The sequence below is a fragment of the Bacillus sp. Brlt_9 genome, assembly GCF_051948935.1.
Lineage (GTDB): Bacteria > Bacillota > Bacilli > Bacillales > Bacillaceae_G > Bacillus_A.
In genome coordinates, this window is record NZ_JAYJLO010000013.1 from 1 (window position 1) to 57671 (window position 57671).

At 35.0% G+C, this 57671-nt stretch carries 65 protein-coding genes and 9 pseudogenes; 33 read left to right on the forward strand and 41 right to left on the reverse strand.

All coding sequences use genetic code 11. From position 1 onward, the window contains the following. Positions 1-3: 3 nt before the first annotated feature. A complete protein-coding gene (locus VF726_RS28335; protein WP_440173527.1) occupies positions 4-792 on the reverse strand; it encodes an exosporium leader peptide-containing protein in 789 nt (262 codons plus the stop codon). Positions 793-982: 190 nt separating this feature from the next. Here VF726_RS28335 and VF726_RS28340 point away from each other — a divergent pair, with 190 nt between their 5' ends. The 18 genes and pseudogenes from VF726_RS28340 (at position 983) to VF726_RS28425 (ending at position 13883) form a co-directional block, all read left to right on the forward strand. Beyond that, positions 983-1447: a stress protein gene (locus VF726_RS28340; protein WP_440173528.1), complete on the forward strand. Its 465-nt coding sequence runs from the start codon at positions 983-985 to the stop codon at positions 1445-1447. Positions 1448-1540: 93 nt separating this feature from the next. Next, positions 1541-1819, forward strand: a complete 279-nt coding sequence (locus VF726_RS28345) for a hypothetical protein (RefSeq protein WP_166705076.1) — start codon at positions 1541-1543, stop codon at positions 1817-1819. A 333-nt stretch (positions 1820-2152) separates the two neighbouring features. Then, positions 2153-2620 (forward strand): hypothetical protein, encoded by a 468-nt coding sequence (locus VF726_RS28350; protein WP_440173627.1) that lies wholly within the window; start codon positions 2153-2155, stop codon positions 2618-2620. A 296-nt stretch (positions 2621-2916) separates the two neighbouring features. Continuing rightward, positions 2917-3258, forward strand: a pseudogene (locus tag VF726_RS28355) (hypothetical protein); the annotation flags it as partial. 39 nt (positions 3259-3297) lie between these two features. Beyond that, complete coding sequence (locus tag VF726_RS28360) at positions 3298-3447, forward strand: XkdX family protein (RefSeq protein ID WP_440173629.1); 150 nt, start codon at positions 3298-3300, stop codon at positions 3445-3447. Between the two features lie 35 nt (positions 3448-3482). Further along, positions 3483-3683, forward strand: a complete 201-nt coding sequence (locus VF726_RS28365; protein WP_327812185.1) for a hemolysin XhlA family protein — start codon at positions 3483-3485, stop codon at positions 3681-3683. A gap of 1 nt (position 3684) precedes the next feature. Further along, positions 3685-3894: a hypothetical protein gene (locus VF726_RS28370; RefSeq protein ID WP_440173529.1), complete on the forward strand. Its 210-nt coding sequence runs from the start codon at positions 3685-3687 to the stop codon at positions 3892-3894. Between the two features lie 250 nt (positions 3895-4144). Next, positions 4145-6301, forward strand: coding sequence for a glycoside hydrolase domain-containing protein (locus VF726_RS28375; protein ID WP_440173530.1), 2157 nt, complete (start codon positions 4145-4147; stop codon positions 6299-6301). A gap of 96 nt (positions 6302-6397) precedes the next feature. Continuing rightward, positions 6398-6949, forward strand: a complete 552-nt coding sequence (locus VF726_RS28380) for a hypothetical protein (protein WP_440173532.1) — start codon at positions 6398-6400, stop codon at positions 6947-6949. A gap of 209 nt (positions 6950-7158) precedes the next feature. Then, positions 7159-7491 carry a hypothetical protein gene (locus VF726_RS28385; protein ID WP_327812181.1) on the forward strand — a complete coding sequence of 111 codons (333 nt, stop codon included), beginning with the start codon at positions 7159-7161 and terminating at the stop codon, positions 7489-7491. 260 nt (positions 7492-7751) lie between these two features. Next, on the forward strand, positions 7752-8360 hold the full coding sequence (locus VF726_RS28390) for a sigma-70 family RNA polymerase sigma factor (protein ID WP_440173533.1): 609 nt from the start codon (positions 7752-7754) through the stop codon (positions 8358-8360). Next, complete coding sequence (locus VF726_RS28395) at positions 8353-8565, forward strand: hypothetical protein (RefSeq protein WP_327812179.1); 213 nt, start codon at positions 8353-8355, stop codon at positions 8563-8565. The genes VF726_RS28390 and VF726_RS28395 overlap by 8 nt, the downstream gene beginning before the upstream one ends. A gap of 341 nt (positions 8566-8906) precedes the next feature. Further along, on the forward strand, positions 8907-9920 hold the full coding sequence (locus VF726_RS28400) for a hypothetical protein (protein ID WP_440173534.1): 1014 nt from the start codon (positions 8907-8909) through the stop codon (positions 9918-9920). Between the two features lie 483 nt (positions 9921-10403). Then, a complete protein-coding gene (locus VF726_RS28405) occupies positions 10404-11129 on the forward strand; it encodes a hypothetical protein (protein WP_440173536.1) in 726 nt (241 codons plus the stop codon). 63 nt (positions 11130-11192) lie between these two features. Further along, a complete protein-coding gene (locus VF726_RS28410; RefSeq protein ID WP_440173537.1) occupies positions 11193-11894 on the forward strand; it encodes a hypothetical protein in 702 nt (233 codons plus the stop codon). 141 nt (positions 11895-12035) lie between these two features. Beyond that, complete coding sequence (locus VF726_RS28415; RefSeq protein WP_098060311.1) at positions 12036-12653, forward strand: hypothetical protein; 618 nt, start codon at positions 12036-12038, stop codon at positions 12651-12653. Between the two features lie 18 nt (positions 12654-12671). After that, positions 12672-13121, forward strand: a complete 450-nt coding sequence (locus tag VF726_RS28420; RefSeq protein WP_078419513.1) for a hypothetical protein — start codon at positions 12672-12674, stop codon at positions 13119-13121. 138 nt (positions 13122-13259) lie between these two features. Next, positions 13260-13883, forward strand: a complete 624-nt coding sequence (locus tag VF726_RS28425; protein ID WP_440173538.1) for a hypothetical protein — start codon at positions 13260-13262, stop codon at positions 13881-13883. Between the two features lie 194 nt (positions 13884-14077). Here VF726_RS28425 and VF726_RS28430 read toward each other — a convergent pair whose 3' ends face one another. The 3 genes from VF726_RS28430 to VF726_RS28440 form a co-directional block, all read right to left on the reverse strand. Then, entirely contained in the window at positions 14078-14608 is a 531-nt protein-coding gene (locus VF726_RS28430; RefSeq protein WP_440173539.1) for a hypothetical protein, read from the reverse strand. 534 nt (positions 14609-15142) lie between these two features. Beyond that, positions 15143-15538 carry a hypothetical protein gene (locus tag VF726_RS28435; RefSeq protein ID WP_440173540.1) on the reverse strand — a complete coding sequence of 132 codons (396 nt, stop codon included), beginning with the start codon at positions 15536-15538 and terminating at the stop codon, positions 15143-15145. A gap of 511 nt (positions 15539-16049) precedes the next feature. After that, positions 16050-16331, reverse strand: a complete 282-nt coding sequence (locus VF726_RS28440; RefSeq protein WP_098561323.1) for an LCI fold-containing protein — start codon at positions 16329-16331, stop codon at positions 16050-16052. Between the two features lie 402 nt (positions 16332-16733). Between VF726_RS28440 and VF726_RS28445 the strand changes: the two genes are divergently transcribed. Further along, positions 16734-16844 (forward strand): YjcZ family sporulation protein, encoded by a 111-nt coding sequence (locus VF726_RS28445; RefSeq protein ID WP_440173541.1) that lies wholly within the window; start codon positions 16734-16736, stop codon positions 16842-16844. Between the two features lie 203 nt (positions 16845-17047). Here VF726_RS28445 and VF726_RS28450 read toward each other — a convergent pair whose 3' ends face one another. Further along, positions 17048-17212 (reverse strand): hypothetical protein, encoded by a 165-nt coding sequence (locus tag VF726_RS28450; protein WP_242265632.1) that lies wholly within the window; start codon positions 17210-17212, stop codon positions 17048-17050. A gap of 321 nt (positions 17213-17533) precedes the next feature. Between VF726_RS28450 and VF726_RS28455 the strand changes: the two genes are divergently transcribed. Then, positions 17534-17812: a hypothetical protein gene (locus VF726_RS28455; RefSeq protein WP_440173542.1), complete on the forward strand. Its 279-nt coding sequence runs from the start codon at positions 17534-17536 to the stop codon at positions 17810-17812. A 289-nt stretch (positions 17813-18101) separates the two neighbouring features. Here VF726_RS28455 and VF726_RS28460 read toward each other — a convergent pair whose 3' ends face one another. Further along, the gene (locus tag VF726_RS28460; RefSeq protein WP_000523412.1) at positions 18102-18662 is read right to left on the reverse strand and encodes a hypothetical protein; all 561 of its coding nucleotides are present in this window, start codon (positions 18660-18662) and stop codon (positions 18102-18104) included. 1944 nt (positions 18663-20606) lie between these two features. Between VF726_RS28460 and VF726_RS28465 the strand changes: the two genes are divergently transcribed. From VF726_RS28465 to VF726_RS28480, 4 genes and pseudogenes are all read left to right on the forward strand, one after another. After that, on the forward strand, positions 20607-21428 hold the full coding sequence (locus tag VF726_RS28465; protein WP_440173544.1) for a ParA family protein: 822 nt from the start codon (positions 20607-20609) through the stop codon (positions 21426-21428). Between the two features lies 1 nt (position 21429). Continuing rightward, positions 21430-21804 carry a hypothetical protein gene (locus VF726_RS28470; protein WP_440173545.1) on the forward strand — a complete coding sequence of 125 codons (375 nt, stop codon included), beginning with the start codon at positions 21430-21432 and terminating at the stop codon, positions 21802-21804. Between the two features lie 198 nt (positions 21805-22002). Further along, positions 22003-22353, forward strand: coding sequence for a hypothetical protein (locus tag VF726_RS28475; protein ID WP_440173546.1), 351 nt, complete (start codon positions 22003-22005; stop codon positions 22351-22353). 520 nt (positions 22354-22873) lie between these two features. After that, positions 22874-23329, forward strand: a pseudogene (locus tag VF726_RS28480) (GNAT family N-acetyltransferase). A 160-nt stretch (positions 23330-23489) separates the two neighbouring features. Here the strand turns inward: VF726_RS28480 and VF726_RS28485 are convergent. The 3 genes from VF726_RS28485 to VF726_RS28495 all read right to left on the reverse strand — a co-directional run bounded on the left by VF726_RS28485 (position 23490) and on the right by VF726_RS28495 (position 25126). Then, on the reverse strand, positions 23490-23672 hold the full coding sequence (locus tag VF726_RS28485) for a hypothetical protein (RefSeq protein WP_440173547.1): 183 nt from the start codon (positions 23670-23672) through the stop codon (positions 23490-23492). 196 nt (positions 23673-23868) lie between these two features. Continuing rightward, positions 23869-24459, reverse strand: coding sequence for a DUF3967 domain-containing protein (locus VF726_RS28490; protein WP_440173549.1), 591 nt, complete (start codon positions 24457-24459; stop codon positions 23869-23871). A 70-nt stretch (positions 24460-24529) separates the two neighbouring features. Continuing rightward, positions 24530-25126, reverse strand: coding sequence for a hypothetical protein (locus VF726_RS28495; protein WP_440173551.1), 597 nt, complete (start codon positions 25124-25126; stop codon positions 24530-24532). 388 nt (positions 25127-25514) lie between these two features. On the opposite strand from VF726_RS28495, the pseudogene VF726_RS28500 reads away from it, so the two are divergent. Further along, positions 25515-25666, forward strand: a pseudogene (locus VF726_RS28500) (DNA repair protein); the annotation flags it as partial. Positions 25667-25876: 210 nt separating this feature from the next. Here VF726_RS28500 and VF726_RS28505 read toward each other — a convergent pair. Beyond that, on the reverse strand, positions 25877-26152 hold the full coding sequence (locus tag VF726_RS28505) for a DUF3986 family protein (protein ID WP_440173552.1): 276 nt from the start codon (positions 26150-26152) through the stop codon (positions 25877-25879). 10 nt (positions 26153-26162) lie between these two features. After that, positions 26163-26747, reverse strand: a complete 585-nt coding sequence (locus VF726_RS28510) for a hypothetical protein (RefSeq protein WP_440173553.1) — start codon at positions 26745-26747, stop codon at positions 26163-26165. Between the two features lie 456 nt (positions 26748-27203). Here VF726_RS28510 and VF726_RS28515 point away from each other — a divergent pair. The 4 genes and pseudogenes from VF726_RS28515 to VF726_RS28530 form a co-directional block, all read left to right on the forward strand. Further along, a pseudogene (locus VF726_RS28515) lies at positions 27204-27809 on the forward strand (S-layer homology domain-containing protein); the annotation flags it as partial. A gap of 215 nt (positions 27810-28024) precedes the next feature. Beyond that, the gene (locus VF726_RS28520; RefSeq protein WP_440173555.1) at positions 28025-29050 is read left to right on the forward strand and encodes a WXG100 family type VII secretion target; all 1026 of its coding nucleotides are present in this window, start codon (positions 28025-28027) and stop codon (positions 29048-29050) included. Between the two features lie 13 nt (positions 29051-29063). Further along, a complete protein-coding gene (locus VF726_RS28525) occupies positions 29064-29477 on the forward strand; it encodes a hypothetical protein (RefSeq protein ID WP_440173556.1) in 414 nt (137 codons plus the stop codon). 627 nt (positions 29478-30104) lie between these two features. Next, the gene (locus VF726_RS28530; RefSeq protein ID WP_440173558.1) at positions 30105-30362 is read left to right on the forward strand and encodes a hypothetical protein; all 258 of its coding nucleotides are present in this window, start codon (positions 30105-30107) and stop codon (positions 30360-30362) included. Positions 30363-30468: 106 nt separating this feature from the next. Here the strand turns inward: VF726_RS28530 and VF726_RS28535 are convergent, their stop codons facing one another. The 26 genes and pseudogenes from VF726_RS28535 to terS all read right to left on the reverse strand — a co-directional run bounded on the left by VF726_RS28535 (position 30469) and on the right by terS (position 52161). Beyond that, the gene (locus tag VF726_RS28535) at positions 30469-31230 is read right to left on the reverse strand and encodes an N-acetylmuramoyl-L-alanine amidase C-terminal domain-containing protein (RefSeq protein ID WP_440173559.1); all 762 of its coding nucleotides are present in this window, start codon (positions 31228-31230) and stop codon (positions 30469-30471) included. Then, positions 31230-31655, reverse strand: coding sequence for a phage holin family protein (locus VF726_RS28540; protein WP_000373906.1), 426 nt, complete (start codon positions 31653-31655; stop codon positions 31230-31232). Before VF726_RS28540 ends, VF726_RS28535 begins: the two co-directional genes overlap by 1 nt. Before the next feature lie 97 nt (positions 31656-31752). Beyond that, on the reverse strand, positions 31753-32424 hold the full coding sequence (locus VF726_RS28545; protein WP_440173561.1) for a hypothetical protein: 672 nt from the start codon (positions 32422-32424) through the stop codon (positions 31753-31755). 14 nt (positions 32425-32438) lie between these two features. Continuing rightward, positions 32439-33230, reverse strand: a complete 792-nt coding sequence (locus VF726_RS28550) for a pyocin knob domain-containing protein (protein WP_440173636.1) — start codon at positions 33228-33230, stop codon at positions 32439-32441. Next, positions 33157-34281 (reverse strand): BppU family phage baseplate upper protein, encoded by a 1125-nt coding sequence (locus VF726_RS28555; protein WP_440173562.1) that lies wholly within the window; start codon positions 34279-34281, stop codon positions 33157-33159. Before VF726_RS28555 ends, VF726_RS28550 begins: the two co-directional genes overlap by 74 nt. Before the next feature lie 11 nt (positions 34282-34292). Next, on the reverse strand, positions 34293-36590 hold the full coding sequence (locus VF726_RS28560; RefSeq protein ID WP_440173565.1) for a phage tail protein: 2298 nt from the start codon (positions 36588-36590) through the stop codon (positions 34293-34295). Positions 36591-36601: 11 nt separating this feature from the next. Further along, positions 36602-37483, reverse strand: coding sequence for a phage tail domain-containing protein (locus VF726_RS28565; RefSeq protein WP_440173567.1), 882 nt, complete (start codon positions 37481-37483; stop codon positions 36602-36604). After that, a complete protein-coding gene (locus VF726_RS28570; protein WP_440173570.1) occupies positions 37483-40209 on the reverse strand; it encodes a phage tail protein in 2727 nt (908 codons plus the stop codon). The genes VF726_RS28565 and VF726_RS28570 overlap by 1 nt, the downstream gene beginning before the upstream one ends. A 15-nt stretch (positions 40210-40224) precedes the next feature. After that, positions 40225-40485, reverse strand: a complete 261-nt coding sequence (locus tag VF726_RS28575) for a hypothetical protein (protein ID WP_440173573.1) — start codon at positions 40483-40485, stop codon at positions 40225-40227. A gap of 77 nt (positions 40486-40562) precedes the next feature. Beyond that, on the reverse strand, positions 40563-40979 hold the full coding sequence (locus VF726_RS28580; protein ID WP_430628794.1) for a tail assembly chaperone: 417 nt from the start codon (positions 40977-40979) through the stop codon (positions 40563-40565). Positions 40980-41044: 65 nt separating this feature from the next. Beyond that, on the reverse strand, positions 41045-41509 hold the full coding sequence (locus tag VF726_RS28585) for a phage major tail protein, TP901-1 family (RefSeq protein WP_440173575.1): 465 nt from the start codon (positions 41507-41509) through the stop codon (positions 41045-41047). A 14-nt stretch (positions 41510-41523) separates the two neighbouring features. Continuing rightward, on the reverse strand, positions 41524-41925 hold the full coding sequence (locus VF726_RS28590) for a hypothetical protein (protein WP_098858212.1): 402 nt from the start codon (positions 41923-41925) through the stop codon (positions 41524-41526). 2 nt (positions 41926-41927) lie between these two features. Beyond that, positions 41928-42149: pseudogene (locus VF726_RS28595) on the reverse strand (HK97 gp10 family phage protein); the annotation flags it as partial. A 170-nt stretch (positions 42150-42319) separates the two neighbouring features. After that, positions 42320-43114: a hypothetical protein gene (locus VF726_RS28600; RefSeq protein ID WP_440173577.1), complete on the reverse strand. Its 795-nt coding sequence runs from the start codon at positions 43112-43114 to the stop codon at positions 42320-42322. 109 nt (positions 43115-43223) lie between these two features. Next, positions 43224-43490: pseudogene (locus VF726_RS28605) on the reverse strand (HK97 gp10 family phage protein); the annotation flags it as partial. Beyond that, positions 43475-43855 (reverse strand): DUF3599 family protein, encoded by a 381-nt coding sequence (locus VF726_RS28610; RefSeq protein ID WP_440173580.1) that lies wholly within the window; start codon positions 43853-43855, stop codon positions 43475-43477. The gene VF726_RS28610 and the pseudogene VF726_RS28605, both read right to left, overlap by 16 nt. Then, a complete protein-coding gene (yqbG, locus tag VF726_RS28615) occupies positions 43855-44244 on the reverse strand; it encodes a protein YqbG (RefSeq protein ID WP_440173582.1) in 390 nt (129 codons plus the stop codon). The genes VF726_RS28610 and yqbG overlap by 1 nt, the downstream gene beginning before the upstream one ends. Positions 44245-44249: 5 nt before the next feature. Beyond that, complete coding sequence (locus tag VF726_RS28620) at positions 44250-44417, reverse strand: YqbF domain-containing protein (protein ID WP_080468447.1); 168 nt, start codon at positions 44415-44417, stop codon at positions 44250-44252. 6 nt (positions 44418-44423) lie between these two features. Then, complete coding sequence (locus VF726_RS28625; protein WP_098238664.1) at positions 44424-45353, reverse strand: phage major capsid protein; 930 nt, start codon at positions 45351-45353, stop codon at positions 44424-44426. A gap of 21 nt (positions 45354-45374) precedes the next feature. Next, positions 45375-46592, reverse strand: a complete 1218-nt coding sequence (locus VF726_RS28630; RefSeq protein WP_440173585.1) for an XkdF-like putative serine protease domain-containing protein — start codon at positions 46590-46592, stop codon at positions 45375-45377. A gap of 51 nt (positions 46593-46643) precedes the next feature. Further along, on the reverse strand, positions 46644-47570 hold the full coding sequence (locus VF726_RS28635; RefSeq protein ID WP_440173586.1) for a phage minor head protein: 927 nt from the start codon (positions 47568-47570) through the stop codon (positions 46644-46646). Further along, on the reverse strand, positions 47557-49095 hold the full coding sequence (locus tag VF726_RS28640; protein ID WP_440173588.1) for a phage portal protein: 1539 nt from the start codon (positions 49093-49095) through the stop codon (positions 47557-47559). Before VF726_RS28640 ends, VF726_RS28635 begins: the two co-directional genes overlap by 14 nt. Continuing rightward, a pseudogene (locus tag VF726_RS28645) lies at positions 49095-49997 on the reverse strand (PBSX family phage terminase large subunit); the annotation flags it as partial. The gene VF726_RS28640 and the pseudogene VF726_RS28645, both read right to left, overlap by 1 nt. A 196-nt stretch (positions 49998-50193) precedes the next feature. Further along, the gene (locus VF726_RS28650; protein ID WP_440173589.1) at positions 50194-50841 is read right to left on the reverse strand and encodes a hypothetical protein; all 648 of its coding nucleotides are present in this window, start codon (positions 50839-50841) and stop codon (positions 50194-50196) included. A gap of 128 nt (positions 50842-50969) precedes the next feature. Continuing rightward, positions 50970-51389: pseudogene (locus VF726_RS28655) on the reverse strand (PBSX family phage terminase large subunit); the annotation flags it as partial. Then, a complete protein-coding gene (terS, locus tag VF726_RS28660; RefSeq protein WP_000810412.1) occupies positions 51361-52161 on the reverse strand; it encodes a phage terminase small subunit in 801 nt (266 codons plus the stop codon). The pseudogene VF726_RS28655 and the gene terS, both read right to left, overlap by 29 nt. A gap of 268 nt (positions 52162-52429) precedes the next feature. Between terS and VF726_RS28665 the strand changes: the two genes are divergently transcribed. Then, positions 52430-52627 carry a hypothetical protein gene (locus tag VF726_RS28665; RefSeq protein WP_440173592.1) on the forward strand — a complete coding sequence of 66 codons (198 nt, stop codon included), beginning with the start codon at positions 52430-52432 and terminating at the stop codon, positions 52625-52627. A gap of 18 nt (positions 52628-52645) precedes the next feature. Next, positions 52646-52867 carry a hypothetical protein gene (locus tag VF726_RS28670; protein WP_440173593.1) on the forward strand — a complete coding sequence of 74 codons (222 nt, stop codon included), beginning with the start codon at positions 52646-52648 and terminating at the stop codon, positions 52865-52867. Positions 52868-52928: 61 nt separating this feature from the next. Here VF726_RS28670 and VF726_RS28675 read toward each other — a convergent pair whose 3' ends face one another. After that, positions 52929-53504, reverse strand: a complete 576-nt coding sequence (locus VF726_RS28675) for a recombinase family protein (protein WP_001992085.1) — start codon at positions 53502-53504, stop codon at positions 52929-52931. 475 nt (positions 53505-53979) lie between these two features. Between VF726_RS28675 and VF726_RS28680 the strand changes: the two are divergent. After that, positions 53980-54051, forward strand: a pseudogene (locus tag VF726_RS28680) (DUF3956 family protein); the annotation flags it as partial. A 554-nt stretch (positions 54052-54605) separates the two neighbouring features. On the opposite strand, the gene VF726_RS28685 reads toward VF726_RS28680, so the two are convergent. From VF726_RS28685 to VF726_RS28695, 3 genes are all read right to left on the reverse strand, one after another. After that, a complete protein-coding gene (locus VF726_RS28685; protein WP_000691219.1) occupies positions 54606-54884 on the reverse strand; it encodes a hypothetical protein in 279 nt (92 codons plus the stop codon). 879 nt (positions 54885-55763) lie between these two features. Beyond that, the gene (locus VF726_RS28690) at positions 55764-56135 is read right to left on the reverse strand and encodes an ArpU family phage packaging/lysis transcriptional regulator (RefSeq protein ID WP_440173596.1); all 372 of its coding nucleotides are present in this window, start codon (positions 56133-56135) and stop codon (positions 55764-55766) included. Between the two features lie 136 nt (positions 56136-56271). Further along, positions 56272-56901 carry a Holliday junction resolvase RecU gene (locus VF726_RS28695; RefSeq protein WP_440173599.1) on the reverse strand — a complete coding sequence of 210 codons (630 nt, stop codon included), beginning with the start codon at positions 56899-56901 and terminating at the stop codon, positions 56272-56274. A gap of 101 nt (positions 56902-57002) precedes the next feature. Between VF726_RS28695 and VF726_RS28700 the strand changes: the two genes are divergently transcribed. Beyond that, a complete protein-coding gene (locus VF726_RS28700; protein ID WP_044439641.1) occupies positions 57003-57167 on the forward strand; it encodes a hypothetical protein in 165 nt (54 codons plus the stop codon). Positions 57168-57671 lie beyond the last annotated feature (504 nt).

The following is a 57671-nucleotide window of genomic DNA, read 5'->3' on the forward strand; positions in this document are numbered from 1 at the left end:
ATACTAGTCTGCAATTCTTGTTACCACTAAAGATGAATTCCCATAAGAAGAAATTTCCCCTTGTGCAACATCAATTATAATACTTAATGAATCATTTGCATTTAATCTAATTAATACTGTTTTCCCGATGGTATAGGCATTCAAAACGTTTGCAGGGACATCTGTACTTATAGCTGTCGTACCTTCAATTTCACTTTCTTGAACTGGGGTAATGTCATTAATATATAGCCTGAATTTCAAAACTGTATTAACAGGGGTTAAATCACGATTAAAGACTCTTGCTGTTAAATCCATATTAATTTCATATATTCCACCACTCAACACCTGGATACTATTAGTTAATAAATCAAGATTTGTTCCCAAGGATGGACCAAGATTCTGGAAAATTACTTTTTGGCCCACATTTGCTGTACGAAGTGTATTAGATCTATCATACAACGCTCCATAAGCTATAGTACTTCCCGCTGTGCCAGTAGGTCCTGTGGGGCCTGTGATTCCAATTCCAGTTGGACCTGTGGGGCCAGTACTTCCGATTCCGGTTGGACCTGTTGCTCCCGTTTCTCCCGTTGGACCGGTAATCCCAGTTCCTCCTGTTGGACCTGTGGGGCCAGTAACCCCAATTCCAGTTGGACCTGTTATTCCTGTTGCTCCCGTCGGTCCGGTTACACCTGTATTCCCAGTCGGACCAGTAGGTCCTGTAGGTAAAGTAAACGCTGGAATCGGTGGCAATGTAGGGCCCAACAAATTAGGATTAAATGCTGCACCGCTTAAAAACTCATTTTCATCATTCATGTACACACCTCCTTACAATGCTTGTACTTATCATAATTATTAAATGCTCAATACTAGATAAATGATCTTCACATAAGCGGAATCTCTCTTTTTTTATTTTCATTCGACAAAATATGACAATATAGTTGTAACTGGATTTGTTATGCTTGGTTGAGAAATCTTACAAATTGGATGTACGGAGGAAAGATATATGAAACGCAAATTACTCACAACATTAGCTTGTAGCTCATTGCTTTTTGGAACGGCTGCTTGTAGTTCAAATGATAAAACCACAAACGAATCCAAGCCTAAACAAGAAGCTAAGAAGGCTGAACCAGTTACTACGACATTATTAATAAATGAGTTCAAGAAAGCTGGTATAGAAGCTGAAAACGCTACTGATCTACCACAAAAGGAATTCGGAAACATGCGTAAAGATGGTAAACGAATCCTTACTCCAGCATTAGGTGAGGATAAAGGTGGCCGTGTATTTGAATTTAGTAAGAAAGAAGATTTAGAGAAAGCTAAGAAGTACTATGATGAGCTAGGAAACTCAGCTCCAATGCTCTTTTCACATACATACGCTAAGGGTAATTTCCTTCTACAAATGAATGGTGATATGAAAGATGATGATTTTAATAAATATAAAGAGGTTATGGATAAGGTAGTGAAGTAAACAATGGCACTCAAAAGAGTGCTTTTATTTTACTCTCAGACATAAATAAAATATATTATTTATTAAACGAACAGTTAAAAAGGGGAGAGCGCAATGGGGGTAATGGTAGGGGTATTGTATGGGTTAGTATCTTCAAACTTTTTTTGGGGTTATATTATACCTGCATGTATTGTCTACTGGGGAGTAAATAATAAAGATACAATGTGGGGGAAGGAATCTTACGATAAAGGCATGCGGCAACGCGAGTGGGTGTTTGTAATAATTCCTTATGTAAACTTTTTTGTAAGTATATTCTTTATTGGTCTGTTCGTATTAAAAGGTATTTTTTGGCTACTTGAAGGGTTTTTGGATGATAAAAGAAATCGATTTTAATTAATAGTAAAAAACGGTTTTGATGCTAGTATAAAACCACATGAGGAATAGAATCGTGATAAGAGAAGTACAAACTGTTTCTGAAATTATATACCTTATTTAAAATGGTTCAAGTCAGAGGAAGGCACCTTAGGGTGTCTTTTTTATGGATATTATCGAGGGCTATAGCCCTCTTTTTTTATTTTCGTTCGACATGATACAACAAAATAGTTGTAACTGGATTTGTTATGCTTGGATGAGAAATTATACATTCCCTATAATTGGAGGAAGCGAATTATGCAAAACTCATTTTATACAAAGTGATGGTTTTGGTTTATCATTGCTGTTGTGGTAATTGTTGTGGTTGGAGGAAAAAATAAAAAAGAAGAAGCTACAACAGCTCCCGCCGAACCGAAAAATGAAATAAAACAAGAACAACCCAAACAAGATGTTCAAGTTCAACCAGAAAAGAAGGAACAGCCTAAACAAGATATTCAAGCTCAACCAGAAAAGAAGGAACAACCTAAACAAGATGTTCAACAATCTGCATCGGGATTTACAAATCCTATAAAAAATATCGATAAAACTACTGCTATGAATGCCATCAAAGAAAAAGCAAAAAGAGACTTCCCAGATGATTACATGACACAGAATTTCGTAGCAGATGAACAATCTAAGGCGTTTGATTATTTAAATGGTATTGAACTCAAATCTCAAGAAGAACTAAACGTTATGAAGAAAGTGATCAACGACTTCCCTAACGATTTCATGACCACTAAATATGTGTATGAAGAACAGATAAAAGCTATGAACAAGCAGTAATAAGATACTATGTTGTTCATTTTTTCCGGATCGAAAATATGGATTAATACGGTGAAATATAAATTGGATGGGAGTCCAATACATATTACTAAAATTAAAGTGGTTCAAGTCGGAGTAAGGCACCTTAGGGTGTCTTTTCTTTTGTAATACAAGGCGCATCACTAACACCAACCAAAGTTTACATAAAGTAAGCTTATTATTTTATAAAAAATACGGATTTGATAAACAAATAGATTACGAGAGGAACATTAGTTGTTCCTCTTTTTATTTTAAACAAGAAAAAAGGAGAATAATCAATGACAAACACACCAGAAAACCAAACACAAAATCAAAATCCAGAAGAGAACCAATTACAGAATCAAATTATTTCTCAGGTTATTCCAATGTTAGAGAAACTGATTACTCAGTTAGCGGAGAACCCACCTCAGAATGAAGATAATATGCCAGGTAACGATAATAAGTTTATGGAGATTGATGATATTGTAGACAATCTAGTAAACGCTGGAATTATCACAGCAAGTAATTTTATTGTTAATGTTGAGCTGTTTAAAGGGAGTCCGATTACTGTTGGTATTACAAAACCTGGTGATCCAACAGCAGATGTAACGCAAGAAGTAAATGCAGAAGATCCAGTTAAGCTAGAAGAAGATACAGAAGGTATTAATTATACCAAGTATATTAATCTCCTATTCAAATTAGGAGCATATACCGCAACAGATGTAGCACGTATTGTAGAGCTAGGAAAACTAACTCCAGATCAATATAAAGAAATTACAGGAAAGAATTACGAAGCATCTACAGTAGAACAACTAGAAGGGACGCAATAAGCGTCTCTCTTTTTATATAGAAAGGAGCGATAACAATGAAAGAATGCAGAGAATGTGATTTCGATAAAAAAGACTACGAGGATGTAAAGGTTCGCCTTGCTGTAGTAGAAAGTAAGGTTAAAAAAATTGAGGAAAACATTGAAAAAATCCTGACCAACACAAATTGGCTTGTAAGGACCATTATTGGTGGATTTATTACAGCAATCATAGCGTTTCTAGTAAGAGGAGGTGTGTGATATGAACAAGCAGCATATCAAAAAACGTTTACGAAACTGGAAAGTCTGGATTTCGATTGCATCTTTAGTTGGTTTTCTCCTCACAAGAGCAGGAATTCCCGAGGCTAAGAGTTTTTTAGATGAGCTTATGCCTTATGTATTTACAGTTGGTTTATCTCTAGGTATTTGGACAAGTCATGAAGAAGCAAATAAAGAAGAAGTTGAAAAATAACTTACACATTAGTTACTATTCACAAAAAATAATAGTTTGGAACAAAACAGATAAACACCCGAAACAAGTGCTTATCTGTTTTTATTGCATTACCTTTTAAAAACTTCATTTATCTTTTATTTTTTCTACTCTGCATTCTCTTAATTAAATAGGAGCTTAATTCATTTGGTATAGAACCCCTTTAACTATTGCCTTTCTGAAAATTATCAATGAATTAAGCTTAACTTATTAAATAAAGGAGACATGTACAATGGATCAAATGGTTGCTACAGCACAAGAATGGGTAAATAAAACTTATAAAGATCACCCCCATTATGAGGTAATTGATATCACCGGAAAAACAGGTTGGTCTACAATGTATGCTTTAACAAGAGCGTTACAGATTGAGCTAGGTATTGCGAAACCAGTAGACCATTTTGGTTCAGAGACATTAGCAAAGTTAACAGCATTAGGAAATATTAGTATCAATTCTAATACCAAAGCTAATATTGTAAAAATTATTCAAAGTGCTCTTTATTGTAAAGGCTATAGTGCTGGAGGTATTACTGGAACTTTTGGAACTCGTACAGAAGTAGGTATCAAGAACGTTCAAATGGATATGACTGGGTCAGATTTAGCAAATGGTATTGTAACACCAAAAGTATTTAAAGCACTTTTAACAATGGATGCTTATGTATTAGTTAACAAAGGTAAAGAAGCAATTCGTAATGTTCAACAGTGGTTAAATCGAAAATATATTCATCGAAAAAACTTTTCCTATATGCCATGTGACGGACACTTTTCTAGGGACGTTCAAATAGCATTAATGTATGCAATCCAATATGAAATTGGTATGGATGATGCAACTGCTAACGGAAACTTTGGGGATGGAACTAAGGCTGGTATTAAAGCCAATGAATTATCTATTGGGGATAAAGATACCTCGAAGTCCTTTGTACGACTATTCCAAGCAGCCATGCTTTTTAATCATAACTATGTAGAGTTTGACGGCGTATTCAATACACTTCTAAGTAGTAGAGTAAAAGAATTCCAGGAATTTGCTATGTTACCCAAGACAGGTAAAGGAGATTTCGCAACTTGGTCATCTCTATTAGTTAGTACAGGAGATCCTTCTAGAAAAGGAAAAGCCTCCGATACTATTACTGAAATTACACCCGCACGTGCTGCTACATTACGTAGCAATGGTTATGAAACAGTAGGGCGTTACTTAACAAATGTACCTAATTCAAGGTTAAATAAAAAAATTCAACCTGGCGAATTAAAAAATATTTTCAAGTCAGGGTTAACTGTATTTCCTATTTACCAAACAAATGGGGCTGAATTGTCATACTTTAGTGAAGACAAAGGAAAGTCTGATGCTATCGCAGCAGTAGATGCCGCAATCGCTCATGGATTTACGAAAGGGACAACAATTTATTTTGCAGTTGATTTTGATGCACGAGATCATGAAATTTCGAGCCACATCTTAGATTATTTTAAAGGTATTAGCAGTAAGATGAAATATCTTATGCGCAATTACTATAAAGTCGGCGTATATGGATCACGTAACGTTTGTAGCAGAGTTTCGGAAGCTGGATATGCAGAAACTTGCTTTGTAAGTGGAATGTCTACAAGATTTAGTGGTAATTTAGGATTCCCGTTACCAAAGAACTGGGCATTAGACCAAGTCTCTACGATTACAATTGGAACCGGCGATGGCAAAATCGAGATTGATAACAATATTATGTCAAATAAATATAAAGGTGAAAGCTCCGTAGATTCTGCAGATGCACTTGCTAGAAAGAAACTTATTGAATTAGCTAATAAAATCCCAATCCTTGAACCTCTAACAGTTGCAAATTTAGTACTTGAACATGAATTTCCTATTTTTGATGTAAAAGTTGCACAAGGATCTGTTATTGTAAGTAGTAAAATTAAAAGTACAGAGCCAGGCTCTCAAGTCATTGAGATTAAAAATGGTCAAATTGAAGGCGTGCTACCTGCAGAACTAACAACACTATTAGGTACTTTGTCTATGGAACATCGTCTCAAATTTGAAAATTTAACGCAAGAGCTTGCAGTATCAATCAAAAATGGAAATATAGAAACAAAAACAGCTATTGATGGTGCTAGGATCAATGTATCCCTTATCTTAAACTATCCAAAAATCCCACTTTTTGATGGTGTAGAACAAGATTTATCATTTGAGTTTAAATTATCTTTTATTAATATAAATGATGCTGGTGACATGCTTATCGACTTTGCACAAGCGAAACTTGTACCAGTTGCATTGGTTGGATTAGTACTAGCTGTATTAGCCCTTGCTGCCTTTTCAAGTGCAGCTGCAGTTGCTACAGGAGTAGCAGCACTTTTACTACTGATAGGAAACGCAATTAAAGACGCATTTGGCAATGGTGGTAATGTTTAATTTTTCATAATTAAATGCTATATTAAAAGCACACAAATATTCTTGATTTTAAAAGGATTTGTGTGCTTTTCTAATGAATTTAAGAGGGGGTTAAAAATGCAGATACAGTACCATATTTCCGCACAATCATACGGAACAGAAGTTAATAAAGCTTTAAAAAAGTGGTATTGGTATTTAGGACTATTGGCCCAGTTTTTGTGCATGATTATATGGACAGTGGATTATTTAATTTCTAGAAGTACATATAATTCATCTGAAATAGTATTTATTAACATAATGACCCTTGTACTCGTTATATTTTTTGCGATTATGATTCATTTCATGTTTAATACTTGGCTTCCAAAACTACACAACAAATTTATAGTTAAAAAGAATCAAAGAAACATAGGTAACGTTATACTAGAACTTGATGCAGACTATATACATATAACTTCTGATAAGAACACGTTAACATATAAGAGAAATAAAGTATTAGGAGTAAAGACATTAGATTTAACACATTGTATTATATTTTCCCAAAATATTTATATTGTAATTCCCAAAAACCCTGAACCAAGTGATGTAGATAAGCAGAAGTATGCTGAGGATCTTACTGCTATTATAAAAGAAATAGAGCGCACTTCAAAACGCAATGAAAATTCTAAATAAACTAAAAATATTATATTGAAAAATAAGGCAATCATATCTTTATGTGTGATTGCCTTATTTTTGTCTACAACAATCTTCTAAAAAAAGAAAATACTATTATCTCCTTTTTTACATTTTAGTGGTTCATTCCTCTTTTATTAATTGAGAAGGGCATTATGAGAACTTCTTCAAGAGCTCTTTTTTCAAATAACAATTAGGAGGAATTTATTATGGCTTTAACTTGTTCAAATTTCAATTATTTCAATGGTGCGATTGGTCAAACAGGAGGTTCAATCTGTGTAAATCCTGGCTCTACAAACGTTGCTGCTTCTGTTTATTGGAAAGGCAGTGCTGTTGCTGTGGATTTCCCCTTCACTTTACATTTGCAAAAAGTAAATGCTAATGAAGCATGGGTAACATTTGCTTCAAGAAGTGGTAACGCTAAAGGTGGAGGAACTGCACATGTAAACTTCACAAATATTGGAGCTTATGGTCAAGGTTTACGAGCGCTTCTTGTCGATGGTGCAGGAAAACAAGCTGGTTCACACATTTTCATACGCTAACCGAAAAAATAAAACCTAAATAAGCATCTAAATAAAAAATAGTTTGTTAAATACTTACACAAAAAAGAGGGGAATCATACCAGATGGATGATTCCCCTCTTTTTATATTTAATAGCACCTGAAAAAACAAGAAATATTACCCTAAAAATCCTTTTAATTCTAAGGAAAAAATGAGATAATACAACAATAAAGAACACACGTTCTTATTTTTTGTATATTTTAGTGAGTTATTCCTCTTTTATAATTGAGGAGGGCGTTTTATGAGAAACAATACAGTTGAAGCATATTATAAAAAATACGAAAAAAAATTAAACGAGCCTATTGTTCGTAATTTTTTGAAAGAAAAAGCACATTATAATTTATTTCAATCAGCAATTGAAAGTCCTACCAAAGAAAATATATTTTTGTTAAATCGGACCTTCTCCGAATATTATCGTAAAGTTAAAATCATCAACTATATTAGTACATTAATACATTTCTATTCGATTGATTTCGATAAAAAGATGGCCTTAAATAAAAAACGCAACATCTTAAATTTTGATTCTTCTACAGGAAATCAAGAGAATACTACTGTAAAAATAACTATTGGATCATCTTCTCAAGATGACTCAACTTATATTGACTTTGAAAAAAATATGGATAACTTAAAAGATCATATCAGTGATGAACGATTATACACAGCTTTAAATTACTTGTCTCGCAAGCAACTAAACATATTAAAATTAATCTACCTATACGGTTATTCCAATAAAAAGGTAGCTAAGACACTCAACATATCCGAACAAACTGTATCTTATAACCACAAAAAAGCACTACAGAAATTAAGAGAAACTATGAAGAAAGCTGAAGAGGATAAAGCGAATGAATAATGACTTTTTAAATAGAGTAAATGACCTATGTTACGAAGAAATTATTAACGAATTTTCGCCAAAGATTAAAAAAAGTTTACGAAATACTCCTTTTCAAGAAAGAGCAGATCTAGAACAAGAAATAAAATTAAAAATATACGAGAAGATGGATGTATTAGAAAACATTTCAGCTCCCCATTTTTTTGAATTTGTAGAAGAGTTGTAACCGTATACTTTTTACTTTTAGAAAAGGCTTGTCTGTCGAACAACGAAAAAAGAGCACCAAATGGCACCCTCTTGAAATTCCCATGACATTCTTCTTTTTTCGTCAAGAGTCTTTTATTATTAGTACAAAAATACAGACAGAATAAAAAGAAGTCCCCCGATACTTTGGCCGGTAGAGAGGACAACTTCCAAATGCTAATCAAGCTTCTTGCAAAGCTTATTTCATTGATTTGTTACCATTAGTGTACATTTTTTGAAATAGATATGCAAGAGGCTACATTTCCTATACCTAAAATTAGGAAACTAGCCTGTTTTGTTTTGTCTTCAAAAAGGAGAAAAAGCATGAGTAATGTAATCAAAAGACGTCACACATCCCAATATTCACAGATTCATAATAATCCACTACAAAATGATCTGGAAGATTTGCGTTCACTTGGATTACTTTCTTATTTAATGAGTCTTCCAACAGATTGGATTATTTATAAAACGCAGCTACATAAAAAATTTAGTAGAAAAAATGCTGATGCTGCCTGGAAAGAACTAACTGAAAAAAATTACGCTATTGGGTTTGCAGCATATGTAAATGGAAAAAAACAGCATTTCTATAACGTTTCTGACGTTCCTTTTACCTCCAAAGAGTTTTTTGAATTTGTTCGTGATACAGTTAACGAACTCCGCAAGCAAGGATTCATAGTTAAATCATTATCTTCGATGATGCACGGAAACCTTGTTATTACTGAGGAGATTACTAATGTACTCTCGGTACAACAGTCGAAAAATTCTACGGATCTCTCTAATGTACCGAGAGTACAGTACAATGAGTTCAGTACTAACAGTACATATACAAAAGAAATATTAATAAAAGAAATATTAACAAATGATGATGATATACCGAATGTCCCACCTTCGGACGATAATCTATCATCTATTCAGAATGCAAAAAAAGAAATATATAATCCTAATTTAACTGAAGACGATCTATTTTGTATTTCAGATAATATTCGAAATACATATCAAGGGAAAATTCAAAAGCGCTCATTCGACTCAATTTTGAAAAAATGTATTATTAATTATAAAAAGGGCACAGTTCCTCATTTTGAAAACTATTTAATTACAGCTATCGACAATAAAATTACAGAGTTAGAGAATCGTAGAGAAAGGGAGAAACGGCTGTTTGATTTAACACCAACGATGAAAGGTAAGCAGCAAAAATCTGCTAGAAAAGAATTAATTCCTGATTGGTTGCGTGAACAACAAAGAGGTACTCCAAAAGCGCCCAGTAGCATTACACCCATTTCTTATGAAGAAGAGCGCAAGCGCCTTGAAGAAGTGCTGGGGAAATATAAGAGGACTTAATGGCTTCCCTATTTACCTAAATAACCATTCTTAAAGTTTATCCTTAGATAAAGAGAGAATAAATTGAATTAAGAAGAAGACTTATACAGAAAAAAAGAACTATTACAATCACATATATTTTACTTATTATTAGTTTATTTATTATGGGCGATCCTAATATAGAGCACATATAATTTTCAGAGACGGGTTTAATACGTCCTATGAATATACACATTGGAAAAATGAAATGATCCAAAATCTTGATGACCCAGGAAAATATAACGAATTAAAAATGAAACAACTCAAGAAATATCGACATTAAGCCTGCTACCATACTATTAAATAAGTGACCAATACATATTATTAAAATTAAGATGATTCAAGTCGGAGGAAGGCACCTTAGGGTGTCTTTTTTTATTTTCACCCGACAAAATATGACAATATACAAATAGCTTGTTTGCTACCATGAGGTGAGAAATCTTACATTTTGAAAGGGGAAATAATATGAGCAACACCCGAGAAGAAAAAAGACAAAATGAACGTTCACAAGAAAGATGGTATAAAAAAATTATAGGGTTCCGTTCCAGCACTAAGTGGAAAATGGTTGTTGCATGTTTTATATACCTCACTATTATCGGTGGAATAGCTGGAGCTTTTAAAGATGAGAAAAAAGATTCACAACAGGCAACTGCTGATGTTGAAAACGAACGAAAAGAAGCAATAAAAAAAGCTCAAGATGAGGATAAAGCAAAAGCTGATGAAGAGAAAAAGAAACAAGAAAAAGAAGTTGCTGCACAATCTGTAGAGAAAAAAGAGGAATCACTTGAAGATAAGGTTAAAAAGCTTGCTAGCAACGAATTTGGCAAGGGAAAAGTTGAATCTGTTAAAGTGAATGACAACTTAGGGACTGAAGATCCAAACGATAAAATTGTATTATTAACTGCTGAAGCCAAAGAAAACGTATCAGCAAATTACACTAAAAAAGGCATGTGGATTGCTACAATATCTATATTAAAAGATTTAAAAAATGAAAAAAACATAAGCGAAATTGCTTTCTTTTATACATATCCACTAGTGGACCAATACGGTAACGAGAAAAAGGATAATGTCATGAAAATCACATTTAATCGCGAAACATTAGACAAGATCAATTACGATAACTTTTTACATAACAACTTGCCTAAAGTAGCTAATCAATATTGGGAACACCCTGCATTAAGTAAGAAATAATTAGTACTCGAAAGGGTGCTTTTATTTTACTCTCAGACATAAATAAAATTAGGGGTGATGCGCATGAGAAAGGGATTTATTGTGGGATTACTGCTTACTACATGTCTTTTATTTTCTGGTTGCTCAGCTAATATGAAATATGTAGAACATGAGACTAAGGAAAAATTAGAAGATAGTCCTTTAGGTCCTTATATTGAAAAAGTCGATTATAAAGCTGATAAAAAAGAAGAAGATACTACACCAGTAAATATTCAAGTAAACGTAGATGAAAAATTCTCAGATTTGTCTACCATGGAAAAATACCAAATCATGTATACTACGCTCGATCAAATTATGGGTTCTTTTAATGATGTTTATTGCGGAGAGAATAGATCCTGTCGTTACAAGGAACTTAAATTATTGTATGATGACGATACATTTGTTATGGACATTTTTGATAAAATGCTTGTTATAAACGATTTCGACAAATATTCAAAGCGTGATTATGACATAGAACTAGATAATAGCACTTATAAAGCTAACTCCAATAATACCTCTAAATACACACCACAAAAGAAAGAGAAATTCGCTAGTAATGGAATGAACTATAGGGTTATATTTGATTTTATGAAAGAACAGTACAGAATCCTCACAAACAATGACGAAAACTACATCCCTGAAATACATGATCCGCAAGTTGCTGAAATAGCTGCTAAACGTTTTGGAATTACAGCTAAAGAAGCTGGGTACATTTACGAGAAAGTACAGATGGATGCTTTTAATTAAATATAGATTTTAAAGTGCTCAAAAAAGAGCACTTTTTTTATTTGACAGACATTTCTAATTTATGTATAGTTATAACTAAGTTACAACTAAGTTATAACTAAAACAGTTAGTTATATATTTAAAAAATAGGGGGAATGTAAAATGGCTAAAAATATTTTCATGTTAAGAACTAAACCAGAGAAAATCGAGCGATTTGAAAGCTTTATCGAGGATAAGTTCATCGCGATTGGTTGGTCCAAAACTGGCGATTTAACAGGCGCATCCACCGATGTAATTCGCGAAAAGCTATCCTCTGCATATCCGAGTTATGAAGGTCAATCATTTAGAACCAATTTTAGTATGGTCAATACCTTTGTTAATGTAATGAACGCTGGTGATATAGTTCTTGTTCGTAAAAATGGTATGGTTCATATAGGAGAAATTAATGAGTATACGTGGAAGAAGGATTACATCGAAGATTATATGCCTCATACACGTTCAGTCACTTGGTTAAATGAAGTTCCTTTCGAAGAATTTAATGCAAAAATACAATCTTTACTTAAAAATATTCGCACGGTTTGCCGTTTTAATGGCACATGGGAAGAAGCTGAAATTGAACAATATATTACTGGCGAAAAGCCAAAAACGACTAAACTCGAGGATAGTGAAGATCTACTTAAAGAGTCATTAGAAACATTAAAATACTTAATGAAAAACTCTGAGGATGAAACTGTTAGATTGGAAGCTACAAAAGAAATCTTGAAGCTTATCAATAAATAATTCACAAGGGGTACAAAAATGGAGAAAATATACAAGCAATTTGAAGAAGGCTTTAAAAAACATATTACTGGTGAAGAATGGGTGCACGATTATGGAAGTAAACATTGGGCGCATTTAGTAGCGACTTCGATATTAAAAGAAGAAAAATTGGCGAGAGATGATGTATACGGCGAGCATCTGTTAGTAGAACGTTTCTATTTAAATGAACCACAACAACATTACAGTGCTAGAATGTATACAAGTCATAATGTATTTCAAGTAAAAGATGCATATGAAGACCAATATATTAATAACAGTAGGCCTGGAGAAATACTAAAACGTGCATATGAAACATTAAAGTTTTTATATGGCAAGGAAATCAGTAACCCTAAATTTATTTGGAAGATTACTGAAGAATTTATTGATGTTTATATGTACAGTTCACATAACCCTGACGTTTCAGTTGATATCCTAATAAGGGAATCATAAGCATAATAAAAAGCCAGAAAAGGCACCTTTGGGTGTCTTTTTTATTCCCCCTCCGACATAATATGACAATATACAGAGTAATAGTTTGTTACTATAGTTCAGGAAATCTTATATTTTAGATACTGGGGGACAAATATTATGAACAATAAACTATTAATCGCACTCACAGGTTGCGTTTTAATTATGGGATTAACAGCATGCTCAACTAACAAAGCAACAAGTACTTCTAATGACTCTAAATCTGAAGAAAAATCACAAAAAGAAGCCGATAAGGACCAGAAGGCTGAAGAAAAAGCTAAACAAGAAGAACAACAGCGTCAAGAAGCTGAGGCGCAACGACAGGCTGAAGAAGAGAAAGCTAAACAAGAAGAACAGCAACGTCAAGAAGCCGAAGCACAACGACAGACTGAAGAAAAAGCGAAGCAAGAAGAACAGCAGCGTCAAGAAGCTGAGGCGCAACGACAGGCTGAAGAAAAAGCGAAGCAAGAAGAACAACAACGTCAAAAGCAGGAACAATCCCATAAACAACAAGAAGCACAAGTGCAAAAACAAAAAAAGACAGAGAAAGAAGCACGTGAAGAACAAGAGAGTTTAGAGTACGCAAAAAGGAGAGCGCAATCATTTGAAGATAAAGAACGAGAAAAAATGAGTTGTGACGACGCAAAAAATGTTCTCGAACAATTAAAAAATGCCGAACAGAATCCGGCTATAAAAGATAGTATTGTAAAGTACCAAGAAAAAGTAAATATGTGCAGCAATTAATAAAATAACTTAACATGGTAAAACAACATTTGGATGGGAGTCCAATACATATTATTAGAATTAAAGTGGTTCAAGTCGGAAGGCACCTTAGGGTGTCTTTTCTTTATGTAAAATCATAACTAATTATTATTCCATAAATTTAATAGAGTATAGATGGAACTAAATCCATAATACTCTATTGAATTTTAATAGAATTACAATATCATTTTTTTAAGATCATCTGCCAGAATATTGCGAGTGATAATTGAACAAGGACCATTTAATGGTTTCCAAGGGTGTATTATCGTCACATTATCAAAAAGAAATTTATGGACAAAAACCATTGTTCCAGGCTTAATATTCTGTTCGCCTACCCCAAAATCAAGTTTACCTTTCATAAGTGTTATTAATTTACCAACATGAGCCGTAAAATAATCAGTGTCAGTTGATCGATAATACAAATTATCTCTTTGCATATGAGCTACTTTCTCCAGTTCGCTTAAAAGAACCTTTGCCACTCCAATTACACATTCACCTTGTTCATATTCCCAAGGATATACTATAGTGAAAACTGGATCTCTTCCGTTATAATAATTATCAGCAATTTCATGAACAAAAATATTCGTTTTAGGATGAAGTGCTACACTCCCCCCATGAAGATCTAATACACCTTTCTCAATTGTAACGAAATTACCCAGTGCCCACATATAATAAGCAGGTCGATGATACGAACTATATTTATACATGTTATATAACCTCTTTTCTCAGAATATATATACCTATATATTCTGAGGATCTTTTAGTGTATAGGCTAAAAAAACGTTATATACAGAGATAAAAATTAGAAAAAATCAGTAGCATTTGACCAAGTAGCAACATGATATACACTAATATTAGATAATAGTCTGATACATATTATTAAAGTTAGTGTGGCTTATGTCAGAGGAAGGCGCCTTGCCATATGCTCATCAATCTAAATTTTTAAATTATCCCCCAAACAAAATTTTTATGTCTTTTATAGTAACAAAGTTCGTTTTAAGAATAATCCGTTCTATTAGGTTGATGAGGATGAGTTGCTTCCCCTATTCTTATCCCCTTCTTTAAACGTTTAACAAAAATAAATAAAGTAGTGAGTATCCCCACTACTTCGTAAGTAATCAGCCATTAAGAGGTGTTATGTTAACAGGGCGAATATTGCACATTATCTCCCTCATTTAGACTATGCTTTGGTTAAGATTTATTACTAATAAACTAAAAAAGACAGCATTATGCTGTCTTTTTTAATGGCACACCTTATGCCAATGACCCCAGTGATCCTGAACCCAATGACAATGAGGTGGCCATTGACCTCCGCCTCCACCTGATGGTGGTTGTGGAACAGGGCATTGTACCCCTAAATAACTTAAACCTATAATATCCATACGATGGACTGTACCAGGTTGCCCATTCTCTATAATTTCTACTGTCCCATCCCCTCGTAATCCCATCAATATAAAGGTGTGGTCTGTTCCTGCCCAATGTCCACGGAAACAATGTCCCCTTCTCCCTTGATCAATATGTGACTGTATATCTGCTTGCGTATGCTGATGTGTTTGAAATTGGGGTCTAGGACTTTCATAATGATTCTGATACGGGTACATATATTGATTATATCCATAACCATAATAATAGCTCATACATATCCTCCTTTTTTTTACATATTTCAGACTATGACCATACACTTCTTGCGGTCCGTAAGGACAATTCCCCAAATAGCCTATTTTGTCGCCCTTTTCCAGAAATTTGTTTTGTAATTTGGATTATGATTCACATCTAGATACCGAAGAAGATGGTAATTTTGACCGATATAACAAGGATTCTGATGAATGGGAAGAAAAACAGCACCTAGACTAATAAATAGAAAAGAGGGATAGTGTCAGGAAAATGCGCATTTACAACTGTAAGTCACTTTATACAATTAATACATAAAATAGATATCTATAAAAAATACAGAGTTTAATTATATTCATCAAGAAACAAAACAACTTAACCTAGTAAAATAACATTGGGATGGAAGTCCAATACATATTATTAAAATTAAAGTGGTTCAAGTCGGAGAAAGGCACCTTAGGGTGTCTTTTCTTTATGGAGAATCAATTTGAAAACCAAAAATAAAAGAACCTCAATAAATGAGGTTCAAAAAATCTACTATTTTAAATTACCTTCGTAAAAAGCAACTCCATTTTGAACATGTTTTAAATACCACGTAATCGTCCCGCCACAAACATTTTCATTAAAACTATTAGCATATACTCCATTTGAGTAATAAAGAGTTCTTTTGAATTTACCATTAGAATACTCATAAGGAATTGAGCATGTTGCTTGCTTCGGCGAGCTCACATCTTTTTGCGTATCAGCTGAAGCTGCCCCAATTCCTCCTGTTAATGCAATACCAGTTGCTAATACTCCTACTACTAATTTCTTGAACATAATAAATCCCCCTTTAATAGTTTTTATAGCTTACAACTCAACTGTATCACTTTTGTAAATTATGTAAATATTTTGAATATCTAGAAATATTTATTCAAATTTTGGTAATATTAGGATTATATTTTATCAAACGAAAAATAGAGGGGGCAAAAGAGTATGTAACAATGCATAATAAATCAATCAAATATTATGATATACTCACAAAGAGCTGATACAAAATTTCTTTAGATTGGAAAACTAAAGTCTTATCTACCTAAAAGGAAGGCGCCTTATGGCGTCTTTTTTTTATTTTCAAAAGGGCCTGCTCAATTAATTATTAAAAACATAAGGTAAAGTGAACCCATTAAATTACATGGAATGAACCCTAGTTTTACCCTCTGATCTAAAGGAGGAACTATTGTTATGGGATATGGTGGTAGTTGCGGCGAGGGCGGCGGTTTCGCTGGAGGATTTGCTTTATTAGTTGTATTATTTATTCTATTAATCATTATTGGCTGCACTTGCTTCTGCTAAAAAAACTATTGGAAAAGGCACTCAAATTTGGGTGTCTTTTTTCTTGTTTATTATATCCATTACGTGCTCATTGATTTTTTATATACGTTTGATATAATTATTGTAATAGTATTACAGTAATACCTTGTGTATATAATAAAAAGAAGAGATGCGCTAACATCTCTTCAAGTAACTGCTACCGCAAGGTGGTCGGTTGCTTAAACTTATTTTTTGCGTTTAGAACCGCCCTTTCGCTTGCCGGCATTTGGGGCGGTTCTTTTATTTCGTTTACTGCTAATCTTCTTCGCTAGCTCATTCGCACAAGCTGTTGCAAATACTGTAAGGAATACCTTAGCAGCGTCATACAATAAATTAAATAAAGAATCCATTCGGTCACCTCCTTTCTCTCTAGAATCAGAGAAAGGATAGCAACCTCCCGCCCTCACAATATACAGTTACATACAGTCTATCACACAATTTTATTAGAGGAAATATCATCGGAATAATCTCAAATTACATCGAGCTAAAAATAGAATATAGATTTTGTTCACCTTTACGATACATTTATGAAACATTCATATGTTACGTTATACAAGTCCTTTTTTTGAATCATTTTCATTCTGTCAAAAAGTCCTAGTCCCCTCTAGGGCTTTTTGCGTTTAAATAAAGTGGTTCAAGTCGGAGTAAGGCACCTTTGGGTGTCTTTTTTTATGGAGTACTGCCAACATTTCGAAAAAAAACAAAATTATTTTTATGGTGAAATTTATATAAAAAATTTTAAGGATGTTTTTATTATGGAAACTACAAAAACGAGTTTAATTCAAATCCTTTGGGATGGACCATACAGTATCACAGACCTCGTAAAACTAAAAAATGAAGAAATCGATTATGGAATTTATCAGATTTATGGGAATGACGTTCTGTTGTATATTGGATGTTTTTGCCCATCCCCAAAAAAGGGGGGCTGTTACAAATGTGGAGAAATATAGAAAATCACTGAAAATGATTGCACTTTGGGTTAACATAGTATTAAGGTAACTTTCCTAAGTAAGTATTTAAGGGGTGAATAATTTGAGTTTCACATATAAGAGACCGTTAATTTTTATAGTCCTACTGTATATTGTATTGGTAGCTTTTAACTACGCAAATCATAATCAATTTAATTGGTTTGAAAACCTTATAAAAACACTATTTATAGTAATGTTCTTTGAAATTATGATGTGGTTATTTTCTTCAAAAAAAACAACCTCTAGAAAATAAGAGGTTGTTTTTTATCAATCACCATGTTTTTCCTGTCCAGCCTTCTTCTTCATAAATACATGTACCTAGATACCAAGCAAGCTGACCAGCTAAACCAATTAAATTACCTTTGACGCCTAATCTAATCATTTTTCTAGCTGCTAATTCATATTCTTTGTTAGTAATATTAGCAATAATAGAACCTATAAAGCCTACTGATAGAAATTCTTTATAATTTGCTATAAGTTTTCTTTCTATACAGTTATCTACAGCTTCCGTTTCTTGTTTGAATGGATCTTCATAGCCAGGTGGTGTATTTACACGTTGGATTTCTTGTCTCAATTGTTCTAATTCTTCGGTTTTACCATATTTGTTTTCTATCATATCAATATCAATATCTACTACTCTTCCATGTTTATCTTTAATTGCAGCTTCTTCAACAACAAATTTCAATTGTGCAGCTACTTCTTGCACTAATTTTTCTTCTTCACTATTAATCTCTTGAGCTTTTGAAATTCCAGCGAAAGAAGTTGTAAACAAAGCGAGTACAAGAGCCATCGATACAATATTTCTTAATATAGTCTTCATTTTTAACCCCATCCCTTTTTCCTTATTTATGCTTTTTTACCGGTATTTTCTAGCACGACTCTATCTTAATACATAAAGCTATAAAAATATATACCCTTCAAAAAGTGGAAAAATAATGAAATCCAACGATTATTACCTTTAAAATCGCGGTTTCAAGATAATTACAATTTAGTTATTTGAATATTCCGCGTTTTATTTATCAAATTAATTACGGATACAAATATAATGTTAGATGGTAGATTAACTGTCTGTAAGAGCACGATTCGGGAGGACTGCTTAAAGTTTTATTGTTATCTAATCGTATGAAATTCGTAAAATGTCTGGTACTATCTCTTATAAAAAGTGGGTACAATGATATTTTCTTATTCCCCCTTTTCGGGGGATGGACAAAAGCACCCATAATCTGTTTTTCTTAAATTTCACGTACTATATCAGATGTGTAAAACCATATTCAGCAATAAGGCCTATTCTACCATCCGTCCCCTTATCCTCTAACTAAGCAAGTAGTAAATTCCTTAACTATTCCTCTATCTTAGCAAACAATTTCTCCAGGCCTTAAACAATCTCATGTTTTTCTGCTTTTCTTCATAATTAAGCTTGACTGAAAGTCTTGAAGGTTTTTATCATGTGGGAACGATTATGGAACACGGCTGGAAGGCAGATTTATCCCCTACTTTGAAAGACTACAAAAAAAGTAATCGATCAAAATAGATGGATAAGCGTCTTGTTTTCGCCATGCGGTCACTTATAAGGTATCCGTATGTATAGACCCTGTTCACTCAGCGATCTTCATCGCATACATCCTTTTCCTATGGCTTGTCCTTGTAATATCGTCCCTACACGACAAACTGAATGTACTCCCTAGCACCGTAATGCTAACGATAACCACCCGAACCTTTTAGAGAATCGTCCCTGGGCAAGTTCTCGCCCTCCCTCACCAGAAGAACAGGATTCCAATGAGGGGTGCTGTTTTTGTAGGCGTATACTTTGTACCCCCCGCACGACCAACAGCTAGCCACGCACGTAACACGTTCCTCCTATATGTATAGCAGCACGGAATTACGGCTTATCAGTTTTTATTTACGTGGTATCAGGCAATTCCACGCGAACAAAAACAAAAAGGCATCCCCAATTCCTAAATGACCTGTACATTCACAAGACTTCTAGGATTAGAGATGCCCGTTATATATCTTTTGGACTATAAAATAATCAAAACTAGTATTTACTAGTTGATATTTATCCAAACAATGATAAAATGGGTATATCAAAGAAGCCTCGTGAAAAGGCATAGTTGTTTAAGGTTAGTGGTGGTACACTACTTAAACGTTAACACTGTCGTTGAATACAGTTAATTTCTAGCCAAGTGGTGGTACACTTGCTAGAGCAAGTCATTCCCGCTAAAGGTTGGTAGCCGATAGCATATGGGAGTGGCTTTTTGTTTTGTGTTCATATTCAATTGTCTTATCGATCTTCGTTTATGTAAAATATCAAATTGTGTTTTGTTTTGTAGAATGTTGCTTGTTGTGTACTACGTTACAACAAGCATTACCCTTTGTAAACAGCGAATTTGCGCACTTTACGAATAATATCCCTATTTCCCTATTTCCCTATTTCCACTTATAGATATAGGGATATTTCCCCTTTTCCCTATATCTATATTTCCCTATTTTAGTTATTTTTGCTCCTTCTATCTTCAATATTAAATGATATGTTTTTTCCTTATATTTCTCCGATTTGATTACAAATAAAACCTTTTAATATCAACGTTTATGTTATTAATTTCTAACTCTATGATTCTATTGCATAACCTCAATATCATTGTTATAATTTCTATAAAGATATAGAAATATCCCTATTTCTATAGTTAGAAATATCCCTAATTCCCTATTTCTATTTTTCCCTATTTCTATAAAGGGATATAGGGAAATTTCAAATAATATAACTGGAGTGTTAAAAATGGCTATTACAATTACGGTAGGGAATTACAAAGGTGGAGTCGGTAAAACCACAAATGCTGTATTGAACTCTTATGAATTTGCTAAAAAGGGCAAGCGTACATTACTTGTTGACCTTGATCCACAAAGTAACGCAACCAAGTCTTTAATGTTAACAAAATCAATCCTTAATCCTGATGAAATTGTTACTGTTGAAAAAACATTAATGAAAGGAATACAAGAGGGAAACCTAGACGGCTTAGAAGTGGAAATTATGGAGAATTTATATTTACTACCTTCTTACGTTGATTTTCAGGACTTCGCAAAATTCCTTTATAAAAATTGTTCTTCGGAAGCTGAAGAAGATCATTACTTTAAGGGCTTACTTGAAAAGATAAAGCATAAATACGACTACATATTTATCGACGTACCTCCTATGTCGCTAGAAGTTACAAAAAATGCAGTTGTAGCTTCTGATTATGTTCTAATTGCTTTGCAAACACAAGAACGGTCTCTTACTGGCGCTGAGAACTATATTAATGAACTTATCAAGTTAAAAGAACAATATGATCTTGATATTGAAGTAGTTGGCGTTCTTCCTGTCCTATTAAAAAATAACGGTAAGGTTGACGAGTATATCATGGAAAACGCTCGTGAAATTTTCGGTGAAGAAAACCTATTCAAAAACATCGTCCCTCAAATGGAGCGTATCAAACGATTTGATGTGAATGGTATTACTGAAAAAGATAGACATGATATGAATGTAATTGAGCTATACGAAACGATTAGTGATGAATTGTTGTCTCGTATTGATATGTTCGAAAAAATGAAGGTTGGTGTGTAAAATGGCGAGAACTCCTGGTTTACTAGGTAGAAAGAAAAGTAACTTTGAACCTACTGAGCCTTATGTACCACAGCAAGGACAAGCTGTAGTAGAAAATAACGAGGTTCCAGCTACTCCTGCTCAACCTAAGACTGAAGAAAAACAAGTAACTCGAAAAGAAAAAAGAAACGAAAAAACTGAACCAAAAAAGAAATTTAAAAATCAGCAAGGTAGCATTAAAATTTCTAATCAATCAAAAGAAGAACTAGAAGTATTAATGAAACTTACAAACACAAAATTCACTTATGAAATCATCGACTTACTTATAGATCGTTATGTAGAAAACGAGCTAACAGCTGAACAGAAAAGGAAATTCAAGCTCTTAACAGAGATGTAAAAAATATAGAAATATCCCTATTTAGAAATAGGGATATTTCTATATTTCCACTTTTCTTCAATATATTTTTACTTATTCCCCCTCTTTAACTTACTTGAATACACAGGTAAAACAGCAGATAATAACATTATCGTTACCTATACAAGTAATAAATCGTTTTAATAATTTGAGATAAAAAACTAAATGGGAGTGGTACCTTTGGAAAATAAAAGTAAATCTTTTGTAGTAACTGTAACACCTATTACCGAAAGTTCAGATTTAACTATTCAAAGTGAACAAACTAACATGGAAAAAGAAATACAGACACCAAAGAAGCTAGATGAACGTTTAGTTCCATCTAAAACTGCTAAAATTTCACCAGCCGTTTTACTAAAGCTAAATACTCTTAAACCATTTATTCAAGAACAAGAGAGTATGGATAAAACATCAATTAATAACATCCTTGATATACTTGTTGAAAGCTATGTAGATACTCAGCTGGTAAATCGACATTCTAAAGCATATAAAGATATGTACAAGCGTCTTTACGAGACGTTAGAAAATAAGTAAAAGACAGAAGTGTCCTCGTTTTTAGGATGCTTCCTTTTTATTTGTTGGGGTCCCTCTAGCATTTCGAAAAAAACATGCTAAGAGTATGCAAGGTTTTATACAGTTTTTCGGCTAATCCAGTAACAAACAAGAACCCTAAAACTGCGCCAGGATAGGAATGTATAAAAAAATGTATAGGTTCATAGAACAGAAAAAGGCGGATTCCTTGTGAAAGTAAGGGGCCGCTTTTTTCCTTGCTACCGATAATGAGACGTTATGTTAACCGAGCATGAATAGGCTATTCACTAAAAAAAACATTACCTAGCCCAAAATAAAGAAAATTTAATTATAAGAATAAAATGATAGAAAAACATGATATGATAAAAATAGTCTAAAAATTATAAATTAAAAGACTATTAACAATGAAAGAGGCTTTCTTTAAGGCAAACAGAAGGTCTTTTATCGGTAATGATTTTAAGGGAATAACACCTAATTAACGTAAATGGTATAGGTATTCTCTAAATTCGAAAGGGGAAAATTTATGATTAAAACCGCTGTGAAACTTGTAGAATTAAATGCAGAAAACTGGTAAGAATGTTGTGAATTAGAGTTATCTGATGGACAAGCAGAATATATTGAACCAAATGCTATTTCAATAGCTCAATCAAAATTCGAACCAACTTTAAAACCTTATGCAATTTATTGCGAAGAAAAAGTGGTAGGATTTTTAATGTTTAATTCTGAAATGGAAGAACTTGATGGGTATTGGGTATATAGAATAATGATTGATAAGAAATTCCAAGGTACTGGTATAGGGAAAGCAGCAACTAACTTAATGATTGAAGAAATGGCTAAATTACCAAATGCAAAAAAAATAGTAGTAGGTTATCATCCAGAAAATAAAGGAGCCCATTATTTGTATTCAAGCTTAGGTTTTGTTGATAATGGTGACAGATTCGGTAAAGAAATGGCAGTTATCAAATATATAAATGACTAAGAAATCAATATAAAAAAAGAAAAACTCAGAGTCACATGTAGGGAAGGGGTTGCTTTTACTTCCGATATCGAGAATTATGTAAATAAGCTAATTTTTATTATTAGAGCAAACACCTCTCCATTCGGGGAGGTGTTTGCTTTTTTCAACAATGCAAAAAAAATTAAAATGCTTGTTTCTTATACTCACTAATGTATCTGAACAATAAAGTTGTCCCTGCTATATTAGACACAATGCTGACTCCTAACATTACAGCCCATGCAATATTCTGAACTTTCATTGTCAAAGTTAACATGAGAAAGCACATGCCAACCGCAACAAACAAGAAACCTAAAAGTTTATTCATGATTTTACACCTCCCCTTTTTACATTTTAACATTATAATAAAACGATATGTTGTGTAATTTTGGATTTATATGGTATTCATATTAAATTGACATAACGTTTCATTATTAATAGCAAGAAAAAAACGGATCCCTATTACAAGGAATCCACTCTTTCTTTTTCTACAACTCTATTTTTATACGTTCCTCTTCTTGTCCTTACCAGAACTTCCACCACGGCTTTTTCTTCTCTTTCGCAGCAGCAACCTCATCCCGAAACTCCTGCATCATTCTCTTCGTTTCCTGCATCTCACGCAATGTCTTCATAAGAGTTTCATCCCGTGCTTCCAAACGTTTTTCCACTCGCTCATTATGCGCTTCTACGCTCGCTTTTATTTCCTCATTGTTGTGCTTAGCCTGCTCACTCAATCGCTTCTCCATCGCTAACATACTCTGTTTCATTTCTTGCGCCATAACACCATACTGCTGCTGAAGTTGTTCTTGAATGTGGAATGGTATAAGGTCTGTTTCTTTTGGTTCTTCTTTAATCAGATCCGGATTTACCTTCTCAATCTGCTGCGCAATCATCTTCGCAGCCTTCTCTAGCGTCATACCGTCATGCTTACTCAGTTCAATTAATTTCTCAATCACCATAATGTCGCTGTCAGTGTACTGGCGTCTGCCGCGATTATCTTTCTTTACTGCAAATCCTTCACGTGATAATACTTCCATGTACTTTCTAAGGGTGCTATCGGATATTCCTAGTCGCTTATATACTTCACTAGCAGAATAAACAATTTCGTCCGTCATAACGTCACAACACCTCCTAGTGAGAATATTCCATTATGGTTAGGAAATTCCTGCAAATAAACTCCTCTAATTAAGTAGGGGAGTTTTCATTACTTTGAGGATTTTCTTTTCCATCTAAAATTACTTGCAGTCGTTCTACTTCATTTTTGCTATCTAAAAGCTGCCTTTGTGTTTCTAGCAATTCCTTTTCCAAACCCGGAATCTTTTTCTTTAGTTCGTCTATATTTTTTTGATTCTCTTTTAATAATTGGAATTGTTCGTCTATATCACGAATAACTTCTTTCCTATTATTATATCCTATTGCCAAAATAACAAATCCTAATGTAATTACACTAACAACTGTGCTTATAAATTCTAAGTCTTCTTTTTTTATCCCTTGAACAAAGTCAAAATTCGGGAAAATAATAAATCCATAAATAGCACTAGTATACAAAACTACTATAAATAATGTTTTTTTAGTTTCTGTATTTACAAACGGATTATTTTTATCATCTATTTTAATAATGGCATCGCCCAATGTTAAACAAAAACCGGCTATAGAAATACCCGTAACTAATACTGGCTGGAGTATTACAAAACCGAAAAGATAAAAGACACCCAAAGACATTATTCCTACTCCCATACTCATAGTGACTAATTCCATCGTAGCTGACCAACTTGATTTCATAAATATTCGCCCTTCCCATTTCATCTCTAACCTTCTACTTTTTAACAAAATAAAATCGTTAAATTTATTTATTATTTTTTTAATATAATTAGATTTTCTCTTTACTTTATATCACTTTATCAATTCCAACAAGTCCTCTCATAAACAACGAAATCATTTGCGCGATTTATTAACGAGAATCCCCGTTCCTGGCTGCCTACCATAATGAACAAGCCGCATAACGCTACAACGGATGCGATTGGATCGGGCACTGATTTGATTAGAGAAATAACTGACTCAAAATCGACCATATTGATTCGATTTTATTTTTTAAAAAAAACCTCTTCGTAAAAGAACATATATTCGTATATAATAAGAACTAACGTTCTGTTATTTAGGGGGAATAACGGTGTATGACTATTCAATATTGCCAAATCGAATTGTTTTATGTGTAGATCTTCGTTCTACGCCAGCGTATCGTGCATCAAAATGGGCTTAGACCCACTTCACACAAAGTTAGCTGTAGTTGGTGATGTGAATAGGATTGGGTCGTTGCAACTCCACCATGAAAAGCGTTGTGTGTTAAGAAAATGGTTAGATTTTATACTGCTATTTTTTTAGAGTTAAATTAAAAATTAATAACTATATCAAAGGTTATCTTAATTTTTCTCAAAAAAAGGAAAGAAGATATATATGATTTTAATGTAGAAGCGTAAGAAGGAATATATAAGAAGGTAATAAAAAAAGCTAGTATAATACTAGCTTTTTTTATTAAGTATGTAATACTTTATTTTCTAATAGCCACTTTGTAAAGTGTAAAACGCCATGATCATAGTCTAAGTCATATGTGGATATCGATAATATTTTATAACCATCATATTCTTTATATTCATAGTTATCTCGATTTAAAGGAATTTTATAATGGTCAAAATCTAAAAATATATCCCATATATTCTTACCTGTTCTTTTATATGCTATAGCTTCAATATCATGACCATCTTCATAGTAACCTAAGTGCAGGTGCTCAGAATCATATTTAATCTTCATAATTTACACCTTACCAAATAAAATGGTGTGCCTTCATATTTGGTGGGACATGATAGTGTAAATATGGTCCTTTACCATCGATATAATGATAGTCTAAACGGAAAATTGGCTTTTTTGTAGCTTTACTTCTGACTTGAATGATTTTACCGCCATCTGGCCCATCAATGATGAATTTACTTGGAGCGCTTAAAGCTTTTTGTATATGCGGACGTGCTATTGCCCATGCTTTATCCGCTGCTTGTCTACCTACTTTAGATGTAAGAATTCGTAAAGCCCCAATTACTATAGCTGGTAAAGCTCGTTGTTGAATAACAGGCCCATCAGTCATTTCAGTTTCAAATTGACCATTTGCTAAAGTTGCCTCTAATTCTAAAAATACAGGGTCATTTGCAAGGAAAGGGAAATCCTTTTCGAATTGAGCGTTATCAAAGTTATACATATCTTCAAAAGTAATATGTTGATTAATATCGAAGGAACCTATAAATTCCTCTTGGTTATTAATAGAGTCTACCTCAACTTCCTCGGCAAATGCGCTACCTACAAAGCTGAATAACATGGCTGTTGCAAGTAGACTAGTGAAAAACCTTTTAAACAAAATTACCACTCCTTTTAATATGATTTCGCAACTCATATTGAATTTTAATATATAAATATAAATATAAAAAGAATGGTTTTTTAAGTGTTTTTTTGATAATATATCCATATACCCCTAATATAGTTAATTATATGTATTATTAAAAAGAAAAAAATAAATGAAATGTTTATTTTATAAAGCATATTATTTGGAGGGGAAATTAAAAAGTTCCTAAAATAATATTAAAAGCTATAATGATAATAATTAAATACCTAATCATACTAGAAAAACTAGCGGATACTGAACTTAATATCTCTATTATTTGGATCCAATAGTATCCCCATTTAGTTATCTAACCACTACCTGAATTCCTCCTAATTGATTAATCTCTTAAAATATCATCTTGAGATAAATTAAGTTTTTTATAATATATTAAATGTTAATATATTAAAATAAATATATATAGAGGTGTTTTTATTGAAAAAAGCAAGTCTGTTACTAACTACTTTGGCAATGATTCTGTCATTTTTTATTCCTAATCTTGCAAGTGCTAAATCATTCCCAGATGTACAAACTAATCATTGGGCGTACAAAGAAATTAACTATTTAACTGAAAGAGGCATTATTAATGGTACTCCAGAGGGATACTTCAAACCTAGCGATAATGTAACTCGTGGTCAAATGGCTGTAATGTTAGATAAAGCATTAGGTTTAAAAATGCCATATAACTACAAAGACACGTACCAGGATATTCCAGCTGATTCCTATTACTATGATGCTGCACATAAATTAATGCATTACGGTTACATAGCTAATAGTTTTAATTTCTCTGGCGAACGAGAATTAACACGCGCAGAAATGGCTGTAGCACTGGTTAAGGCTTTTGATTTAAAATCGACTGGAGCTCACGTTAGATTCAAAGACGTCCCATTTACTCATTGGGCATATGACTATGTTGTAATCTTAGCTCAAAATAACATTACTGTTGGATTCCCAGATGGCTCATTTGCACCTACAGCAAAAGTTACTCGTGAACAGTTCGCTGCATTCTTAGCGCGTTTACAAGAACCCAGTTTCCGTCCAGTTCGTAATTAATAAGTGTTATTAATTAAACGCAAAAAAAGGTCTGCTCAGATATGAGCAGACCTTTTTTCATCTTATTTCACATACACATAGGCTTTATTTACAATTAAATAGATTATATTTCACATAAATATTATTATATTAATCTAAAGTTTCTGTATTTACATTTTTTTCTTTTTATCTCATAATTTTAATTGGGGAAAGGGAGGAAAAAAATGGTTCAAATCAAAGTAACACCTGAAATGCTAGAAGACGTCGCTATTCGTGCAAATAATACCAGAATCGCATTAGAATCTATACATAATAATCTATGTAATGAAATAGATCGTTTATGTTTTCAATGGGTTGGTGCCTCTAATCAACAATTCGTTCAAATGTTCAATGATGCGAGACCAAAAGCTTTTACAGCTATCAATTCAATTATACAAGTGGAAGAAGATTTAAAACGGATTGCTGAAAAATTCCGTAATGCGGATGATCAAGATGTTACAATGGAAGAAGGTGCAATGTGTGGACCACTATCATCAGAAAAAGAGGGTTTTGATGGTAAAAAACTAGCTAGGGATATAGCTGGTGAAATAAGTGGTGAGTATGATGTTCGTCGTGTTTGGGATGGTATTGATCCATCTACTGGCGAAAAGCTTTCGGGATGGGAACGTGCTGGGGCAGGTGTCATGGCTGTAGCCGGCCTTACACCCTTTGGAAAGATAGCTAAAGTAGGAAAAGGAGTTAAAATGACTGCTAAAGCTACTGAGGCTGCAAATATAGCTAACAAAGTACCTGTTGGGAAAGCCAGCGGGACTAAGTCAATTATTTCATCCGAAATGGAAGAGAAAATTCTTTTGGGACAGAGAAAAAATCCTAATAAAAATGAAATTATTGGAGGACATTCATCAAATATTAAAAATAGTCATCCTAATTATGCTACAGAGACGATTAAGGTCAATCCAAATGGTACGAAAGATATCAAATATACGACTCAATTCCCTGATGGGAAATTGGCTAAAATAAAAAATAGTACAATATTTCCAGATAGTTGGAGTGATACAAAGATTTTAGATAGTATAACTGATATAGGTAACTCTTCCCCGTTAGGTATTAGAGGGAGAGATGGAGCAACTTTTCATAGGGAAATTATTGACGGCGTAGAAATTGATGTAATAAAAATAGGTGACAATGTGGTTAGTGGATATCCAACAGGTCAAATTAATGCACCATTACCAGGTGGATTTACCAAATAGAGGAGGAACATAAATGTATGAAAAAGTCGATGCAGTATTATCTGAAAATAGCTCAGATAACTACTTCTATGATGATGAATTTATGTATGTACAAGAGTTGATAAGTGAATTTACTGAAAATGATTGGGATAAATTGCTTCAAAATCTAAAGGATAGAGATGATAAATATAAAATTAGATTAGTATATTGTATAGATGAAGATACTGGGATGAATGGATTCAATTTATTACTAGATTTACTCAATGCGAATGATGAATTAGCTGAATATGTAATAGACTCTTTGCGTTCTTTTAACAATGAAGAATATAAAAAAATAATCGCTTCCAACAAGCACATAATAGATAAAGCAGAGAGTCTACTGAAAAAATCGAGTCTGCCAGTTAAAAGAATTTTAGAAGCATTTTTACAACAAAATACACAGTCTTAGTATTTATATCTTTAGAAACAGAATTTTTTTAAACTAAATAAAAACGAACTCTATTATTCGATTGGCGTCAAATAATAGAGGATTGACTAGTAAGTGTATCATCTGAGATTTCGAGAAACGTATGGCGTGAAGCTGAAACGCCTGAAATAGAACCTTCACATGAATTTGTTTTACTTCTTATGTAAGAATACTTTAGAAGTATTTAATTCTAGTTCTATGGAAAGTGCGAATTGTGAATGTGGTGAATGTATGGATGTATATAAAATGTTTGATTCAATGCCATTTGATAAGTTTGGAGAGTTAGTTGAGGACAGTATTGTTGTTATTGAATTATATTTATGTCCTTCTTGTAAAAAGTGGAAGCTTAATTTTGTTGGTAGAAAAATTCTATATGGGTGAAATCATGTTAAAAAAGCTGAATTAGGAAATTACCTAGTTCAGTTTTTTATTTTATATTTACAATCTCTTCCCTTTCCTAAATAATTTCAAAACTGGAATACTTTGAATCTCGATTTGAAGGGATTTTTAAAACTGATTATAAAATAGCACATGATGCAACTTTAAGATCCGGTCGCTCTTGAGAAATACCTAATATAGATAAAGAATAAACAGAAGAGGAGATAAATTATGGAAATTCATATCACAATGAATAAAGAATTTGAAGACGAGGAAATAGTTGTATATCAATTTTATCCCTCAGAATATCCAGATAAAATCGGAAAAATGTATTTTCATAAAAAAGAGCAAATGTTTCATGAAATAGATCCAGTTCCGATACAATCAGCTGCAACAAGTGAACATTACTTTCATTGTGCATGTAGTAGATTAATGAAATGCATCAAGAGTGGTGGAGAATTTTTGGAGGAAATGACATACGGAGTATAGAAAAACTAACGAGTATATAACAAATCCGTCCGATTATGATGTGCCCTCCAATTGTTAGACACGAACAACAATTGGGGGGCACATCAAACAGGACGGCTTTTTTTATTTATTTAAATTCATACCACCAACCTTTACGGTCGAGGTATTCTTTCATAGCATTTAATTGTGTATTACTCGTAGGATCTGTTACTACGAAAGTTAATCCATCTCCTTGAAGTAGAAACGTACCTGTCATCTTCAAGGAAGAAAGTGCTCCTGCTACGTCTGGCACCTCATAAGGTGAGAACGCTCCTGTTTGGATGATATTCTGCTTAGTTGGTTGATCAGATACAACACTTGAGCTTATTCCTCCACATTCTTGTCCAAAGTAAGCGAAGATTACCGCTGAAGTAATTGCATCAACATTCCACTTGGCCATATCTCCATCATTATCTATAAACCCTGCTTCCACCAAGAAGAATGGACAGTTAGATGAGCGAATTACTCCAATGTCTGGACGTATCTTGGCTCCACGGTCTTTCCATCCAGTACGTTTAGCGATTTCTGCTGAAATACGAGCTGCCATAGGTGCTTCCTTCGCAGAATAACAAAGTACTTCTACTCCGTGACCATTTCCATCAGAGGCGTTGAGATGCCATGCAAATCCTACATCATTAGGTCTATCATTGATATTTCTAACTTGGTTACCTACAATAGCATTTGCTGTGCGGCCTACATCATCAGTGTCGTCCTCTACAGAATGACCTAAAGAGCGCAATTTATTAATGAAATCCTTATTACACTCACGATCCATTAGATGTTCTTTACGGTTACCCCAGTTAGCTCCTGGTACAATAGCGTTATGTCCTCCATGACTTGATACTCTCATTATTCAACATCTCCTTTTTTCTCTACTTGTTTTTGTTTACCGCCTAAAATCTCAACTGCATTCGTTAATGCTGAAGGTAAAGGGATTCCCATACGCCCCGCATTTTCTAAAAGAGATAACAATTCATTCCCGATAAAGAAAAAAATTGTCGCTTCACGAATAGCACTATTGCTTCCAAACGCCGAGTCTAACTGCGCTGCCACTCCAACCAAAAGAAAAAGCACCACCTTTTTGGCGATGCCTTTGAAACCTACTTTACTTTTTAACTCTCCGTTATAGCCTGCTGCGAATACTCCTGTGATATAATCGATAGCTGCCATGATAACTAGAACTTTCAATGTTGTATCCCATCCTCCCAAAAAGTACCCGCAAAAAGCTCCGAAGGTAGCTATAAATGTTTTCATTAATACATCAATACGATCCATCTTTTCACTCCTTTTCTAAAAATAAAAAAGCCTGCAATAAGCATGCTTCGTTTTGTTATACAAGCCGTATTTTGTTCAAAATAAAAAGATCAGTTAATTAAACCTGCTCTTTGTTCTCTAAATCAGCTATTCGACTATGCAAATCAACAATTTTCTCTCCTAAGTTCGGAATGACTTGCTTTATTTTATTAATTTCATGTTCATAATCTGGTGTATCTTGTATAGGCGCTGCAAATGCTATTGGCGCTTCTGTTTCATCAAGAGTTGGTGGTTTCTGATTTTTGATATCTTCTAGCTCTTTTTGAATATCAGCTAATTGCTGTTTAATTTTTTCTAACTCTGAAGGTTCTTCCGGTTTAGGTTCCTCTGGTTTCGGTTCAGCCATTTTAACCCATTTACCGTCTTTAAATACTGGATAGTAAATTCCATCAGGACAAACTTCTAGAGTACAATTTTTAGGAATGTCCGGTTCATAACCTACAATTACATCTTCCTCGTATGGTACTTTAATAGTTTCGTACTTCACATCTCTCATCACACAATCAGGACAATCATATTTACTGATTGGTTCTTCTTCATTTTCCTGATCAGGCTCATAAGTACCATTCTCGATAGATTGATGAAGTTTACAAAGCTTTTCTTCTGTGACAATCTCTTTTGTTTCTTCTCGATAGAAAGTTTGTTTCTCGTATATAGGTTTCTCTTTTAAAGGAATTGTTTCAGTGTATCTTCCTTTATCATCATAACAATACCCGTATAGTAACGCCATAAAGCTTCCTCCTTTTAGTTCGTCACAAAAGTCTGAAGTATTCTGTAACGTTTCCCTTTAGTGTCCAAATGGATTTCCCCGTTGAATCTAATTAATAATCTAGACATGGTTCCGTCGGTTGATGCTACATCTGTAGTGAGGGAACCTATCGGACGTAGCCCTTCAGGAAGTGTTGTCACTATAGGATTCGTTGAGTCGGCATTTCGAGTTACGTCCAACATTAAAGTGACAGAGTTTCCTCTCCTAACGATATTCTGAACTGCCCCACTTGTAGGAGTGAAATCGCTAGTGATTATCAAGTTTGTAGTCCCGTCCTTACTGTTGGAAGTGATCTCTGTCCAAGATTGCCATACATTGTTATTCATTACACGAACCCAACAACGCTGAAGCTTGTCATCTAAGGTTGTCGCCCTTTGTAGTCGGAACGTATCAGTACCCGCATAACGGATAACCTCTACGTAAAAGAATCGTTTACTATCCTCAGGGGCATTCACTAAATTCTGTCCAGTGTACTGACCTGACTCAATTATGGTATTCAAATCAGCCGTACTTATAGCTTTTGTTTTGCCATCAGGCTGAGTGAAATTAGTATATACATCACTTTTTTTAACAAGGTTTGTACTTACTCCTGCAAGTAAATTAAATGAACTATCTGTTGCGTTATACTCCCACACATTTCGATTATTTTTCACATCGCGTAAACCTACATGTGTATCGGAGAAGTTATAAAAGTTAAATGTTTCTACTCCGTCTTTCAGGAAAGCATATTTCTTTGTAGCATTTCCTGAAAGACGGAGTAGAAACATCTCCTGTAAATATTCCACCTCGTTCGTTTGTTTGACGCTCCCAAGGGTTCCAAGTAGCCCCTGTCTTTCTACGTACCCAAGTAGTTGAAGTGCTTCCGGTTAAGTTTGTGGCTCTTTGCATTACGTAGTTAGGATCACCATATTTGATAACTTCAATGTATAAAAATCCACTGGTAGGAGCATTTAACAAACCAGTACCTCCATAGACTCCAGAATCTTGGATATTGTTTAAATCATCTCCCTCTCGCAACTGTTTAGTTTGGCCAGAAGGGATAAGCCATCCTTTATAGATTTCATTAGTCTTGACAAGGTTTGAATCTGCTTGCATGATGAAAGTCTTACTAGTTGGGTTATACGTAAGCACATCTATCAAGTTTTTTCTGTCCTGCCACACAACATTTCCGTTTGCCACTGAGACAACCCTTGAAGTTTCATTTCCTGCGGTGTCTTGGAATCCGTAACCTACAGATCCCGCGGCTGGTACAGTCATCTTAAGAGGACCTGTCATTGTGTCTCCTGACTTCTTAACTGCTCCCTTTGCTAATTCACCCGCTGCAATAATCCCGTCAATATCTACACCTTCAAATTTTTTACCTGCTTCAATAGCTTTTTGGATTACTGGAAATTCATTTGTAGATTTCATCGCCTCATCGGACATTATTGATTCATCTACTGTAAATGCGAATTTACAAGTTTCAATTACTTTGTTAGTCGGGAAAGTGAATCTCAATTGTGCAATGACATTACCATAGGCAATCAGAGTTTGTGTGCTTAAAACAACATAGTACTTACCCTGCATTTGATTCACATTCTGCACATCTTGGAAGACGCGCTTACAATCAGGCTTTAAGAATGCGATTTGTACACTTGTCGCTGATGAAAAATCTGTTACCACTTTGTCGTGAGTAACATTGATTAATAGTTTGGCAGAGTTTAAATCATTCTGGTAAAACCGGATGAGCTTTAGTTCCTCTTCTTTTACATTGAAATCCTTGTGTTGCATCGTATCAATTGTTATTTCTCTTATTTTAAGTATTTCTGCCAAATCCACTCACCCCTTTATTATAATTTTTGTTCTAATAACGATAATCTTTCTTCAATAGTTTTGATTTTAGTCTTTAAATCATCAATTTCTTTATCTTTCGTGATCTTTTCTTCTTGGAACGCTCTAATCTGAATAGCTAAAGATGAATATATCTCAGCAGCATTTCTTTCTTTTGTAACGAAACACTCAGGATTTTTTTCATCATCTGCAATCCAACCGTATCTAGTTGTAATATCCTTTGTTGTTAATACTGTCTCCTCGTCTTCTTGACGATTCATCCGCATTTCATACAGCTGTTCCATTTCTGTTCTTAAATTGTATTGTTGAATATTTAACGACATAATTTTTTCTAAAGCGCTAAACTGTACATCTCGAATGTTTGTTTTATATTTGCGTTGCGATGATGTTTCGAAATTACTTGCCACTACCGAAGAATAAGAAGTGCCTGAACCAGATTTAACCTGTAATTTACCAGCATAACCAGGTACTGCTCCATTTCTAAGTAATAATGTTTGAAATCGTAAATCCGTTTCTCCATTGTTATCCACTACATCAAGCATGTTTTTTTCGTTTAAGCTGAAAACAATAGCGGTCCGACTGTCTATCAATACGTTTTTATTTCCACCTTTTAATCCGATACCATCAGTAGCTTCTACCCAATACGATCCACCATTTGCGTAATGATTTATACCTTTACCTGAGTTAACGGTTACAGCCCCATTCATGCCCCCCTTTAGGATCAAATCACCTGATCTTCTAAACATAACTGAGCTTACAAAATAAGGGTCTCCGTTAGAATCTTTTCCGTTTATTATTCCTAAGAATCCTTGCGTTGGTTGTTTACTTAAGACAACAGAACCGTCTTGAAAACTAGAGTCTCCACCTAATACAATCGTTGGCTGTATTTGGCTTTCACGATCTTTATAGTATCCAAGGTAAACTCTGCATAAATTTGACTCCATTAAACGAATGAATTGCTTTTGGATGTGAACGTAGTTAGTTCCATCATCTGTGCGTAGTGTAGAACCTTTAATTTCTCCTGCTAAAATCCGTTCTGCAACGATACCTCTGCCTGTAATCGCGTTCCTAAAGGTCATTCCTCCGTCAGTGCTTACACCTAATCCCGCACTATTCAAAACCACAACGTAATTTGGATTATTCTTATCCTTCGCGATTAATCCTTGTGGTGTGATATCTAATTCACTAGTTACGCCTAAAATCATACTCGTGACATTTGCAACTTCTGCTGCCATTGCATTAATTGGGAGCTTCTCTCGCCCCTCGATCAAATCATTAATTGTTTTAGCGGCATGATCTAAATTAGACTGATACCTTTTGATAATGTCTTGATTCCCAAAGGTTAGTTGAACATCAAGGATATTCCCGCGCCAATCACGTAATACGCTGCGATTCACAACACGTACTTCAGCATCCAATCCAATTCTTTCATCAATAAGAAATACCCGATCACCAAGTCCACTCTGAGCAATCGGGTATTTCTGTTTCGTTAAATCGTGTATATTAGCGGTTACGCTAACTTTTAAACTTTCGTTCACAATCTTTTTTAAACCGCTATCCATTGTTGCATTTAATTTGATACGACCGTCTTTTAAAGGTGGAGCGTGACGTACACCAATTCCAGGAATACTGGCGAGCGGTGATGTATACTCACGAATCAATTTAGCGCCTTTCCACCCATCTTCTTCTGTGAAATCACCATAACCTTTAGCGTATGTCCAAAATCCCGATGCATCAACTTCTTGAACTATATTTGAAGCATTCAATCTATGGCGGTACATGACGTTTAAGTCAGATCCAATTTGAGGTTCAATCGTTACAACCTTGCCGAGTACCTTAAATTCTGCCCCATAACGATTCAATGCATCTTTAAACATTTCAAGTCGGGTAGACCCACCACCAAATCCTTCCCATTGTAACGAGTTGTAACTTCCGTTCAATTGATAAACATAGCCGCTTCCATTGAAAATAGTTGCAAAGCAAGCATTCGCAGTAAAAGATTGATTATATTCTTCATACACGCGACCATTGTCGAAGTCATCATAAAATTTCGGTACTGCCTTTATCTCAGCAGTCAGGGTCTCCCCCTCGCCTTTTTTCTTCAAATACACTATTTTGTATTCCGTTTCATTATCATCAACTAAAGTCCACATTTCTGAGAGTCTATTAAGAAATCTTAAGTTCACCTTATTGGGTGGTATCTTTGCAGAAAACACACAATTCCCATTTAATTCTTCTTCAATTAAATAAGTTGTTTGTGTGATATACTCTATATTTTCTAAATCGCGTACATACATATCAATTCACCTTACTTGTAGTAAAATCTAAAATCAAATTCTATTGTTGCTGAGGTGCAATTAAACACTTCTAAGGTATTCCACCCTGGCACAAGCTCAATGAAATCCTTCTTTGTATTCCTCAAAAAGGATAACCCATTTCTTCCTATATTGGGACCTGAGTAAATAATGGTGTCTGTAATATATAAAGCTGACGTTATTGTTGCTGAGCTAAGATTTGTATGATTCTTAAGCATAAATCCAGCTGTACTACCTGCTACATCACTAATTGTTATTTTTAATTCTTGTTCAAAAGGATGAACTGGAATGTTACCAGGATTAAAAATTTGAAATCGTTGACCTGCTACTGCTTTGTGTTTATATACCCTTGACGCAGGATCACTGATAATCCCCATACCTGCTCCCCATAATCCATTCCCTGGATTAACTCCATCACGTTGAATATCTGATGACTTGCCAATAGATTCTGCAAATGGCAAATCACTTGTTTCGAATTCCAATTCACCAAACCCGTATTTAAATTGCTGATCTATATCGAATGTAGAGGAGACATTTACTTTATATCGTTTGCCACTAACAATTAGATTATCTCCATCTTGATACTCTAATCGTCGTAATTCACGAATATTAAAGGATTCCGTACTTAGTACCATTTCAAATAGTTTATCTCTTGTTATTGCCACATCCAATAAGTCCTGCGCCTTAAAATAAAAAGGTACAGTTATAGTCCGTACCCCGTAAGTAGACCCTGTGCTAATTCTTCCGTTTGCTCCTTCTACTTCTGTATAAGTAGGACGCATTTCAATCGATCCCACACGGAAGTCTTGCGCCTGGACGTTTATGTCAGATAGCTTCATAGTTTGTCCATTCATTCTTGTGATTTGCACGTCCATTAGAAATACCTCCTTACTGTGTTTTCGACTGCATTCCCTTCATTTACATGAGGTCGTACAATACGTCCTACTGTTTCACCTTCCATAACAACTTGTAGATTATCTAATTTGTCACCTAGATTTTTAACTGCAGCTGCTACTAAACTATTATCATTTTGACTTGCAACATTAGCTGATTGAGAGTTAATCATTGCTTGTTGCCCGAAATCTGATGATGAATTAACACCAGATACATATGATGGGGCATTGTAACTTCCTGAAATTGAAGGAATCACAGGAGCTACTACATTACCAGGAAGAATGTCACCCATCTGAATCGAATCTGTCAAACTGGAAAATCCATCTTTAACAGCAGATGCCATATCTAATGCAGTACGTACTAGAGGGTTTATCATACTATCCATTCCCTGATCTAAACCTTGACCTACGTATACCCCTATATCTCTCATCACACGTGAAGGAGAGTGGATACGGAAAAATCCAGTAATAGTATCTTTTATGGAACGACCAATATTAAACACCTGGTCTATAAGTTTATTAGCATAACTGTAAATACCATTAATAAGACCAGAAATCATTTGTTGGCCAATCGTGAAAAAGTAGCTTACAAAACGCTGGACTGTATTTACTGCTTGCCCTAGTACCCATCCAATTGCCGAAACTACGTTATTCATTTTATTTTGTATTCCGCCTATAATAGCGTCCCAAATTCCAACAAAGAAATTTTTGAACATACCGCCCCAACTTTTCGCTAGACGGGTGATAGTTTCTAATTTTGAACCGAAGAATACATATAAATCTGCTAGAGCATCATTCCAAATTTTCTTTATATCTCCCCAAAATTTCCCGAATAACCGACCTATGTCATCACCAAATTTACCAACCCACTTCAGAACTCTCCCAACACCCCATAATTGCAGGTAACCCCAAATCGCTTCTAGTGCTCCGAACCAAATTTCCTTAACCCCTTCCCACACTCCAGCCCAATCGCCAGTAAAAAGGGATGAAAAAACTTTCACGATTCCAAGTATAACTTTTAGAATTCCTTGTATAAAATCACGTATCGCTTCTAGCGTTCCAATCACAATCTCTTTAATAATCGGCCACGCAAATTGGAAAACAGCGACTATAATCGGCATTACCGCCTTTATGATTTCACTCGCTACGGACCAACAATCAGAAAAGGCTTGTTTTATCTGACTGCCGTTTTCTAGCCAAAACTGAGCTATTTGAGAGCCGATTGCAGTCATGAAGGACCAGATTCCGCTTAAAAATTCGCTTATCGCTTGCTTGATAGACGATACAGTATTAACAACCGTTGTAATTGTTGCCTGATTCATCCCTAGCGATTTTAATAATGCTGTTCCGTTTTCTTCATCACCTGCGAACAACGCAAAAATGCCTTGCATGAATACTGCAAAGCCTGAAAAAACTTGTTTAATTGTTTCAATTACCCCTCGAACTGTTTCACCAAATGATATTATCGCTCTAGTATTCTCTGGTGACATTCCAAGTGAAGTGAGCATACTAGCTGCACCATCGCTATTTCCTTGTAAAACTTGCCAAAACGCTTTAAAAACGGTTATCACGTTATTTACCGCGTTCCTAAATGGTTCTATATTTTTATAAGCATAAGTAAATCCTAAAGCTAAACCTGTTATCGCAGCTGCTAGCGCCCATGCTACAGGACTCGCCATGGCTAACACCATTACTGCCGGTTTAATAATCATCCATAAAGCAGCAAACGCCGCTCTATATCCTTTTAATAATCCCATTCCTGCACCTAATGGCAGCAATAGGAGTGTTAAGGCTGGAACTAACATCATTGTCCCTTGGATGAATTTTGCTAAAGTAGGATGTGCTTCATTAAATGCGATGACCATTTTTGCCATTGTGTTAACAAAATTATAAATAGGTATCATTAAAGCAGCAAATGCATCCCTCATCGGTTGTAACGCTTCAGTAAGTGACTCCATCATGTCTTTATATGCTTTTGCGTATTTAGGGTTCATTTCCATATTAGCTTTATGCAATTTGCCATAAAACATAACTGCTCCAGCACCAACGACTAAAAATGCTTGTCCCATTCCCATAACAGATTGGTTAATAATACGAATTTGATCATTTAACTGCTTCATATTAGCAGTAGGACCAAGAAATTCTAAAGCTAACTGCGCAGCACTACTTCTATTCGCCAATCGTTCCATTGCATTTGTTGCTGCTAAAGCCCCTCTAGAAACGTTGTATAATGGGTTACCCATACGTTGTAAGTTACCTTGTAGTTTACTTGAAGTTGTAGACATATTGTTCAACATACCGATGGTTTGTAAAATACTAGCTTGTTTCATTCTGTCTAGTTTCATAATTTCATCGTTCGCGGCTTTTTCTGCTTTACCAATTCTGTTAACTTGAGCAATTAAATCCTGGGCGCTACCAGAGTAAGTTGCCATACTCATAGCAGCATCTAAATAAGCGAGTTTAGTTCGTTTTAACTCTTCAATATGAGGCTTCATAGCTTCTCGTTGTTCGTATTTCATTTGCCTTAATCGACGACTATATTCACTGTTAGCATTCCCCATATTTTCAATGCTACGTCGATATTCTCTAGAGCTTCGACTGGTTGATGTGACAAAATCGTTCATTTCACGACGCATCTGTTGAATCTCGCGACGCATTTGATCAGTTTCAGCCCTAAACTGAACAACTAATTCTTCTTGTGTGGCCAAATCTCTCCCTCCTTTCTAATTGAAGTTGAGAGTTTGTAAGAACTGCATATGCTCTTGTGCTTTTTGCATTTTTTCTTCTATCGTTAAATCTTGATTGTTTTCTCCATTCAACTTATTTCGGTCGAATAGATCAGATGGTTTTAATTTCTTTTTAGGATCGTGATGATAGGCTACTCGCATCATAAGCGCAAACACGCTATTTATTTGCAACTCATCAAGGTATTGCTCATTCCGACCTATCATCATATTTTCAAATTCACGAGGGGTAAGTTCCATAACCTCGCTAGGCAATAATTTTAAATATCTAAAACCATCTTGCTGGATTTTATCTAGGTCCTCGCGGGTAAATTCTCTTACTCTTCGATCTTCCCGAACATTTCCTCTACCATTTCCATCATCTCTGGGTTCTCCACTGCTTCTGGATTCTTGGCTAGATACTGCTTCTTCATTTGTTTTCTCAACTTTTTTGTTGTCTTTTGGTAAAAAGTACTTTCTGCTACCACCTCATTTAAAAGTTCTTCAATGAATTCTTGAGAGATTTTCCCCTCTTCAAATTGTTTTTCGATGTTATCCATGACTTTATCGCGTGTAAATCCTTCTTTTGTATGCATTAATCCAAAGTAGATAGCATCAACGAATAACTCTAAATCTCCTTGCATACAAGCCATTACAACCTCATTTGAACCGCCCTCATATTTTTTATTTAATTCGTAGATGTTTCCAAAAGTAAGTTTTAGTTCGTATTCCTTTTTATCGATTTCAAAACGCATTTATATCAATCTCCTTTTAATTGGATGTTATTTTCAAATTTAAAAAGAACGGTAAAAACCGTCCTTTACTGACCTGCACCTTTAGGAATTTCTGTGAGTGTTTCCGTTATTACAGAACCGGATAATTTCACTTCCACTGAATAAGAAACAAATTCGCCGTTAGATGAAGAACGTTCAAAAGAAGTAATCATATAGTTACCAGCTTCTGCTTCTTTCGTTCTCATATTAATTTCATAAATCTCCATATATTCACCATTTCTAATGGCAGCCTTCACAGCAGGATAATATGGGTCCCCTTCTGCTAACGTACAAGAGAATGAACGAGTTTCTTTTCTTTTTCCATAATCGGAATACGATCTATCTTTAGACTCCGCTTCAATTTCATCAGCCTCAATATTATGAGAGTCTTCAGTTTGATCAAATGGTCTAACTAATATGGATTGATTAGTCTGATCCTTTATTTTTGCAGCGATAATAAATTCATCACCACGATACATTTTGTTCTTAACTGTTCCAGCTGTTTCAGCCATATATTTCACGCTCCTTAATTTACATAAGCTTGTTGGTATTCAAAAATCATTGTTAGTTGTGCAGAACCAACTCCACTTGGAGCAGTTGTTACTCTCCGAAAATAAATCGTATCAATCGATTCACTACCATCTTCATTACGAAGTTGTACTGTGTAACCGTTTCTTCTGATTTTATTAGCAACCTTTTCAGCTGCTTGCATTGCCTTATCTGTCGTCACATTAAAAAACCTTACTACCATCGTATATAGTAAGGTGTAATGATCCTTTGAAGTTTTATCATCATTTATAGATAAAATCGGATAATATACCGATGGAATAATTAGTTCTTCTGGAACTTGATCATGATAAGCAAATGTATTAGTAGGTAAACTGTCATATACAAAAGCTTTCATAGAGCCATGTATTTGCTCATACATAATTATCTCGCTCCATTCTGTACCCATTGCTTAAATTGGCGGTCAAATGAACGTTGAAACATACGTTCATAAATAGCAACTGCATTATCCCAATACGGACGGCCCTCTATGAATTTAGCAGTAAGCATCATTCCAATAGGTGCGTGTGGGTCATATTCAAAATTATGTCCTTCCCATCTACCAGGAACGAATCTCCTTACCTGCTGCCACCCGTCATTTTGAAGTCAAATTGTTATCGTACGGCTTTTTATCCGTACTTCTCACTGTTACCAATGAGTTCGGCGTACATTTTCAACCAATAAAAAAGACAACCTGTATTGGTTGTCGGGGACTCTTGGAGGGATTATATTTATTCACCCTCTACGCTCTACGGTGACGAATAGCCTTGCGTAATCTACTCGTTTACCTCGGTATCGTCTATTGTAACGTGTTTCCAAGTTTTTTCGATTTTTATATGATGAATGCAGTGTTTGCTTACTCCATACATTTTAGCGATTTTAGTTTGTGATAATCCTTTTCGTAAAAGTGTTTTTATTTGTTTAACTTGCTCTTCTTTTAATTTAGAGTTTCCATTCAAAGACCCAGCTGTATGTTCTTTTAATTCTTGAAATAACTCTTTTCCTCTGTACCCTCTTCTGTATCTGGCTTCTAAAGCTTTGTAATTCACAGCCATATTATTTGCTGCTTGTTTTAATGTCATCTCTGCTCCTTCGTACTCAACGATTATGTTATCTCTTTTATTGTTGGATTGTTCTTCCATTGTAACCCACCTACAATTATTGGGTTCGTAGATACCATTGTTATCGATACGGTCTAATGTTAGGTCTTCTTCAAATCCATTTTCCAAAGACCAGTTATAAAATTTCTCGAAATCTTCTTTCCAAGTTTCGCACATTACTATTCCTCTACCACCATAATGATGATAATTAGGATGTTTTGGATTAAAACAACGCTGTTTGATAGAATTCCATCTTTTATACATTCTGTCTTTGGACATTCCATGTGTTTTTTTGTTTAAGTTTTCAACACTTTTTTTAAGCCTTAAACACCCACAAGATTTATAAGTTTTAGAATGATCTTTCCTAAATTCTTTAACGTTACCACAGAAACTACATCTCGCTAAAACCATCCTTCTTCGTTGACCATCGGTTAATACTTTTATACCTAGGTCTTCAATAAATTCAAGCACATAATCACCCCTCAAGGAAATTGTAGCCCTTATCGAAAGTAATCACAATAGATATCTACCGATTTTCCCCGATTTTTAACTATACATTACTGCATAGTGCGGCACTCACCGCATACTCCACATTTGTACCAACTTCTAAAACTAATCCGCCATCAGAGGAACGCCATATATTATTCGAATCTGATTTAGTGAACGAATTTAACAGTCTTCTTGTATCCACAACCGCTAATGAAATGATTTGATTTTGAACCTCTTCTAAAAATTGAAACCCGCTAGCTTCAAGCCATAAAGCAACATTTCGATCTAATCCGCTTGCCATACGATTCAACTTTGCACTGAACTCACGGAATCCTCTAGTCGTTATTTGGTTAGCCACGGATCGCTCTTCCTCTCTGCTATGGCTTTTATATGTGAAACCTCACCAGTACATGGATTCTTTACTGGAAAGGGATTGCGTATATAGTAAGTGACATTGGTATCTTTTTTGATTGCTTTGTCATTATGTTTAACATCAGCATCTGGCATAAACAACACTCTGATTTCTTGGTTGTTTAATTGGTTTGGTGATGATTGTATAGAAGCAGTTGTACTTTCTACAAAGTAGCAGCTTTGTTCTGCTATATCAGGAGTATCTTTGTATGAATAAGCCTCTTCTCCTGGTTGCCCGTACTTCCCAGGCTTTTTTTCCTTCTGCAAATGATAAATATCACATTCGTGAACAAACATACCTTGAAGAGACATTAAATCGTCCCCATTTTGAATGTGACTTTATTTTTCCCTTTATGATTCATGAATTTCTGCAGGAGATATAGAACTGAAGGTTTCGTTATACTGCCAGTATCCTTCGTATAAGAATAGTCACCGCCACCAATACTTTCAGACTTAATCCCCTTCATAGCATTTGTATCACTGTTGATTGAAGCGTAATACTGGGCCAATTTCTTACACGCTAACTTCACTTCTGCTGGGATCTCAGGATATTTCGTCTTATCACTAAAATCTATTTTAGAGAGATTATAAATCCCTGTATCTGCCTCAAGTATGTCCTGCTCCAATAGAGGAACAGGACGTTTCTTGACTTCAGGCAGTACAGTATAATCTATTAATTCTTGAGCAGTAATAAGTGCCATACTTATCACTCCTCTCCTTTAGATTTACTACTGTCTTTTCGAACTTCAAATTGTTCATTGCCATTTAGATAATCGTAGGTTTTCTTTGTAACCTTCTCTTCTTGGTCCAATAAAAAAAGACGTTCATGGACGTCATATGTTTTACCAACAATTAATTTAACGTAATAATTCAAAAGTCATCACTCCTTAACTTTGATAACTTTTGCAACTGCATCTTCCTCTTCAAACTTCACATCAACCTTCGCAGTTAAAACAATAATGAATTTACGAGCGCGGATATCCTTATCTACCTCAATTCGAATATTACGGCTCATACCTGTCACAATATTTTTAGGCGGCGTTAATAAAATATCAGATACAGTATTTTCTCCCTCATTATATGGTTGTAACATAGCAATTCCCTCTACTGGAACCCCATAAGCAGAAGCTAAACCACCTTGAAGTGAAACATCTCCTAAGTTAGTTTGTCGCATCGCTACTTGGTCTTTCCATTCAATTTCTAAACCATGCGATGTGTAAAACTTCCAGTCTTTAGGGTTACGTAAGTACTTAGCAGGAACAGCTTTATAGGCTTTCTTAAATACATCTTTAGTAAATGCACCTGCAGCACAATCTACAACATGTGAAGTTGCTTGTTTGCGAAGCCCATCTAATAAAGCTAAATATGAATCTGTAGACGCAATATCACCATTCAGAATTAGCTCTTCGATATCTAATGCAGCACGATCTGCTATCATCTGCATGATAGTATTTTGAAGATTACCGCCCTCAATATTGTTTTCCAATGTATCATAGGTAATATGCACTTCCGCAATTACTTCTTTAGCATTTAACGTAATTGTGCTAGTTGATGGAGCAGAGCGATCAGAATCTTTTAAAGGTACACCTTCAACACCAGGGCGAAGAATACGGGAACCAAAGCCGATTTTTTCAATTTTAAGTGTATCTGAAGCCATTTGAACAAAGCGCGAGTCCTTTAAAATAGTAGGGGAATTTTGCACCATACGTAAGAATGTATCAGCTTGTTCAGGATTCATTAAACCGCCACTAGCTAATGTGGCAAGAGTAACGTCCGCTTTTTCAATAATTGTTTTGTTATTAAGTGTCATATATATTTTCCTCCTTCAGGCTTACAGTAAGCCATTCCATACAGATTTTTTAACTTCTGCTTTCTCGATAACATCAGTATCTTGCTGATTACTAATACCTTGAGATTTCTTTAATGCTTCGATCTCTTCGCGTAAAGGAGCGGTAGCAGCTTCAACAGCTTTTTCCACCTTAATATCTTCTTCAGTTTTTTCCTCGTCGAGATTAAGGTGTTTCTTAACAGTAGCTAACTCTTCCTTAATTGGGCCAACAGCCTTTTCTACCGCTGAAGTTAATGTTTTTTCTAATCGGTCTTGGTTAAACTCCATATTGTTTCCCTCACTCTCTGCGCCTTCCATTGAAGGTGTGACGCATGTTTTTAGATTTGTTAATGACTCAATAGCAGCGTCGATATCTGTCATGTTTGGAGCACTGATTTTCTTGCCTGCTTTTTCTACTTCTTCAACAAGAGATACAACAGGTTTTTCCTCCCATACCTTTACAACTGCTTCTGTGTCCTTCAATTCATTGATAATCTCAACAAATTCAAGTGCGGCTGCTTCAATACGATCTAAGTCGATAGCATCAGCAGTAGGGGCATTCCATAACGATTGATAGAAACTATCTTCTAATGCAGAGAACGAGGCGTTAACATCACGGCGGTGTTTATTCTGGTTAAATTTATCCCTAACCTCGCCTTTTTGAACGTTTTCTCCACTGAAAAAGCCCTTCACCAATTGGAAGAAGGACTTCATTTGTTTCTCTTCAGTTTTCGTTACTTCTTCCTCAATTACTTCTGTTTCAGCGATTCCCGCTAAAGAATAACCTTTGTAGTCACCCTTCTGGATTGCTTCCCATACCTCTTCGGTTGCTTTAGTGACAAGTATCCATGTACCTTTTGTAATAGTCTCACCATTCACTTCCATATCAGCAGGAGCGATATAGGATTCTACAACTTCACCAACACCCGCTTGGAAATCGTGGTCCTTATCGATTTGACGATATTTCAACATGAATTCATGAGCTGCTTTTTCGATAGTTGATTCGTCCGCGAAATCGTTATGACTGTCTAAAACGCCAGGTTCATAAACAATTCCATATACTAAACGTTTCTCTTCATCTTCCGACTTGATAACGCGTACTTCTTTTTCAAAGTTTGGTTTTTCATCAGATTTAGTTAAAAAGAACTCACGTTTATTTGCACCTGCATTTACATAAGAAACGTGTGAGACTTGTAGATTCTTCAATTTTCGCTTTGTCATCTGTTCTATTCACCTCCTTTCAAATATGAATCGGCATAGTTTTAGAAGTCTTCATTTTCTACTCGACTCCTTCAAAGTTTCTTCCCTAATCTTCTGCTTCTCTTCTTCAGATAGCCCTAATATGTTGTTATCTACTACAGGCTGAAGAACACATTTGCAGTTAACTCTTTCTTTAGCAGATAGAGAACTATCTCGAGGAAACATACATCTCTCACCAGATCCAGGCAGTTCAAATTCTTCCTCTACCGTGACCGTTGTACCGTCATACGCCACATGATTGTCACGCGGTTGGTTATTCTTTGCACCGCTATGGCGCCACTTCTTACCCGTAACCGCAGGGGATTGGCAATATGATTCAAATTGAGAAGCGGAACATGCTGCAAGGACTTCAGTCTGCGCTGTCCTCTTCGCTCTTTTACGGTCGAATTCCGGAAGCTTCGCAAGCTCTCCTGCTATTTCACGAATACCTTTCCCTTTCTCTAATCCTTCGTTTAAAATCCGCTCTACTGCTTTGTGAGAATTAATTTTCATGATCTTACCTAATTCATCCGACCAACTATCAATCCACTTTGTAGTTCGTTTTGAAAAGATATTAAACTGGATATCTGGGTCAATCGCATCCATAAAAGCTTTTGTCATGTCCTTCATCGTATAATCAAGAAACTTCCTTGCTGTTTTGCTCAGACTTTTAGCAAAGGTATCAGCCCCAAATAGGCTACCAGTGACAAAGTCGATAATGTCCTTTATCTTGATACCCTTCTCCACAGCATCTTTTTTCGTATAGTTCTTAAGTCCATCGACAAAGTACTTCTTCTGTTTCCAAAGCAGTTTAGCAATTTCTTTTTCAAATTCCTCAACATATCCTGGTAATATGTTCAATACTTCTAAATCAGCAGGCAATGCAGCTATGAAGTCATCCGTATCAGCCTTTGCAATCCATTCATTAAGAGAAACTAATAGCTTATCAATCTTCTGCATTTTGCATCGACTCCAGTAAGTCACGTAGATCTTTCATTACATTGACTAGTTCCTCATTTGAATTGCTATCAGCTGACTTCTGTAGAGTTTCTCCTAATCCTTTTTGCCAACCACTTACTTTACGATGTCTTTCTAAAACTAAAGCAACTGGTTGATCTGCTTCAGGAATATCATAATCAGAGAACTCTTTGTTTAGCATATTACCAGCGATATTACGTATATCTCGGAATGTTAAACCGCCCTTATCAGCCAGTACCTCAACGGTTTTAACCATATCTTCCGTGTTACTGATTTCTGACTTACGTAGGTTCACATATACGTGTTTTAATCCATATGGAAGCAAAAGAACGTTATTAATGATGAACTCTAAGCTGTTACGCTCAGGTTCAAACACCTGCTCTTCTGTAATCTCACGCACAGATTCAGCAGTTGCTCTGTTAAAGTCTCTAATGTAACCAACATATACATCTGGTAAACGAAATGCTGATTGTACCTTTTGGCGTGATTTCTCGTCGTATTCAAGGAATAAGGCATCATTTTGCAATACATCCGCCAGTGATTTCAACTCTATATCAATGTTTGGCTGTGTATCACCAACTACACCTTCATCTGCATTTTCAACTTGCAATAAGAGATATTTATGTTGATTATCTTCACCTTCGACATTTGAAACATAATCGGTAAGAGCAGCTTCGCTTTCTTCTGATAAAATGCCATTCTTCAGCAATATAGCCATTGGAATATGCCTACCTTGTTTGAAATAGCGAAGGTTTAATTCTTCTGCCTTTCTAGCCCCTACCATGTGTACAACATGCGATACCCAACGCGGAATGCCATATGGTCCATTACCAATCTTCAAATGAATGACTTCGGTAGCGTTTTTCTCTCCTAATGAAACATCGGAAAACTCACCAGTCTCTTTATTTAAGAAACGCGGATCGCCAAACTCTTTGAAATAAGTATCTACTGATCCTACTCGTTGTACATAGCGACGGAACCTTTTCTTTCTTTTGACTTCTTTTCCGTTAATTAAGTATGTAACTTCTTGGGGGTTATCATCTTTACGAGTCACTCGCATGTACTGCGGTAACATATTTATTAATTCAGCAGGCTTTCCTTCTAAATTACGAATCGCTTCAATATAACCATTGCCAGTCGTCTCTTTATCATCAATGCCTGTTTCAAGAATCTCCTTGAATGGCTTTTCGAAGCTAAATAACGGAATAATTTCAGTATCAACTAACATCCACTCCGCCCTCATTTCAGGAGTTTCTTTGTTATCATCCTGCTTATACTTCATTTCATGACCAAATCCAGCTATATTACGCTTGTACGCATCAATACATTGACCAAGAATCGTACTATTTTCTCTAATCTGCTGTAGGTCTTCTATTCTATAAGGTGGTTCAATGATTTCATTTACAGCATACTTCTCATTTTCACTCTCTTGCTGGCGGGATAGTACCTGAGCACTTGTTCCCGTCGCCTTAATTACTTTGGCACTAACTTTCCTTTTCTTCATCATTAAGCTGCTTCACCTCTTTTCTTTTTCTTTTTCTTCTTTTTACGCAGTCCGTAAATAATTGTATTAACAAAGTATCTTGTTTCGTCCATATGGTGATCATTCTCTTTCAGTGGTTTATCTTCACCACGTTCAACTGATTTCTCATCCCATATATAAGAAGCGAATTCTTTAAATGTTTCGTTACAGCAATCGTTAAAATAAATAATGCCCGTGTTAAGCGCAACACCGACATTACCAATACCCTCTTTAACATTATTTCGGGCCTTATATACTTTTCGTTTGTTCCTAACTAGCAAAGCTATAAATGAAGCAGCGGACGGGTCAACTACTGTACCACGGATTGGCAAATCCCCTACAAATCCCTCAAAGTCTTCATAGTATTCCTGATCTGTTTTCTGCTTTTCTGTTTCTCTACCGCTATAACGGTACTCTTTCACCTTGTACCATACTTCTTCACCTTTTTCGATGCACTTACCCCACAATCCATATACCATGGCGTTCTGCGTACCATAGTCACAAGAGACAAAGTATTCAACGTACTCCCTTTGAATCGTAGGAACTTTATGCTTATTTTCATCAAACATATCGAATATAAGTCCAGAAGCAGCTGCCCAAAGTCCTAATATATACCGCTTGTAGAAAACTCCACTGTACATTTTGTAATAACGCTTTTTTACTTTTTCGGACAGTGATAAGTTGTCATTCATAGTAAAGAGAAGGTGCAGCATGTTCTTTTCTTTCGCTTTATCTAGCCATTCTGTTTTAAACCAATGATACGGACCACCTGGATTGCAGTTAAACCAGACTTTTGAACCTTCTACAGAACAACGGCCAGTCGCTTGGTTAACAAATGAACGTACCATAAGCACTACTTCATCAAAGAAACATCCGGCTAAAGTGATCTAATTGTTATCGCAAAGGCTTTTTATCCTCTGCTTCTTATAGTTTCCTATAAGTTCGGCGTACGTTTTCAACCAATAAAAAAGACAACCTTTTACTGGCTGTCGGGCACTCTTGGAGGGATTATATTTATTCACCCTCTACGCTCTACGGTGACGAGTAGCCTTTCGCAATCTACTCGTTTACCTCGGCATTCACTTATCTCTTTTTAACAGGATCTAATATTTCTTCTACAGTCTTACCTTTTTTTCTTCTGTTTGCTAATGTTGAATACGGAAGTTTTAAATACCTAGCCCATTCAGGCAAAGTCATTGTTAATCCGTTGTGAGTCAACACGATATTGTTTCGCTTGTTATTACCTTGTGTGATGTCATCAACCCACCTACAATTATCAGGATTATAGTTCCCGTTATAATCGATTCTATCGATAGATAAATCATCATTATAACCGTTTTCCAAAGACCAATTGTAGAACGATAAGAAGTCATTTCTCCATTCATCACACATTTTAATACCTCGTCCACCATATAAATGAAACTCTTCGTATTTTTCGTAGTAACAGCGTTCTATTACTTTTCTATAAATTTTATATAATCGTGTATTTGACAAACCATGAGTTTTATTTGGATTATTTTCATTGAAAAATCGCTTTGAAAACTCCAGTCGATAGCAACCACAACTTTTATAGCCACGTTTAGTTTTTATTTGGTCTGTTCTTCTCACAAACTCTTTTCCGCATTCGCATTTACACTTCCAAAAAGAACGGTATCTCTTATTCTCATAAGTTTTATGAGAAAATTCTAAGACTGTAATCATATCAAACACTTGACCTGTTAAATCTTGCAAGTATAACACCCCTTTCTAGTATAAATATATTATACCATCCAATGTCATACCCGCAAATACCAAAGACTTAGCGTCTGCCGATTTTGCCCGATGTTTGCCACCATATTACTATAGTGGAGGGCATCACTACCCTGAATCAAATCCTGTGAAGATTCATCTTTACCACCAAAAATATAAAAGAAGTTTGTCACACCGTCTTTAGTAATAGTAAGCATATTCTCACTGCGGTGATCTTTAACCTTATAACCACGAGACTTCAGCATCTTCTTGAGTGGCGTTATAACGTTACGACGGTGCGAACCAATCGTTTTACCACACATACCAAAGTTCTCGCCTTCAAATGATTCCATCGCCCACATTACATAAGAAAGAGCCATCGAAACTGTCTTTCCAGCACGAATGGAACCATCGCAAATAATCCCATCATAGCCTTTAACAGGACTGCTAGGCTTCCACCAGGTTAATACCTTTAGCTGCTTTTTGGAGAATGGCTTAAATTTGAATGGAGCAGGTTTCTTGTTACGCTTCGGAATCGTCGTCATGGTCATCCCACACTTCCTCTACCTTGCCTTCTAGCGCCTCTTTGAAACCATCATCTTCGTATTCTTCACCATCTTCGCCTTTAATACGAGCGGTATCGGCTTTTGTTTTCTCTATGTCAGCTTTCAGTTTATCTAACTCTAATCTTCTCTTATCATCAACACTCGCTAGCCTATCGAATCTTTCTATTAGCTGCGATAATGTAGTCATTGCCCGCGATTGTGCATTTAAGAAGGTAGCATGTTTATCCCAAGCAAATTGAATTTCCCATTCTTCTTCGAATCCACTTTCAGTAACCTTATTCTTTCGTAGTTCTTTCGTTGTATCTTCTTGATATTTAACAAACATCAATCTTTGCGCTCTAATAATAGCCGTATACTGAATCGTTATGTTTTCCCATAACATATCAATCGGATTCTTCTCCATGATCTCAGCAGCTAAGTCAGCCACATCTTCTGGAAAGTGTTTTCGAAAGAAACCATGCGTCATAGCGTTATGGTTCCCTTTTGGCGGGCCATGCCCTACAGCATTCTTATTACCCCATTTAGGGTTCTTGTTGCCCGAATTACCCACTGCATTCTTATTGCCAATGGGTGCACCTGTTTTCTTGGTTTGGGTGCATCCTTTTTCGTCTTTTGGGTGCACCCCTTTTCGATTCCAGCCATGCCTTTTTCTCCAGGACTTAATTGTATTAATACTGACCTCATATTTCTCAGCCAGTTCCTTATACTTCATACCTTGCATGTAATCTTCTTGAGCTAACTCGTGTTTTTGTTTCACTTCACATCACCCACCACCTTCTATATTAATAGGAAGAAACTCGTTACAACTCCCCTCATGGTAATCCCTAATTTAGTCTTGAAATTCTCTAAAACTCGATGTATTATATTTTTGTGTTTTTCTCAGTTCCCAAGCCGAGAATACATCATCACTTATGAAAGGACCCGAACTCCAGCGGGTTCTTTCTTTTATTCCTTCCCTTGTAAATCTATTTATTTAAATGTAAAATTATAAATAAGTTCTAAAAATTAGAATCGAGGTGAAAATCATGAGAAGTTTTGGCTCATTAATGATTTCTACTGTCTGCTCAGTACTTCTTGTAATTTGGAATGCCTATGAATTCTATAACGGATTCACAACAGGGCGCACATACTACTGGATTCATGGCATCGGAGCTGTTATCTTCCTTCTATTCTTTATCCTCAACATGCGAGATTTCAAAAAGAAAAACTACAGAACCTCATAACAATAGGAGTTGATACATATGTGGAAAAAAATTAAGAATTATAGATTGAGCTTAAAAGATTTAAATTTCATGTTATGGTTATTCGGTATTACATGTTTTATATACGGCTACAATTTCATTATAGGATTAGCTTTTGACCACAAATTCCAAGTCTATTATTTAGGTGGTGCTATAGCGACCTTCGCCGCATTTATGGATACTAAGAATAGGATTAAAAATAAGAATTATAAGACAGTGTAATGTAAAAGGGATCCTTTATGGTTTCCTTTTTTCTATGCAAAATAAAAAAGCAGCGGATTCGCTACTTTAATTCTTTCTTATTCGCTTCATATTCCTTTATATAACGGTACAAAGTTGCTCTTGATACATTGAATATCTCACAAATTTCTACTTTTGTTTTATTGCCCATTTCAATAAGTTCCATCATACTTTCTATTTGTTGTTTAGTATGCGCTTTTTTTCTACCACCTTCACGACCTCTTGCTTTAGCCGCTGCCACACCACTAATAACACGTTCAGTGATTATTTCTCGTTCCATTTCGGCCATAGCTCCGAATATGTGAAAAAGGAATTTCCCCATTGTTGTAGAAGTGTCGATACCATCCTTTATTGAGACGAAGTTAATTCCCTTCTCATTGAATTCTTGTAGCAAATTAACAAGTTGATGCATTGTTCTTCCTAAGCGATCTAGCTTGTAAACAACTAATGTATCACCTTTACGGAGTTTTCCAAGAAGCAGCTGTAATTCCTTCCTATCCTTCTTGGCTCCGCTTTCCTTCTCGCTAACTATATCGTCACATCCATAACGGTTAAGTTCATCTAATTGCATATCCAAACTCTGATGTTTCGTTGAAACTCTTGCATAACCAAATATCATGAATCATCACACCTTCCCCTTGATGATTCTATTGTATCAATTTCCTGTATCACATTCAATTGATTTCGATACATGATTTTGAGATAAATAATATGCTGTTTTACGGCAAATAAAAAGTGTATCAAAATGAAATGTTTTTGAGACATACAATTACCTCTACTTCTGTTTGTGGAGAACCTTCCTCTAATTTGTATATACCCATGTAAGCCAAAATAATTTAACTCATGCGTTTATATAAGAGAAGGGAGGTTTTACTATGAAAACAGAAACACAACAACAACCTAGAAAAAACGTTTCACCAGCGCTCATCTTCGCTATAGCTGATTTAATCCGAGCTCTCCATGAAGCAGGAATCATTTGATTCTTGCTTTTCGTTGTGTTCGTTTGTTTTGTTTAAATGGGCTAATCTATCAATTCTATTTAATCGATTAATCTAACTATTACATATTAACGTTTCATTCATATACTATAGTAGATTGCTAGATTAGAGATTTCTCTTCAAGTAGCATTAGCTCTAAGAGTACTTGGAATACCAATCTGCGATTAATTACCACATCAACAAAAAGAGAGCACCCTCGCTATGGGGATGCTCTCAATGTGAATTGGGGTTTATCCTGAGCATTGAATCGGACACCAAGAACTCGTCCTATTATATACTATTCTTGTCCTTATCATAATGTACAATAAAAAAAGCACCCTCGCCCAGGCGCCAAAAGATACATAAACATTGAGGTAACTAACACGTTAGAAAAGACCTTCCATATCATTGTATGATTATTGATTATCTTTATACCTAGATGACTCATTAAATACATTTAATGTATAAGTGTCTATCGATTTAATCATGCCTAATTCCATCCAATTAATGGTTAGTATTCTAAGTAGACCGAAGATATATTATAATCCTTTATATACCCAAGGAGGTTTATTATGCTCGGCTTTCATAAAAAATTACCCATCTTAGGATTCTTTTTGTTTTTATACGGTTTCATCGGTATCATCTTTTTATTACTATTCCTTAACATGTAGGAACAAAACGTATAAATATATGTTTAATATGTAATTTTTATATAACAAAGAAAAAACACCCGTATTGGATGCTTAATGTATACTAATATTAATATTGAATAGCTTCATTGATAGGATTTCTAGAACAATAAATATACTAGCTGAAACTGATCTATATCCGATATTCTTTCCTGTAACATTAATAGTAATCTCCGCTAAATGGGTTGGCACATCATCTTTTTCAAAAATTTTATCTTCAACCTTTTCAACTATTGCTACATTATCCACTTCTTTAAAAGTTTTCAGCAATTTTGTTTCTAATAAAGTAAAATCAAAATTTTCATCTTTAACCACATCAAATATAATCTTCATTTTTCTTTCCCCATTTTTAACTAGTTAATATGTTAACATCGATATAATTATATATACTTGTATTAAATAATTCAAAAAATATGTTTTATCAATTTGTCCATAGTTAACTTATCTAATAGGGAGAAATATAAATAAATGGGAGAAGAGCGAGAATTCATTTTCTCAACTTTATAGTCCTCTTCTCTTTTATGCTCCTTAGAGCTGGCTCAATACTTCGGCTACTTAATGTCATTTTCACCTTTGCTGGCCAATATCGAATTATAAAGGATTTATATCAAGACGTATGTATTTCTTCCGACGTCTTGTTTGAACCAATACACTAGAGGGACGGAAGGGGAATGTTTCCGCTGTATTGGCTCAAACAAAGAGTGGAACTCTTTGCCCTCGTTTTAGTCATTAATAAGAATCGTGAGTAATTACTAATGTACGAGGTCACGTATACTGTTTTAGATTTTTAGAATGCAAGTGTCACTCAATCATGAGCAACCACCCCCATTCCATTTTCAAGAACCGACGTATTAGAGAGTAATAGACTTATATTTATTATCAACCCAGAGGACGCATTCCGAGCTGAATGATAACTACAAATTAGAAACAGCATGACGAATGCGAGTTATCTCACACCCGCCACACTGGAATATATCATTATAAGTAATTCATTGGTCTTTTCGTCTTAACGCGGGTTCGTACCGCCTTGCCCACCCTACTATGCGGTATACGTTACTGTGCCATTCTCGCATAAGAACGTTTCACTAATAGGTGTACTAATCCTCTTCGATATGCGGTTGTCAAAGGGCTTATACCTATAATTTATAATTTTTGGCATTTTATTTAGTCCCCCAAAAAGTTCGCATTTTGACCGCGTTTTGTTCGCTATTTTTAGATGATTCCAAGTGCTGTAGCAATCAATTTAACCGCACTCTGCTTTTTCTCATAGAAATATGTCTTCTTGAGTAGTAGATCATGATAAACATCTGAATCTTTTCCCCTCTCATTTGTCAGAAACTTGCGCTCAACGATTTTACGCTCATCCTCATCTAATAAATTGTTAAGCGCCTTCTCAACCTGTTGCACCTTCCATTTACTTGTGTTTCTAGAATCACGTAACTCAGGAAATAAACTGATTCCTTCCTGCTCCACATCATTACTGAATCGCATCTTTAGTGCTCTGTATTCCTTTAATACGCTTACTACTTCCTTTTGTACTTTCTTATCATCTATAGCTGGTAATAAAGTTAATTGTCTCTCCATGAAGGAATCCCCCTATTTCGAATTTTGTTTTTACATTCACATCAGGTACGTGAAATTTTACTATCTCTTTGTTGAATAATGGAAACATGCATAGCGAGTAGCCCCCACCATCCACTCTGCATGGTTCCGTTATCCATTAAGCCTTTAATAATTTTCTTTTCTTGTTTGCCATCTTTTCTTTTGCTGCTTCAATGTTATTTGCCGCCTTCTTATGGTCCTGATCAAATTGAATCATTCTATCAAACATAACTGGTGCTACTGCTTCATCTACATATTGCAAATAATCAACTGCCGCTCGTTCCGTCTGTTCTACTAAGTACCCATAAATATCAAAGTCCGCTCTTGGTATAGATTTCTTACCTTTTGGTTGATGCGATATCCTTACGTAAGATTGAATGACTGATAGTGGTACAACGAATACTGACTTGTCCTTGCTAAATTCAATTAGGAAGAAACAAATCGCCCCCATCTTCTCTGCTTTCTCCAGGTAATCTAATTGGTGCTGTGCAATATTCTTTAAATCAAATCGTGTAGCATTCTCTGTAGACTTCGCTTCAAATGCTATAGCTCGTCCCTTATATACACCGTCATAGTCTACTGTACTTTTAGCTTCATAGAATCCATTTAATACACGGCCACCTTTACTTTTTAACACCTTCACAGGAGTCGGACGCTTGTTTATAAGCGCCACTCCACCTCTTTGATACATTTCGTTCGCTAGATTGATAAGCTTTTCAAAAGCCATTCCGCGGTTTCCTTGTCCCATTGTTATTCCTCGCTTTCTATTCAAAGGATTATTTTATTCAGTTTCTATAAAATGGTAATTAATATATAATTAAACTATTCAAATCTTAGGTGGTGATACAAATGACTGAAACAATCCGAATTGCTCTTTTCACTCTTGTAGGAATAAGTGCCATATTTTCTGTAATTAAAGAATTTCAAAAACCAGAAAAAAGAAAGTTTTGGATAACCTTCGAAACTTTAATTCTGATCGGGGCAGCCTGGATGTTAATAGGACTTCTCACGTAACCTACATAATTAGTTCACCCCCCTTGAATAAAACTAAATATTCAGTCAATACTATAGACAACCCATTAAGTTACTTTCTCCTTGTTCCCCCCTGGAGATGAGCAGTTAGTTTTGGCTAACTGCTCCTTTATTTATAACAATGATAAAATTATTTAAAATAATTTTTCTTTATTTCTCAATATAAGGAGCCTTGGATTTTCATTAACACTTCTGTAGTATATAAACAAAGAGTAAGGTAAGAGTTACTCTTTGCCATTTTAGAAGAGGTTCTGTTGGAGACAACAGGGCCTTTTTTCATATAGAGATAGTTTGTTTAATTTTTCACCATTAACCATAAAAATATCTTATAATCGTTATATACTAAATTAAATTACAGGATTAGGAGTAAATCAAATGCCAGTTACACTAGAACTTATTCTTTTCATTCTTCTAGCAATTTGTGCTGTTGGCTATTTAGTAAAAGAATTTCAAAAAACTAGGAAAAGAACACTTGGAATTTTCCTA

Coding starts and splice junctions, on each gene's coding strand:
- VF726_RS28335 (WP_440173527.1), bottom strand. CDS start 792: ATGAATGATGAAAATGAGTTTTTAAGCGGTGCAGCATTTAATCCTAAT.
- VF726_RS28340 (WP_440173528.1), top strand. CDS start 983: ATGAAACGCAAATTACTCACAACATTAGCTTGTAGCTCATTGCTTTTT.
- VF726_RS28345 (WP_166705076.1), top strand. CDS start 1,541: ATGGGGGTAATGGTAGGGGTATTGTATGGGTTAGTATCTTCAAACTTT.
- VF726_RS28365 (WP_327812185.1), top strand. CDS start 3,483: ATGAAAGAATGCAGAGAATGTGATTTCGATAAAAAAGACTACGAGGAT.
- VF726_RS28370 (WP_440173529.1), top strand. CDS start 3,685: ATGAACAAGCAGCATATCAAAAAACGTTTACGAAACTGGAAAGTCTGG.
- VF726_RS28375 (WP_440173530.1), top strand. CDS start 4,145: ATGGATCAAATGGTTGCTACAGCACAAGAATGGGTAAATAAAACTTAT.
- VF726_RS28380 (WP_440173532.1), top strand. CDS start 6,398: ATGCAGATACAGTACCATATTTCCGCACAATCATACGGAACAGAAGTT.
- VF726_RS28385 (WP_327812181.1), top strand. CDS start 7,159: ATGGCTTTAACTTGTTCAAATTTCAATTATTTCAATGGTGCGATTGGT.
- VF726_RS28390 (WP_440173533.1), top strand. CDS start 7,752: ATGAGAAACAATACAGTTGAAGCATATTATAAAAAATACGAAAAAAAA.
- VF726_RS28395 (WP_327812179.1), top strand. CDS start 8,353: ATGAATAATGACTTTTTAAATAGAGTAAATGACCTATGTTACGAAGAA.
- VF726_RS28400 (WP_440173534.1), top strand. CDS start 8,907: ATGAGTAATGTAATCAAAAGACGTCACACATCCCAATATTCACAGATT.
- VF726_RS28405 (WP_440173536.1), top strand. CDS start 10,404: ATGAGCAACACCCGAGAAGAAAAAAGACAAAATGAACGTTCACAAGAA.
- VF726_RS28410 (WP_440173537.1), top strand. CDS start 11,193: ATGAGAAAGGGATTTATTGTGGGATTACTGCTTACTACATGTCTTTTA.
- VF726_RS28415 (WP_098060311.1), top strand. CDS start 12,036: ATGGCTAAAAATATTTTCATGTTAAGAACTAAACCAGAGAAAATCGAG.
- VF726_RS28420 (WP_078419513.1), top strand. CDS start 12,672: ATGGAGAAAATATACAAGCAATTTGAAGAAGGCTTTAAAAAACATATT.
- VF726_RS28425 (WP_440173538.1), top strand. CDS start 13,260: ATGAACAATAAACTATTAATCGCACTCACAGGTTGCGTTTTAATTATG.
- VF726_RS28430 (WP_440173539.1), bottom strand. CDS start 14,608: ATGTATAAATATAGTTCGTATCATCGACCTGCTTATTATATGTGGGCA.
- VF726_RS28435 (WP_440173540.1), bottom strand. CDS start 15,538: ATGAGCTATTATTATGGTTATGGATATAATCAATATATGTACCCGTAT.
- VF726_RS28440 (WP_098561323.1), bottom strand. CDS start 16,331: ATGTTCAAGAAATTAGTAGTAGGAGTATTAGCAACTGGTATTGCATTA.
- VF726_RS28445 (WP_440173541.1), top strand. CDS start 16,734: ATGGGATATGGTGGTAGTTGCGGCGAGGGCGGCGGTTTCGCTGGAGGA.
- VF726_RS28450 (WP_242265632.1), bottom strand. CDS start 17,212: ATGGATTCTTTATTTAATTTATTGTATGACGCTGCTAAGGTATTCCTT.
- VF726_RS28455 (WP_440173542.1), top strand. CDS start 17,534: ATGGAGTACTGCCAACATTTCGAAAAAAAACAAAATTATTTTTATGGT.
- VF726_RS28460 (WP_000523412.1), bottom strand. CDS start 18,662: ATGGGGTTAAAAATGAAGACTATATTAAGAAATATTGTATCGATGGCT.
- VF726_RS28465 (WP_440173544.1), top strand. CDS start 20,607: ATGGCTATTACAATTACGGTAGGGAATTACAAAGGTGGAGTCGGTAAA.
- VF726_RS28470 (WP_440173545.1), top strand. CDS start 21,430: ATGGCGAGAACTCCTGGTTTACTAGGTAGAAAGAAAAGTAACTTTGAA.
- VF726_RS28485 (WP_440173547.1), bottom strand. CDS start 23,672: ATGAATAAACTTTTAGGTTTCTTGTTTGTTGCGGTTGGCATGTGCTTT.
- VF726_RS28490 (WP_440173549.1), bottom strand. CDS start 24,459: ATGACGGACGAAATTGTTTATTCTGCTAGTGAAGTATATAAGCGACTA.
- VF726_RS28495 (WP_440173551.1), bottom strand. CDS start 25,126: ATGAAATCAAGTTGGTCAGCTACGATGGAATTAGTCACTATGAGTATG.
- VF726_RS28505 (WP_440173552.1), bottom strand. CDS start 26,152: ATGAAGATTAAATATGATTCTGAGCACCTGCACTTAGGTTACTATGAA.
- VF726_RS28520 (WP_440173555.1), top strand. CDS start 28,025: ATGGTTCAAATCAAAGTAACACCTGAAATGCTAGAAGACGTCGCTATT.
- VF726_RS28525 (WP_440173556.1), top strand. CDS start 29,064: ATGTATGAAAAAGTCGATGCAGTATTATCTGAAAATAGCTCAGATAAC.
- VF726_RS28530 (WP_440173558.1), top strand. CDS start 30,105: ATGGAAATTCATATCACAATGAATAAAGAATTTGAAGACGAGGAAATA.
- VF726_RS28535 (WP_440173559.1), bottom strand. CDS start 31,230: ATGAGAGTATCAAGTCATGGAGGACATAACGCTATTGTACCAGGAGCT.
- VF726_RS28540 (WP_000373906.1), bottom strand. CDS start 31,655: ATGGATCGTATTGATGTATTAATGAAAACATTTATAGCTACCTTCGGA.
- VF726_RS28545 (WP_440173561.1), bottom strand. CDS start 32,424: ATGGCGTTACTATACGGGTATTGTTATGATGATAAAGGAAGATACACT.
- VF726_RS28550 (WP_440173636.1), bottom strand. CDS start 33,230: ATGTTTCTACTCCGTCTTTCAGGAAATGCTACAAAGAAATATGCTTTC.
- VF726_RS28560 (WP_440173565.1), bottom strand. CDS start 36,590: ATGTATGTACGCGATTTAGAAAATATAGAGTATATCACACAAACAACT.
- VF726_RS28565 (WP_440173567.1), bottom strand. CDS start 37,483: ATGGACGTGCAAATCACAAGAATGAATGGACAAACTATGAAGCTATCT.
- VF726_RS28575 (WP_440173573.1), bottom strand. CDS start 40,485: ATGGAACTTACCCCTCGTGAATTTGAAAATATGATGATAGGTCGGAAT.
- VF726_RS28580 (WP_430628794.1), bottom strand. CDS start 40,979: ATGCGTTTTGAAATCGATAAAAAGGAATACGAACTAAAACTTACTTTT.
- VF726_RS28585 (WP_440173575.1), bottom strand. CDS start 41,509: ATGGCTGAAACAGCTGGAACAGTTAAGAACAAAATGTATCGTGGTGAT.
- VF726_RS28590 (WP_098858212.1), bottom strand. CDS start 41,925: ATGTATGAGCAAATACATGGCTCTATGAAAGCTTTTGTATATGACAGT.
- VF726_RS28610 (WP_440173580.1), bottom strand. CDS start 43,855: ATGTCTCTTCAAGGTATGTTTGTTCACGAATGTGATATTTATCATTTG.
- yqbG (WP_440173582.1), bottom strand. CDS start 44,244: ATGGCACTTATTACTGCTCAAGAATTAATAGATTATACTGTACTGCCT.
- VF726_RS28625 (WP_098238664.1), bottom strand. CDS start 45,353: ATGACACTTAATAACAAAACAATTATTGAAAAAGCGGACGTTACTCTT.
- VF726_RS28630 (WP_440173585.1), bottom strand. CDS start 46,592: ATGACAAAGCGAAAATTGAAGAATCTACAAGTCTCACACGTTTCTTAT.
- VF726_RS28635 (WP_440173586.1), bottom strand. CDS start 47,570: ATGCAGAAGATTGATAAGCTATTAGTTTCTCTTAATGAATGGATTGCA.
- VF726_RS28640 (WP_440173588.1), bottom strand. CDS start 49,095: ATGATGAAGAAAAGGAAAGTTAGTGCCAAAGTAATTAAGGCGACGGGA.
- VF726_RS28665 (WP_440173592.1), top strand. CDS start 52,430: ATGAGAAGTTTTGGCTCATTAATGATTTCTACTGTCTGCTCAGTACTT.
- VF726_RS28670 (WP_440173593.1), top strand. CDS start 52,646: ATGTGGAAAAAAATTAAGAATTATAGATTGAGCTTAAAAGATTTAAAT.
- VF726_RS28675 (WP_001992085.1), bottom strand. CDS start 53,504: ATGATATTTGGTTATGCAAGAGTTTCAACGAAACATCAGAGTTTGGAT.
- VF726_RS28685 (WP_000691219.1), bottom strand. CDS start 54,884: ATGAAGATTATATTTGATGTGGTTAAAGATGAAAATTTTGATTTTACT.
- VF726_RS28690 (WP_440173596.1), bottom strand. CDS start 56,135: ATGGAGAGACAATTAACTTTATTACCAGCTATAGATGATAAGAAAGTA.
- VF726_RS28695 (WP_440173599.1), bottom strand. CDS start 56,901: ATGGGACAAGGAAACCGCGGAATGGCTTTTGAAAAGCTTATCAATCTA.
- VF726_RS28700 (WP_044439641.1), top strand. CDS start 57,003: ATGACTGAAACAATCCGAATTGCTCTTTTCACTCTTGTAGGAATAAGT.